This window comes from Nonomuraea sp. NPDC005501 (assembly GCF_040605905.1).
Lineage (GTDB): Bacteria > Actinomycetota > Actinomycetes > Streptosporangiales > Streptosporangiaceae > Nonomuraea.
The window spans coordinates 57,672-101,280 of record NZ_JBEXDT010000018.1 but is presented as its reverse complement, the minus strand read 5'-3'; the positions used below and the strand labels follow the sequence as shown (position 1 = coordinate 101,280).

The 43,609-nt window shown below is 71.4% G+C and carries 44 protein-coding genes, 1 tRNA gene and 1 pseudogene (1 of these 46 running past the window's edge); 18 read left to right on the top strand and 28 right to left on the bottom strand.

The window, feature by feature from the left end; genetic code table 11:
* The 3 genes and pseudogenes from ABZS51_RS12825 to ABZS51_RS12815 all read left to right on the top strand — a co-directional run.
* A pseudogene (locus ABZS51_RS12825) lies at positions 1 to 356 on the top strand (hypothetical protein); the annotation flags it as partial.
* A gap of 173 nt (positions 357 to 529) precedes the next feature.
* A complete protein-coding gene (locus tag ABZS51_RS12820) occupies positions 530 to 1,819 on the top strand; it encodes an FAD-dependent monooxygenase (RefSeq protein ID WP_355439359.1) in 1,290 nt (429 codons plus the stop codon).
* A 388-nt stretch (positions 1,820 to 2,207) separates the two neighbouring features.
* On the top strand, positions 2,208 to 2,690 hold the full coding sequence (locus ABZS51_RS12815) for a hypothetical protein (protein ID WP_355439355.1): 483 nt from the start codon (positions 2,208 to 2,210) through the stop codon (positions 2,688 to 2,690).
* Between the two features lie 1,055 nt (positions 2,691 to 3,745).
* On the opposite strand, the gene ABZS51_RS12810 is transcribed toward ABZS51_RS12815, so the two are convergent.
* The 3 genes from ABZS51_RS12810 to ABZS51_RS12800 all read right to left on the bottom strand — a co-directional run bounded on the left by ABZS51_RS12810 (position 3,746) and on the right by ABZS51_RS12800 (position 6,880).
* Positions 3,746 to 4,327 carry a hypothetical protein gene (locus tag ABZS51_RS12810; RefSeq protein ID WP_355439352.1) on the bottom strand — a complete coding sequence of 194 codons (582 nt, stop codon included), beginning with the start codon at positions 4,325 to 4,327 and terminating at the stop codon, positions 3,746 to 3,748.
* A 209-nt stretch (positions 4,328 to 4,536) separates the two neighbouring features.
* Positions 4,537 to 5,913, bottom strand: a complete 1,377-nt coding sequence (locus ABZS51_RS12805; protein WP_355439349.1) for an IS1380 family transposase — start codon at positions 5,911 to 5,913, stop codon at positions 4,537 to 4,539.
* Between the two features lie 193 nt (positions 5,914 to 6,106).
* Positions 6,107 to 6,880, bottom strand: a complete 774-nt coding sequence (locus tag ABZS51_RS12800) for an SDR family oxidoreductase (protein WP_355439346.1) — start codon at positions 6,878 to 6,880, stop codon at positions 6,107 to 6,109.
* A gap of 56 nt (positions 6,881 to 6,936) precedes the next feature.
* On the opposite strand from ABZS51_RS12800, the gene ABZS51_RS12795 reads away from it, so the two are divergent.
* Entirely contained in the window at positions 6,937 to 7,806 is an 870-nt protein-coding gene (locus ABZS51_RS12795) for a LysR family transcriptional regulator (protein ID WP_355439343.1), read from the top strand.
* 192 nt (positions 7,807 to 7,998) lie between these two features.
* Here the strand turns inward: ABZS51_RS12795 and ABZS51_RS12790 are convergent, their stop codons facing one another.
* Both ABZS51_RS12790 and ABZS51_RS12785 read right to left on the bottom strand, forming a co-directional pair.
* Positions 7,999 to 8,364 carry a hypothetical protein gene (locus ABZS51_RS12790; protein WP_355439340.1) on the bottom strand — a complete coding sequence of 122 codons (366 nt, stop codon included), beginning with the start codon at positions 8,362 to 8,364 and terminating at the stop codon, positions 7,999 to 8,001.
* 16 nt (positions 8,365 to 8,380) lie between these two features.
* Positions 8,381 to 8,806, bottom strand: a complete 426-nt coding sequence (locus tag ABZS51_RS12785) for a hypothetical protein (RefSeq protein ID WP_355439337.1) — start codon at positions 8,804 to 8,806, stop codon at positions 8,381 to 8,383.
* Positions 8,807 to 8,875: 69 nt separating this feature from the next.
* Between ABZS51_RS12785 and ABZS51_RS12780 the strand changes: the two genes are divergently transcribed.
* Positions 8,876 to 9,145 (top strand): hypothetical protein, encoded by a 270-nt coding sequence (locus ABZS51_RS12780; RefSeq protein WP_355439334.1) that lies wholly within the window; start codon positions 8,876 to 8,878, stop codon positions 9,143 to 9,145.
* A gap of 221 nt (positions 9,146 to 9,366) precedes the next feature.
* On the opposite strand, the gene ABZS51_RS12775 is transcribed toward ABZS51_RS12780, so the two are convergent.
* Positions 9,367 to 9,440, bottom strand: a tRNA-Arg gene (locus ABZS51_RS12775).
* Positions 9,441 to 9,582: 142 nt separating this feature from the next.
* Between ABZS51_RS12775 and ABZS51_RS12770 the strand changes: the two genes are divergently transcribed.
* Both ABZS51_RS12770 and ABZS51_RS12765 read left to right on the top strand, forming a co-directional pair.
* Entirely contained in the window at positions 9,583 to 10,395 is an 813-nt protein-coding gene (locus ABZS51_RS12770; protein WP_355439331.1) for an aminoglycoside phosphotransferase family protein, read from the top strand.
* A gap of 205 nt (positions 10,396 to 10,600) precedes the next feature.
* Positions 10,601 to 11,551: a cobalamin biosynthesis protein gene (locus ABZS51_RS12765; RefSeq protein ID WP_355439329.1), complete on the top strand. Its 951-nt coding sequence runs from the start codon at positions 10,601 to 10,603 to the stop codon at positions 11,549 to 11,551.
* Positions 11,552 to 11,695: 144 nt separating this feature from the next.
* Here ABZS51_RS12765 and ABZS51_RS12760 read toward each other — a convergent pair whose 3' ends face one another.
* Both ABZS51_RS12760 and ABZS51_RS12755 read right to left on the bottom strand, forming a co-directional pair.
* Positions 11,696 to 11,932 carry a hypothetical protein gene (locus ABZS51_RS12760; protein ID WP_310714636.1) on the bottom strand — a complete coding sequence of 79 codons (237 nt, stop codon included), beginning with the start codon at positions 11,930 to 11,932 and terminating at the stop codon, positions 11,696 to 11,698.
* 101 nt (positions 11,933 to 12,033) lie between these two features.
* The gene (locus tag ABZS51_RS12755) at positions 12,034 to 12,690 is read right to left on the bottom strand and encodes a hypothetical protein (RefSeq protein ID WP_310714787.1); all 657 of its coding nucleotides are present in this window, start codon (positions 12,688 to 12,690) and stop codon (positions 12,034 to 12,036) included.
* 20 nt (positions 12,691 to 12,710) lie between these two features.
* On the opposite strand from ABZS51_RS12755, the gene ABZS51_RS12750 reads away from it, so the two are divergent.
* Positions 12,711 to 12,875, top strand: coding sequence for a hypothetical protein (locus ABZS51_RS12750; protein ID WP_355439362.1), 165 nt, complete (start codon positions 12,711 to 12,713; stop codon positions 12,873 to 12,875).
* 4 nt (positions 12,876 to 12,879) lie between these two features.
* Here the strand turns inward: ABZS51_RS12750 and ABZS51_RS12745 are convergent, their stop codons facing one another.
* The gene (locus ABZS51_RS12745) at positions 12,880 to 14,448 is read right to left on the bottom strand and encodes an ABC transporter substrate-binding protein (protein WP_355439326.1); all 1,569 of its coding nucleotides are present in this window, start codon (positions 14,446 to 14,448) and stop codon (positions 12,880 to 12,882) included.
* A gap of 162 nt (positions 14,449 to 14,610) precedes the next feature.
* Here ABZS51_RS12745 and ABZS51_RS12740 point away from each other — a divergent pair, with 162 nt between their 5' ends.
* A complete protein-coding gene (locus ABZS51_RS12740) occupies positions 14,611 to 16,539 on the top strand; it encodes a nitrate- and nitrite sensing domain-containing protein (RefSeq protein WP_355439323.1) in 1,929 nt (642 codons plus the stop codon).
* Positions 16,532 to 16,888, top strand: coding sequence for a DUF742 domain-containing protein (locus tag ABZS51_RS12735; RefSeq protein ID WP_310714629.1), 357 nt, complete (start codon positions 16,532 to 16,534; stop codon positions 16,886 to 16,888). The genes ABZS51_RS12740 and ABZS51_RS12735 overlap by 8 nt, the downstream gene beginning before the upstream one ends.
* On the opposite strand, the gene ABZS51_RS12730 is transcribed toward ABZS51_RS12735, so the two are convergent.
* Complete coding sequence (locus ABZS51_RS12730) at positions 16,866 to 18,269, bottom strand: MFS transporter (RefSeq protein ID WP_355439320.1); 1,404 nt, start codon at positions 18,267 to 18,269, stop codon at positions 16,866 to 16,868. The two genes, ABZS51_RS12735 and ABZS51_RS12730, sit on opposite strands and share 23 nt — an antisense overlap.
* A gap of 69 nt (positions 18,270 to 18,338) precedes the next feature.
* On the opposite strand from ABZS51_RS12730, the gene ABZS51_RS12725 reads away from it, so the two are divergent.
* Positions 18,339 to 18,812, top strand: coding sequence for a MarR family transcriptional regulator (locus tag ABZS51_RS12725; RefSeq protein WP_355439316.1), 474 nt, complete (start codon positions 18,339 to 18,341; stop codon positions 18,810 to 18,812).
* 14 nt (positions 18,813 to 18,826) lie between these two features.
* On the opposite strand, the gene ABZS51_RS12720 is transcribed toward ABZS51_RS12725, so the two are convergent.
* The 8 genes from ABZS51_RS12720 to ABZS51_RS12685 form a co-directional block, all read right to left on the bottom strand.
* Positions 18,827 to 19,699 carry an ABC transporter ATP-binding protein gene (locus tag ABZS51_RS12720; RefSeq protein WP_355439313.1) on the bottom strand — a complete coding sequence of 291 codons (873 nt, stop codon included), beginning with the start codon at positions 19,697 to 19,699 and terminating at the stop codon, positions 18,827 to 18,829.
* Positions 19,696 to 20,433, bottom strand: a complete 738-nt coding sequence (locus ABZS51_RS12715; protein WP_355439310.1) for an ABC transporter ATP-binding protein — start codon at positions 20,431 to 20,433, stop codon at positions 19,696 to 19,698. The genes ABZS51_RS12720 and ABZS51_RS12715 overlap by 4 nt, the downstream gene beginning before the upstream one ends.
* Positions 20,430 to 21,281 carry an ABC transporter permease gene (locus ABZS51_RS12710; protein WP_355439307.1) on the bottom strand — a complete coding sequence of 284 codons (852 nt, stop codon included), beginning with the start codon at positions 21,279 to 21,281 and terminating at the stop codon, positions 20,430 to 20,432. Before ABZS51_RS12710 ends, ABZS51_RS12715 begins: the two co-directional genes overlap by 4 nt.
* Positions 21,278 to 22,294 carry an ABC transporter permease gene (locus ABZS51_RS12705; RefSeq protein ID WP_355439304.1) on the bottom strand — a complete coding sequence of 339 codons (1,017 nt, stop codon included), beginning with the start codon at positions 22,292 to 22,294 and terminating at the stop codon, positions 21,278 to 21,280. Before ABZS51_RS12705 ends, ABZS51_RS12710 begins: the two co-directional genes overlap by 4 nt.
* A gap of 4 nt (positions 22,295 to 22,298) precedes the next feature.
* Positions 22,299 to 23,933, bottom strand: a complete 1,635-nt coding sequence (locus ABZS51_RS12700; protein ID WP_355439301.1) for an ABC transporter substrate-binding protein — start codon at positions 23,931 to 23,933, stop codon at positions 22,299 to 22,301.
* A 24-nt stretch (positions 23,934 to 23,957) separates the two neighbouring features.
* A complete protein-coding gene (locus tag ABZS51_RS12695; protein WP_355439299.1) occupies positions 23,958 to 25,532 on the bottom strand; it encodes a hydantoinase/oxoprolinase family protein in 1,575 nt (524 codons plus the stop codon).
* Complete coding sequence (locus tag ABZS51_RS12690; RefSeq protein WP_355439297.1) at positions 25,525 to 26,643, bottom strand: DUF917 domain-containing protein; 1,119 nt, start codon at positions 26,641 to 26,643, stop codon at positions 25,525 to 25,527. Before ABZS51_RS12690 ends, ABZS51_RS12695 begins: the two co-directional genes overlap by 8 nt.
* A gap of 69 nt (positions 26,644 to 26,712) precedes the next feature.
* The gene (locus ABZS51_RS12685) at positions 26,713 to 27,147 is read right to left on the bottom strand and encodes an RpiB/LacA/LacB family sugar-phosphate isomerase (RefSeq protein WP_310714610.1); all 435 of its coding nucleotides are present in this window, start codon (positions 27,145 to 27,147) and stop codon (positions 26,713 to 26,715) included.
* Between the two features lie 178 nt (positions 27,148 to 27,325).
* Here ABZS51_RS12685 and ABZS51_RS12680 point away from each other — a divergent pair, with 178 nt between their 5' ends.
* From ABZS51_RS12680 to ABZS51_RS12670, 3 genes are all read left to right on the top strand, one after another.
* Positions 27,326 to 29,890: a Tex family protein gene (locus ABZS51_RS12680; RefSeq protein ID WP_355439294.1), complete on the top strand. Its 2,565-nt coding sequence runs from the start codon at positions 27,326 to 27,328 to the stop codon at positions 29,888 to 29,890.
* A gap of 204 nt (positions 29,891 to 30,094) precedes the next feature.
* On the top strand, positions 30,095 to 31,123 hold the full coding sequence (locus tag ABZS51_RS12675; protein ID WP_355439291.1) for a hypothetical protein: 1,029 nt from the start codon (positions 30,095 to 30,097) through the stop codon (positions 31,121 to 31,123).
* A gap of 85 nt (positions 31,124 to 31,208) precedes the next feature.
* Positions 31,209 to 31,352, top strand: coding sequence for a hypothetical protein (locus tag ABZS51_RS12670; protein ID WP_310717024.1), 144 nt, complete (start codon positions 31,209 to 31,211; stop codon positions 31,350 to 31,352).
* A gap of 104 nt (positions 31,353 to 31,456) precedes the next feature.
* Here ABZS51_RS12670 and ABZS51_RS12665 read toward each other — a convergent pair whose 3' ends face one another.
* The 7 genes from ABZS51_RS12665 to ABZS51_RS12635 form a co-directional block, all read right to left on the bottom strand.
* Entirely contained in the window at positions 31,457 to 31,870 is a 414-nt protein-coding gene (locus ABZS51_RS12665) for a hypothetical protein (protein WP_310717026.1), read from the bottom strand.
* A 93-nt stretch (positions 31,871 to 31,963) separates the two neighbouring features.
* Positions 31,964 to 32,884: a sigma-70 family RNA polymerase sigma factor gene (locus ABZS51_RS12660; protein WP_355439288.1), complete on the bottom strand. Its 921-nt coding sequence runs from the start codon at positions 32,882 to 32,884 to the stop codon at positions 31,964 to 31,966.
* Positions 32,885 to 32,894: 10 nt separating this feature from the next.
* Positions 32,895 to 33,281 (bottom strand): STAS domain-containing protein, encoded by a 387-nt coding sequence (locus tag ABZS51_RS12655; protein WP_310717030.1) that lies wholly within the window; start codon positions 33,279 to 33,281, stop codon positions 32,895 to 32,897.
* 41 nt (positions 33,282 to 33,322) lie between these two features.
* On the bottom strand, positions 33,323 to 34,297 hold the full coding sequence (locus ABZS51_RS12650) for a phosphotriesterase-related protein (RefSeq protein WP_355439285.1): 975 nt from the start codon (positions 34,295 to 34,297) through the stop codon (positions 33,323 to 33,325).
* Positions 34,298 to 34,374: 77 nt separating this feature from the next.
* The gene (metG, locus tag ABZS51_RS12645) at positions 34,375 to 35,847 is read right to left on the bottom strand and encodes a methionine--tRNA ligase (RefSeq protein WP_355439282.1); all 1,473 of its coding nucleotides are present in this window, start codon (positions 35,845 to 35,847) and stop codon (positions 34,375 to 34,377) included.
* A 186-nt stretch (positions 35,848 to 36,033) separates the two neighbouring features.
* A complete protein-coding gene (locus tag ABZS51_RS12640; protein WP_355439279.1) occupies positions 36,034 to 37,266 on the bottom strand; it encodes an APC family permease in 1,233 nt (410 codons plus the stop codon).
* Positions 37,267 to 37,362: 96 nt separating this feature from the next.
* Positions 37,363 to 37,821 (bottom strand): universal stress protein, encoded by a 459-nt coding sequence (locus ABZS51_RS12635; RefSeq protein WP_310717037.1) that lies wholly within the window; start codon positions 37,819 to 37,821, stop codon positions 37,363 to 37,365.
* Between the two features lie 91 nt (positions 37,822 to 37,912).
* Between ABZS51_RS12635 and ABZS51_RS12630 the strand changes: the two genes are divergently transcribed.
* Positions 37,913 to 38,278 (top strand): hypothetical protein, encoded by a 366-nt coding sequence (locus tag ABZS51_RS12630; RefSeq protein WP_310717040.1) that lies wholly within the window; start codon positions 37,913 to 37,915, stop codon positions 38,276 to 38,278.
* Here ABZS51_RS12630 and ABZS51_RS12625 read toward each other — a convergent pair.
* Both ABZS51_RS12625 and ABZS51_RS12620 read right to left on the bottom strand, forming a co-directional pair.
* Entirely contained in the window at positions 38,239 to 38,904 is a 666-nt protein-coding gene (locus ABZS51_RS12625; protein ID WP_355439275.1) for a DUF998 domain-containing protein, read from the bottom strand. The two genes, ABZS51_RS12630 and ABZS51_RS12625, sit on opposite strands and share 40 nt — an antisense overlap.
* A 192-nt stretch (positions 38,905 to 39,096) precedes the next feature.
* Positions 39,097 to 40,023 (bottom strand): anti-sigma factor RsbA family regulatory protein, encoded by a 927-nt coding sequence (locus ABZS51_RS12620; protein ID WP_355439272.1) that lies wholly within the window; start codon positions 40,021 to 40,023, stop codon positions 39,097 to 39,099.
* A 274-nt stretch (positions 40,024 to 40,297) separates the two neighbouring features.
* Here ABZS51_RS12620 and ABZS51_RS12615 point away from each other — a divergent pair, with 274 nt between their 5' ends.
* Both ABZS51_RS12615 and ABZS51_RS12610 read left to right on the top strand, forming a co-directional pair.
* On the top strand, positions 40,298 to 40,672 hold the full coding sequence (locus ABZS51_RS12615) for a hypothetical protein (RefSeq protein ID WP_355439270.1): 375 nt from the start codon (positions 40,298 to 40,300) through the stop codon (positions 40,670 to 40,672).
* A gap of 127 nt (positions 40,673 to 40,799) precedes the next feature.
* On the top strand, positions 40,800 to 42,278 hold the full coding sequence (locus ABZS51_RS12610; protein ID WP_355439267.1) for a DUF2079 domain-containing protein: 1,479 nt from the start codon (positions 40,800 to 40,802) through the stop codon (positions 42,276 to 42,278).
* On the opposite strand, the gene ABZS51_RS12605 is transcribed toward ABZS51_RS12610, so the two are convergent.
* The gene (locus ABZS51_RS12605; RefSeq protein ID WP_355439264.1) at positions 42,254 to 43,390 is read right to left on the bottom strand and encodes a glycosyltransferase family 4 protein; all 1,137 of its coding nucleotides are present in this window, start codon (positions 43,388 to 43,390) and stop codon (positions 42,254 to 42,256) included. The genes ABZS51_RS12610 and ABZS51_RS12605 overlap by 25 nt on opposite strands.
* A gap of 38 nt (positions 43,391 to 43,428) precedes the next feature.
* Here ABZS51_RS12605 and ABZS51_RS12600 point away from each other — a divergent pair, with 38 nt between their 5' ends.
* A protein-coding gene (locus tag ABZS51_RS12600) for a PIG-L family deacetylase (protein ID WP_355439260.1) crosses the window boundary here: on the top strand, positions 43,429 to 43,609 show its start. It continues 638 nt past the right edge of the window; 181 of the gene's 819 nt are visible here — the first part of the coding sequence; the start codon lies at positions 43,429 to 43,431; its stop codon lies off the right edge, out of view.

Here is a 43,609-nt window from a genome sequence, read left to right as displayed (position 1 = left end):
GCCCGCTGCAGGGCATAGCTGAACACCTGGGAGCCGTCCAGGCTGCAGTAGAAGTGGGCGGAGATCATCCCGGCGGCATGCTTGTCGCGGTCATGGACGGTGACCCGACCCTCAAGCCCGCCCAGAAGACGGTCGCGGTCAAGATCCTCGCCCCGGTGCAGCCGGTACCCCCGGCGCCCATACCGGGCCTGCCGTTCACGCCCGTCGAGTTCAACGCCATCTCCGTCACGCCGTACGTCAACGCCGCCGGCCGTCTGACTGCCTGGTTCGCCTGGTTTGCACCAGTCTGGGCTGATGTGAGCGTCCTCGGAGTTGGCGTTTCTCGTCAATGTCTGCCGAGGCCGAGGCGATCATGACCATGCCCGTCGCACGCACATGCCGAGTTCAGGGTGTTCGCGGGAGCGTGGACGCGATTCCGGTAGTGCCGATGAGTTTTGTGCGGATCCGTGGTCGATACGGCTGGACACACCGACAGCGGTGGGCCTGTGCTGGGAACGTCCAGCGCGGGAGGAAGCACATGGAGGTAGTGATGAGCGTGGACGACTCCAAGCAGGAGCACACCATCCGGGCTGGCGAGCAGGGGACGCGGGTGAGCGGTCCCAGGGTGTTGGTGGCGGGGGCGAGCATCGCGGGACCCGCGCTGGCCCACTGGCTGCGCCGGCGGGGGGCCGAGGTGACCGTGGTGGAGCGGGCTCCTGAGCTGCGTCCCGGCGGGCAGGCGGTGGACGCGCGCGGGGTTGCCAAGGAGGTCATCGGGCGTATGGGGCTGGACGCGGCGGTGCGCGCGGCGTGCACCGACACCGCCGGCGCGCACACCGTGGACGCGGACGGGCAAGTGCTGGAGACCTTCCGTGCCGACGACGACGGTGGCGACGGGTTCATCGCGGACATCGAGATCCTGCGCGGGGACCTGTCCCAGGTGCTTTACGACGACACCCGCGACGGCGTCGAGTACGTCTTCGGCGACCGCATCGCGGGGCTCGCCCAGGACGCGGACGGGGTCGACGTGGTCTTCGCGGGCGGCGACCGGCGGCGCTTCGACCTGGTGGTCGGGGCCGATGGGTTGCACTCGGCGCTGCGAGCGATGGTCTTCGGGCCGCATGAGCGGTTCCTCCGCCACCTCGGGCACGTGCTGGCCTTCTACAGTGTGCCCAACGAGTTCGGGCTGGACCGCTGGCTGTTCGAGCACCAGGACCAGGAGTCCGGGCGCTCTGCCCTCCTGCGGCCCATCCAGGACGCCACCCGGGCGATGGCCATGTTGTCCTTCGCCTCGGCCGACTTCGACGTCGACTACCGTGACGTCGCGGCCCAGAAGGTCCTGCTGCGTGAGCGGATGGCGGGCCTGGGCTGGTTGGCCCCGGACATCCTGGCGCACCTGGACGACTCCCCGGACTTCTACCTCGATCAGGTCGCCCAGGTGGTGATGCACCGCTGGTCGAGTGGACGGGTGGGGCTGCTCGGGGACGCGGCGTTCAGCTCCTCACCGATGTCGGGGCAGGGCACCGGGCTGGCGCTGGTCGGCGCCTACCTGCTGGCCGGCGAGCTGGCCGCCGCCGGCTGGGACCCCGACGCCGGGTTCGCCCGCTACGAGGCGCGGATGCGCTCGTTCGTCGAGGCCAACCAGGAGATCGGCCGGTTGAACGCGCGCAGCCGCGGCGTCCCCGGGCCAGAGGCCGAACCGCTCCCCGATTTCGCCGGCGAATGGTTCACCGAGCTGGTCGGGCGCGCGATCAACGGCGTCGAGCTGCCCGACTACGCGGGGGTGCCGGACTCCGCAGCCCCGGCCGGATCGCCGATCACCTCGTCGGCCAAGCCGTAGGTGTCACATGACGTGTCGAGAGGGACCACGCTTCGGTGGGACACCGCCGGACGACCTCCGCTCATGCCGTGTAGTGCGCGTTGGAGCGCCCGTTCGGCGGCCACGCCACGGAAAGGGGTATCCCGGTCCCCGAGGTCATCGCCGGGGAGCCGGCCGCGGAGATCCCGTACCTGGTGTCGCGACTCAGGTGAGCGGGGGTCGCGACGCTCGAGGCGGCATCCGAGGTAGGACGGTTGCTGCGTGCCGTGCACGCCATGCCCATCAAGGGGGCCGGCCTTTTCGGCGAAGTACCGCCAGGACATCGCCCGCGCGCTCACGGCCGCGACTCCCGTCATGCTCACGGGCGAGCGTGGTCAATCACGCTCAGGCTCGCGCTCTGCTGGCCGCCGTGGAGGCTCAGGAACCGAGCGGCAAGCGCCTGGTGGCGTTCTTCGCCCTCATGTACTACGCGGGGCTGCGTCCGGAGGAGGTCGTCAACCTGCGGGACCACAACGTCACCCTTCCGCCCCTGGTGCTGAACGAGGAGACCGGCGAGTGGGAGGAGTCCGGGGAGTGGGGAGAGCTGCGCTTCGCCAAGGCCGCCCCGTTGGCCGGGCGGGAGTGGACCGACGACGGGACACTCCACGAGGAGCGCACTCTCAAGCACCGGGCGGAGGGCACACCCGCCCCGTGCCAATGCCGCCCGTCCTGGTCCGAATTCTCCGGGCGCATCTGGCCTCGCCGTACGGCAGGGCCGCCGACGGCCGGCTGCTCTCCGGCGTGCGCGGAGGAGAGCTGCCCAGCATCACCCACCGGCGCGCCTGGGCCAAGGCCCGGCAGGACGCGCTCACCCGGCGGAGGCCGCCTCCCCGCTGGCCAGAAGGGTCTATGACTTCCGCCATGCCTGCGTCTCGACGTGGCTCAGCGCGGGGGAACCGCCCACGCAGGTAGCCGAGTGGGCCGGCCACAGCATGGAAGTCCCGCTCAGGATCTACGCCAAGTGCATCGTCGGCCAGGACGAGGCCGCCAAGCGCCGGATCGCCGACGCGCTCAAGGAGGACTCCGAGTGATCGGGAACCGCCCCGAGAACTTGCGCACGTATTCGGCACAGCCAACCGCAGTCGCCCGCCGCTGACCGCACACACCACCGCACACACCAAGAGAGCCCCGGACCTGCGTTCCCGCTGGTCAGGAGCTCTCTTGTGCTGTTCACAGAACGCGCGCCCTGCAGGATTCGAACCTGCGACCGTCGGATTAGAAGTGGAACGGTGCTTCGCAATCGGACGACTCTCCGACCTGCAGCCGGATATATGACCGTCCCCGGCGCAAGGGGCGGCGTCCCGTACATGTTCCGGATCTTGCTCTTGGCCCACTTCGCCGGAGAATTCTCGTCCAACCCTCACCGGTGCATTCGGTGGCCCAGGACTGAGGCACCAAGCTCTTGGCCGTCGATCGCCCCCGACCCCACATAGAGGCCGGCCACAGCAGGGCGATCGTGAGAGTAGTACCACTCTCCTATATTTCAAGAGACTGTTGCTTTGAATGTTATAGCTATGATTTCACTACAAGCACGCTCTCCATCGATCCAAGATTGGCGCTAGACTAAGCAGCAGCCAACGCTAGAGCATGTCATGCAGCGTGAACCTGCGCCCGGGTATCTGTTCTCGAATTCGAGCCTTCGGGTCAGAAGTGTTTTTCCACCTGACAGCAGGGCCGACCAGCGAAAACTGCTTCAACTCCTCTTCTATGGGAAATTTTCCAACGCAATCCGGTTGCGCAAGCTGCGCAATTCGGAATGATTATCGACGATAGTTATGCACAGGATATCAGGAACAGAATAATATTCGGGTTGATGAAATTCCCATCGGCCGCCCACTACAGGAATATGCTCAAACATCACACTATAAGGCGCCGACCGATCATCAGCCCACTCCCTAAGGATATCGCTCAAAGTATTGCGACTAGGCTATTACTCTCTAGCATCGTAGCGGACCCGCCGCACTTTATAGGCGAAAGGAAGTGGAGCTTGCGATGAGGGTAGTAGTCCATCTTTAGACCATTCTCCGGCGGGCCGTCAAATAATTCCTTGAGATCTTTCAGATCGCCCAGCATGTTTTCCAATAAGGTGACCGAGGAAACCAGTAGAGCGATGAAGGCCAAGATGTTTGCTTGACCTCTTGGTACCAGTCGCCGCAGTCCCGCAACCTTTGGCTCCTCATCGAGGATTTCGTTAATCACCTGCCCAGGATTACATTGGCTTTCCTCTAGTTGTGCGATCTTGTTGATGAGCCGCTCCTGCTCATCCCGCCTGAGAGCGGCCATACGGACCGTGTAAAGGACGCCCAGCGTATGGAGCACCGGTTCGTGATCGTTTATGTATGCGCAGATGGGGCACGGCCTCTTGGCTTTCGGGATGCTGTCCAATGGCATCTTGTAGGGGTCGAACTCGAACAGAGACGAAGCGGCTGGCAGCTCAACGCCTGACTGAAAGTGCGCGCCACACCGGCTACAGAGAATCGGCAATTCCATAGTCGTAGTATCACCCTGGCACTGTCATGGAGGTAGAGGGTTGCACTAACCTCGATCTTTCTCGACCTTGAGTTGGTCGGCTGAAGTCTTTGGCTGGAGGTCGATTTCCTCGCTGTGGTCAGCGTGGGTGCCCGGCTGTCGCGCCGGGTGGGCGGGGTTCCACGGGCCCGCGGGTCCCCTTTCCTGATCGTGGGACGGGTTGGTGCTGGTCAGGTCGGCGCTGGCAGGGCGTGCAGGCGGGCCAGGGCAGCGATGATCTGGCGGGCCCAGGGCCATCGTGTCGGTATGCGCAGGTACAGGCGGCGGCCGCCGTGCACCAGCCGGCCGGCCACGGCGAACAGGCGCAGGCGTAGTCGTTTGGGCTCGTAGCGGCGGGCGTCGGTGCCGTGCAGGGCGAGCATCTGCATCCAGGCGAGCAGTTCGCAGGCCAGGGCGACGATTACGAGCCAGATCTGGTTCTGGGTGAAGTCGTGCAGGGGCAGGTTGCGCAGGCCGGTGTCCTTGGCGGTGCGGATGCGGTCTTCGGCGCGGGCGCGGCGGCGGTGGCGTAGTTCCAGGTCGGCGAGCTGGCCGCCGGGGGTGCCGGTGACGAAGCAGGTGAAGCGGTGTCCGTCGAGGTCGGTGAAGCGCAGTTGGGCGCCGGGGTGCGGGCGTTCTTTGCGGACGATGACGCGCATGCCCTTGGGCCATCCGGTCAGTTCCAGCAGGCCGGTGAGCTCGGCGACCCACGCGCCGGGGCGTGGCTGGCGGTCGGCGTTGTAGGCGGGGGTCCAGGCGGTGGCCGGGAGCTTGAGAATGGCCTGCGCGATGTAGTCGGTGATGGTGAAGCCGATGGAGTACTTCAGCCATCGTCCTGGGCGGGTGAGCCAGGCGAGGAACTCGTGGGTGCCGCCGCCGGAGTCGGTGCGGATGAGGACGTTGCGTCGCAGGTGTTTGGGAAGCTGGGCCAGGGCGAGGCGGGTGGTTTGGATGTGGTCGGCGGCGGTGTTGGAGCCGGCGTTGCCGGGTCGCAGCATCAGGGCCAGGGGCTCGCCGCCGCCGTCGCCCTGGTGGTCGGCGAAGGCGGTCATCGGGCGGGGGCCGTAGCTTTTCTTCCATGTGGGGGTCGCGTGCTGCTTGTCGGAGTGCGAGATCACGATGGTGGCGTCGAGGTCGACGATCACGGGCTGGCCATCTGTTCCGGGGGCGTGAGCACCGGCCAGGTGCCAGGCGCGCCGGCGTGCGGTGGCGCGGGCGGCGCGGATGGCCTTCAGCGCGCGGGCCTCATCGGCGGCGAGCCGGTCGATCAGGCGCGAGACGGTCGGGTCGGAGGCGACGGGGCCGAACAGCTCAGGCTGGGAGCGCAGCACGGCGATGTCGGCCAGGCAGTCCCCGCCGAGCGCCAGGGTGAGAGCCATGTCGGTGATGATCTTTGCAGGGTCGTGCACCGCTCGGCCGGGTCGCCACCGTTCCAGCTGCTGGGACAGGTGCTTGTCCAGTCCGGTGATGCGTAGCGTCTGCATCAGCAGCAGACCACCGCCATTGAAGACCAGCCCGCGGCCATCGGCAGACACGGTGATCTTGCGGCGAGAAGCGATAGAGTTCACTCGGAAAGTGCCTTCTGATCTGGGATGGGCGGGGCCTTAGACAAGTCCGATCCTCCCAGCTCAAGGGCACTTTTCTTATGTGAATGATCAGGTCGGCTCAAATTCGCCGTGAAAGCCGCAGGTTAATGCGAACAAGGCTGGATAGCCCTATGGTCGACAGGCGCCGCGAGCTGTGATCGGTGGGCGCGGCCCGTCACCAGCGGAGGGTGCCGTTGTCGTCGAAGAATCCGCCGGTGGGACCGTCGTCCGCCAGTGTGGCGAGCCTGACGGCGATGGCGGCACCGTCGTCGGCGGTGCGGGTGAGCGGCAGTCCGAGATCCTTGGTGAAGTCCGTCGCGCAAGGGCCCGGCGAGCAGGCGTTCACCAAAATTCCCGCGCCGCGCAGTTCCTTGGCGTACTGGACGGTCAGGGAGTTCAGAGCCGTCTTCGAGGGCGGGTAGGCGGCCTGCGCCGGCAGCTTCGACATGTAGTGATTCGGGTCGGACATGGAGGCCAGCGACCCGATCTCGCTGGACATGTTGACGATCCGGGCCGCGCGGGACCGCCGTAGAAGCGGCAGCATCGCGTTCGTCACCGCGACGACTCCGAAGAAGTTGGTCTCGAACACTTCCCGCACCACGTCGAGGTCGGCGCCGGAAGGCGTCAGCGGCGACGGGACCCCGGAAACACCGGCGTTGTTGACCAGCACGTCGAGCCGACCGTACATGTCCTCGACGGTCTTGGCCGCGTCGTTCACGCTGGCCTGGTCGGTCACGTCGATGGTGATCGGGACCACGTCTCCGCCCACATCCCGCAGCGCGCGCGCCGCGTCAGCACCGCGTCTCGGATCACGCGAGCCGAGAAGCACCGTCATTCCAAGAGCGGCCAGCCGCCCGGCGATCGCGTTGCCGATCCCTCTGTTGGCTCCCGTGATCAGAGCGATGGAAGGCACGTTGTCGGTGATGTCAGTCATGACATCGAACACCATCATCGGCAGGACCGCTGAGCAATGACAGGCGGAAGAACAATCAGTACCTTCAAGGTATGGATCCACTGCAGACGCGGGCGTTGACCTATTTCCTGACTTTGGCCGAAGAGTTGCACTTCGGCCGTGCGGCGGACCGCCTGGGAATCGCCCAGCCCCCGCTGTCGAGGTCGATCCGCAGCCTGGAGACTCAGCTCGGCGTCACGCTTCTGGAACGCACCAGCCAGCGGGTGAGGCTGACCCCCGCTGGAGAAGTCCTGCGCGACGAAGGACGGCTGGCACTGCAGGCCATGGCCGCGGCGGCTCATCGGGCCCAGCGAGCTGGTCGACTCGATCCCGGCCTGACCCTGGTGATGAAGCCCGGAGGCGACGGGGGTCTGCTGCCCGCCATCTTGGCGGCCTACGAGTCACGGCCGGGGGCGCGCCCGGTAAACGTCGTCGTCTGCGCGATCCACGAGCGCGCCACGATGCTCCGCGACGGCCGGGCCGACGTCGGACTGCTGCACAGTCCGAGTCCACACTGCGATCTGCGCGGCCTGGACTCCGAGGAACTGCTGGCCGAACGCCAGGTCGTGGTCGTGGGCGCTCGGCACCAGCTGGCTCAGCGGTCCAGCGTGCGGCTTGCCGACCTCGCAGGCGAGACGCTCGCCACCCATGAGGCGGCGGCAGCGGGCGAGGCCAGCGTCCGCGACATCGATCAGTTGATGCAGCTGATTGCGCTGGGGCGGGCGGTCGCCCTGGCCCCGGAGTCGGTCCGTGGCCAGCTTCGGCCGGACTTGGTCTGCGTCCCGGTGCTCGATGCCCCGCTCATCTCGGTCCTTCTTGCCTGGCCGCAGCAGCACCGATCCCTCGCGGTGGCGGAACTGATCCGCACGGCCGTGGATGTCGCCGAAAGTCATCGCGCACAGCCACAGGAGGCATCGGGATGACTACGTCCCTGTGACGAAATGCCGGGGCTAAAACGCCATCGGTTGGTCAACAAGTCGCACGCGGGTCGGCTCGGACAGCGAAGCCGGGCCACAGCTGCTGGATGCCCTCGCGCGCGGTTGCCTGGTCCGCCTGACGCCCCGTGAGAGGCTGAGCCCTGTGGATCGGGCCTTCCTGCCTATCGCTGCACCGCCTTAGTTGGTTGAGGGCGGTGGGGGTGTGGTGTGAGCGTCGGGGTCAGCAAAATGGAAGGCGCACGCGCAGTCGAGGACTTCCTCGGGTGAGCCTGAAGGGTAGCCGCTGGGCAGGAGGCTGTCCTGGTAGATGCCCTCGTAAGGAAGGTAGATTGCGAAGGCCCAGGTGTGCGGGAGGCCTTGGAAGCGCAGGCGGCACAGCCGCGCGTAGGCACCGCCGTGCAGGCGCGCTTCGACATAAGCGAATCCGCCGCGGAAACGCACGTCGATCCCGGACAGCTGCCAGCGCGAACGAGCGTGGTCGTTCAGGCGCTGACGCAAGTGATGCTTCATCGACTCAGGCGGATTCTTCGGCATGCCGCTCATCGTGCCCTCCAAGAGATCAACCACGCTGCTCGGTGAGCCAGGGTGAGGAACGAACCCTGGATCGTCGATCGCCCCCGAGCACGCACGGCGTCCAGCCATGCAATGGCGATCGTAGGACTGCATCTGTGCGGCGGCGCGGCAACCCCGGTCCGGGCGTTCGGCTGGTACGGCGGTGCTGGCATGTCATGCGACCGAGGTCCACGGCGAGACCGAGGCTGACCACGCCGGCCAGGTCGCCGAGGGCTTCGCGGAGCTTTGCGGCGGCGGAGTCGGGACAGTAGACAACCTTCTCGCCGCCGTGGTGCCAGAACTTCAAGTCGGGGTCGAGGTCGCCGCTGTTGGTGATAGTGACCTTGAGCGGGTACGGGGGAAGGCCCTGGGCGGCACGCTCGGCTCGACGGGCTTCGGAGTTGACCAGGAGGCGGGGGTTGTCGCGGCGCATTGTCGTTGCGCCGATGAGGATGGCGTCGCTCTCGGCCCGGACCTGCTTTTCCGCACTCGCACAGGCGGCGTGATCTCGGGATCGGCGTACGCGAAGGTCTGGCAGGAGGCTCGCACGTACGCCCTCACGCCCGATCAGGTCGCCTCTCCCCTGGCGGGCAGACCGTACGACCTTCGGCACGCGGCCGTCTCGCTCTGGCTCAACGCGGGCGTGCACGCTCCTGAAGCGGCCGAACGGGCAGGCCACGGCGTGGACGTCATGCTCCGCGTCTACGCCAAGTGCATCGACGGTCAACGAGACGTCGCCAACCGGCGCATCTTGGAAGCACTCGCGGCGTGACCCACCACGCCCAGCAGGACCCCGGGACACCTCGGGGTCCTTTCGCCGTTCCGGGGCCCGAAACCGCCGCGCCGACCTGGGGAAACGCGCTCGCGAGCATTCCGCGTATGTTCCGCGACCACTGGCGCAGGGCTGCTCATGGCGGCCCCCGCTGCCTACCACCCAACAACGCCGATCATGCAAAAGACCAGCTCAGACGGGGTTTGAGCTGGTCTTGGTTGCGCGCCCTGCAGGATTCGAACCTGCGACCGTCGGATTAGAAGTCCGGTGCTCTATCCAGCTGAGCTAAGGGCGCTCCCGCCTTATTGTGCATGATCCTGGGACCTGTCATGCACACGTTTTCCCCGTGTTCGTCCACCCAACCTGGCAGTCCCGAGGGATGTTGCCGACCGAAATGGCAGGCGGGGGGCGTACAAATGGGTCTAAGCTGTCGTGGCATGGTCGCGACGCTCCTGCACGAGATCCCCTTGCAGGGCGGGGACGTGACCGACGGGGTGGTGCGCGTCGGGGACACCGTGCGCAGGCCCGCCGGATCGTTCACCCCCGCCGTCCACTCTCTCCTGCGCCATCTTGAGGCCGTAGGGTTCGCGGGAGCGCCGCGGGTCGTGGGGATGGACGGGCTGGGGCGGGAGATCCTCACCTACGTCCCGGGTACGACCGGGTTGAACGCCGTGACCGCCACCGATGAGGCTCTGGTCGGGGTGGCCGGGCTCTTACGGGAGCTGCACGACGCGACCGCCGGGTTCCCGTTGAACACGCGCGGGTGGCAGGCCGGGTCGAACGACGACGCCGCCCCCGAGATCGTCGGGCACTGTGACGTGACGCCCGACAACGTGGTCTTCCGCGACGGGTGCCCGCGGGCCTTCATCGACTTCGAGCTGGCGCGGCCCACGACACGGCTGTTCGACGTCGTCACCACGCTCCGCCACTGGGCGCCGATCGCCGATCCCGTGGACACTCCCCCGCTGCTGCGCGGGCTGGACGTGGGTGGGCGGTTGCGGCTGTTCTGCGACGCGTACGGCCTGCCGGCCCGCGAGCGGCGGCGGCTGCTGGACCTGGCCCGGCTGCGGTTCCACCGATCGTACGAGGTGATGCGCGCGCGGGCCGCGACCGGCGGCGGATGGGCGCGCATGTGGGCCGGAGGGGCCGGCGAGCGCATCCGCCGGGCGGCGGCCTGGCTGGACGCCCACGAGGATCAGCTGCGCAGTCGACTGGTCGTTCCAGCCCCGGGTTCTGGTTCGCGGCTCTGACGACCGGTCTGGCGTGTCCGGGGGTGTCGGGTTCGGGTGGTAGGTGGCTGCTTCTGGGCGCGTCGGGTTCCGGTGCCGCCCCACCACTCGGCGGTGATGGGTTCACAGGGAGAGGGCAGGCGGTATGGGCGGGGTCGGTCGTGCGGGCTCGGGGCGGGGTCATCCGAACGGACATACGGACGGGCGGGCAGGCAGGTGGGCCCGGGTGGGCGGGGTCGCCGCCGGGCTGGTCGTCGACGCTCTGGTCGGTGACCCGCGTGCCGGGCATCCCGTCGCGTTGTTCGGGCGGGCCGCCGCCGCGTTGGAGCGCCGCCTGTACGGCGACGCGCGCGTGAACGGCGTCGCCCACGTCGCCGTCTGCGTCGGTGGCGCCGTCGCGCTCGGCGTCGCGGCCGAGCGGGTGTCGCATCCGGCGGCGCGGGCCGTTCTGACGGCCGCCGCCACCTGGGCCGTGCTCGGCGGCACCACGCTGGCGCGTGAGGGAGAGCTCATGGCCGACGCGCTGGAGGACGGCGATCTGGAGCGGGCCCGCGAGCGGCTGCCGCACCTGTGCGGGCGCGACCCGTCGGAGCTGGAGGCGCCCGAGCTGGCCCGCGCCACGGTGGAGTCGCTGGCCGAGAACACCTCAGACGCCGTCGTGGCCCCGCTCTTCTGGGGGGCCGTCGCCGGGGTTCCGGGGCTGCTGGCGTACCGGGTGGTCAACACGCTGGACGCGATGCTGGGGCATCGCTCCCCGCGGTACGAGCGGTTCGGGTGGGCGGCGGCGCGGCTCGACGATGTGGCCAACTACGTGCCGGCCAGGATCACGGGACTGCTCACCGTGCTCGCCGCTCCGGCGCCGGGCCGGGCGATGGCCGCCTTGCTGCGGGACGGCCATCGGCATCCCAGTCCGAACGCGGGACGCTGCGAGGCGGCCTTCGCCGGGGCGCTCGGCGTCACGCTCGGCGGGGCGAACGTCTACGGCGGCAGGACCGAGCACCGTCCCACGATGGGCGACGGCCGCAAGCCCGCGGTGGGGGACGTGCGCCGGGCGGTCCGGCTCGCCCGCGCCGTCGGCGTGGCCGCCTCGGCCCTCACCCTCGTGGCGGTTTCGGCGGTCGCCCTCCGATCGGGATCAGGAAAAGCCTCCCTCGGATCGGGATCGGGATCGGGATAAGCCTCCCTCCGATCGCGATCGGGAGAAGCCTCCCTCCGATCGTGATCGGGATCAGGAAAAGCCTCCCTCCGATCCGGAGGAGCCCTGCTCCGGCTGAACGGATCGGGCAGATCAGTCGAAAGTGCTTAAATACGGCACCGGCGGCTAGATCAGGCGGCTCGCGTTCGTGAGGAACCAGAAGACCACCGTGATGATCAACGCGATTCCGATCACCACTTTCAGCGTGCCGCCGCTCGACTGTCTTTTGACGGGGACGGCTCTCATCGAGTCGCGCCATGCCTGACGTGCGGAGACGATCGACTGGAAGCGCCGGCCCGCGACGAACAGGGCCAGCGCGATGATGATCAATAAGATGACGACCCGGCCGTCGGAAGTGTCCACGCAGCGGCCCCTCTCGGCGTTCAAGAAGAAATGCCCCCGCACATGTGGGCCCCACAATACTCAGATAATGAGCGTTGGGAAGTTATTTAGTTCGCCGCCATTTACCGGGTATTCGACTGGTCGGAGCGCTCGACGCCGACCGTGATCTCCTTGCCCAGCCGGTGGCCGCCCAGCAGGCCGAGGTCGTCGCCGCTCCAGAACCTGCCCGGGTCGTACCAGTTCGGCCGCCGCCCGGCGGGCAGCAGCCCCATCTCCTGGTACGTCACGGCCACGACCTCGGCGCAGTACGCGCTCTCCAGTGCCCGCTCCCCCCGGACCCGATCCCGCAGCAGGCGCGGCAGGCGCGGCAGCCGGCCGCGGGCCCAGCGGCCGGCGAGCCGGGCGGTGCTGGGGAACGGCGTGCCGTCGAGCCGGGCCACCGTGCGCAGCGCCGCGTCCTCCATCTCGGGTGTCGCCTCGGGTTCGAGCTGGCGCAGCCAGGGGCGCTGGCCGTACCGGTCGGCCCAGACCGTGACGGCGGCGCGCAGGTCGTGGAGCTGCACCCCGCGCTGGTGGGTTCCCGACCACAGGTCGGGCAGGGACCTGCCGAGCTCGGCGTGCCACATCATCGGCGGCATGTCCTCCACGACGATCGCCATGCCGACGTGGTTGACGGGACTGTTGGTCATGGTCTGGATGGCGCGGTCGGGCACCGACCGGCCGCGGAAGACCCACAGATCGCCTGTCCTGGTGAGGTCGACGGCCTCGTCGAGAGTCAGCACATCGCTAGCCTAGGCACATGCGCTGGTGGAAGATACTCGGGCTGGCCGGGGTCGCGGGGGTCGCGGCCACGGGGGTGGCGATCACGCGGGCGGAGCGGCGGCGCCGCGCCTACACCCCGGAGGAGATCAGGCAACGACTGCGCGAGCGCATCGAACAAGGCGAGCCGGTCGAAGAGGCCTGAGCCGTCAGCCGGAGGGCCGCAGGTCGTGGACGAAGGCCACGTCCGGGTAGGCGGGGTTGTCGTCGTAGCCCTGGATGCCGCCGAGGTAGGCGCGCTGGTAGGTGACGACCCACGGCAGCGCGGCGGCGGCGTGCCGGTCGAGGATGCGGGCGGTGGCCTGCCGGAAGGCGCGCTGGGCGCCCGCCCGGTTGGTGACGGTGAGCCGCGGCAGCGTGTCGAGCAGCGCGTCGGTCCGCGAGTCGTCGAGGTAGGTGAGGTTGAACACGGTGGGGTTCTCGCCGTGGAAGACGTTGCCGAACCAGGAGTAGCCGTCGGCGTAGTCGGGCCACCAGTACATGACCAGGATGTCCTGGCCGCGTTTCTTGCCGAGGTCCCACTGGGCGTTCCACTGCATGGCCTTGGCGTCGACCGTCACGTTGAGCGGCTTGAGCGTGTCCGCGAGCCGGGTGGCGAGCAGCTTCTCGTCGGAGTCGCCCTCGGCGTAGGTGAGCGAGAGCCGCAGCGGCCGGCCGCCGGGGCCGTAGCCGGCCTGCCGCAGCAGCTCGGTCGCGGCCGGCAGGTCCTGGCGGGGCTCGCGGCCGGGGACGTGCCCGGGCAGCCCCTTGGGGACGATGCCGCTCAAGGGTGAGCCGGCGCCCTTGAGCGCCCTGATGATGCCCCGGTAGTCGACGGCCTTCTGCACGGCGCGCCGTACGCGCACGTCGGCCATCGGCCCCCCGGCGGTGTTGAAGAGCATCATCATCGTCTGGAACGACGGGCTGCGCGAGGTGCGCACGCCTGGGGTGGTCCTGGCGCGGGCGTACAGGCGGGGGTCGAGCCGCTCGACGAAGCTGGCCTCGCCGCGCAGCAGCATCCGCCAGGCGTGGTCGGGGTCGGGCACGACGCGGTACTTGACCGTGCGGTAGTGCGGGCCCGTCCAGCCTCCCCAGTAGCCGTCGTACGCGGTGAGCGTGAGCTCCTCCTCCTTGCCCTTGCGCCAGGTCTTCACGGTGTACGGGCCGGAGCCGGCGTCCTTGCCGTCGCGCAGCCAGGCGCGCAGGTCGGTCGCGGCCTTGGTGTCGTAGACGTAGGCGGCGTAGCCGGAGGAGGCGACGAGGTCGAGCGGCACGGGGTACTTGAGGCTGAAGGTGACGGTCAGCGCGTCGTCGGCCCTGATGGCCTCGACGGCGTCCCAGATGTAGGAGGCGCCCTGGCCGAGCTTCATGGTCCGGTCGATCGACGCCTTGACGGCCTGGGCGTCCACGGGCCTGCCGGTGTGGAAGGTCACGCCGGGGCGCAGCTTGAACGTCCACGTGCGGCCGTCCACGGACGAGACCCAGGAGGTGGCGAGGCGGGGGGCGGCCTTGGCGGTCACCGGGTTCCACATCGTGAGGGTCTCGTACACGTTCTGGAAGGCGATGATCTCGTTGGAGTACGAGCTGGCGGGGTCCCACTCGGTGATCACGTCGAGGTTCTGCACGTGCACGAAGGCGGAGTCCCCACGCGGTGTCTGCCGGACGGCCACCTCGGCGGGGATCGAGCACGCCGCGATGGACAGCAGCAGGGCGGTGGCCGCTGCGAGACGACGGCGCAACGCATCTCCCTCTGTGACCCGGTCTACGGCGAAACCTACTGCAAGATCATCATAGACTGTCCAAAAGTCCCGAAAAATTAGGACTTCGAGAGATCGAATTGCTATTCTCATGCGTTGTCCCGTCCGGGGTTCACCAGCAGGGGACCGACCGGAAGAGGTGCCATGGGTCGCAGACGCACGATCCGCCTGAAGATCATCGGCCTGCTGCTGGTTCCGCTCGCCTCGATGGTGGTGCTGTGGGGAGTCATCACCGCTGTGACCGCCACCGAGAGCCTGGAGCTGCGGCAGTACAAGACGCTCTGGACCAATCTGCGCCTCCCGGCCTACCAGCTCACCACCGAGCTCCAGCGGGAGCGCCTGGCCTCGGCGCGGCTGCTACGCCTCAAGACCAACTCCACCGAGTCGGACGTGGTCGCGCAGCGCTCGCGCACCGACGCGGCCAAGGAGCGGTTCAAGCAGCTCTCCAGCGCGCCCATGAACACATCTGACCGGATCCACGCCCAGGTCGAGGCGGTCCTCGCGCAGCTCGGCCGGCTGGAGCCGATCCGGGGCGAGATCGACGCCGGCCTGGCCGCCCGGCTGCACGTGGTGGAGACGTACAACGGGATCACCGACGCCCTGTTCAGTCTGCACCGCAACGTCGCCTTCGTCGACGACATCCCGATCTACGAGCAGTCCCGGGTCATCGTGGACGTCGGCTACGCCCGCGAGCTGCTGACCAGGGAGCAGGCCCTGGCCGCCGGTCCGACCACGACCGCCGAGCGGCGGCTGTTCACCCAGATCGTCGGCAACCGCCGCTTCCTGCTGGACCAGGCGCTCGGGGAGCTGGACGCGGGCCTGCGCGAGACGCAGGTCTCGCTGATCACCTCTCCGGCGTACCAGCGGATGCGGATCATGGAGGACCAGATCATCGCGGGCGACGCGCCGGCGGGCTGGCTGAGCACCACCGAGACGCTCAACAAGTCCTTCCAGGACGCCCAGCTGCAGGCCAGCAGCCTGCTGTCCGAGCGGGCCGAGCCGGTCGCCGACTCGGTGCTGCAGCGGGCGTTCCTGCTGGCCGGCACCTGCTTCGTGCTGGTGATCGTGTCGATCGGGTTCTCCCTGCGGATGGGCAACCGGCTGTCGCGGGAGCTGGCCGCGCTGCGGCAGGCCGCGCTGGAGGTCTCGCGGGAGCGGCTGCCGCAGGTCGTGGAGAAGCTGCGCCGGGGCGAGACGGTCGAGGTGCCCGCGCTCTCGGTCACCAGCACCACGACCGAGATCGGGGACGTCGGCGAGGCGTTCTCCACGGTCCAGCAGACGGCCGTGCAGGCCGCCGTGGGCCAGGCGCAGCTTCGCGACGGCGTCGGCCACGTCTTCCGCAACCTGGCCCGCCGCAGCCAGACCCTGCTGCACCGCCAGCGCATCCAGCTGGCGGACATGCAGCACCGGGCCACCGAGCCGGAGGCCCTGGACGACCTGTTCCGCCTGGACCACCTGACCACCCGCATGCGCCGCCACGCGGAGGGCCTGATCATCCTGTCCGGCGCGACGCCGGGCCGCGGGTGGAGCAAGCCCGTGCCGCTGATCGACGTCGTGCGCGGCGCCGCGGCGGAGGTCGAGGACTACCAGCGGGTCATCGTCGAGCCGATGCCGGGCCAGCGCCTGGCGGGGCCGGTCGTCGGTGACGTGATCCACCTGATCGCCGAGCTCATCGAGAACGCCACCGTCTACTCGCCGCCGCACACGCCGGTCCAGGTACGCGGTGAGGTGGCGGCCCGCGGCTTCGCCCTGGAGGTGGAGGACCGCGGTCTCGGCATGAGCCCGGAGGACATGGCCGAGCTCAACGCGAGGCTGGCCAGCCCGCCCGAGTTCGACCTGGCCGACAGTGACCAGCTCGGCCTCTTCGTCGTTTCCCGCCTGGCCGCCAGGCATGACATCCGCGTGACGTTGCGCGGTTCACCATATGGAGGGACCACCGCCATCGTGCTGATCCCGGCAGAACACGTGAGCGACCCGCCGGCCGAGCCGGAGGAGAGCGCCACGGAGAAGGAACCCGCCACGGAGCCCGCCAGGGAAGGCGCTCGTTCGATCCGGGTGGTGCAGAGTGACTGACGAGCGCTGGCTGGACGAGGACGCTGGTCCGATCGTCCCGGCCTACCTGCTGACCAAGGGCCGTACGGTGCCCGCGAGCGAGGCCATCGACCTCATCGCGGTGATCATCACGGCCGGTGGCCTGGCCCCGCCCGTCGGGCTCGGGCCGGAGCATCTGATCATCATGCAGAAGTGCACGACGCCCACCCGCCTCGTGGACGTGGCGGCGGAGCTGGGCCTGCCCATCGGTGTGGTCCGCGTGCTGGTGGGCGACCTGCACGCGCAGCAGCTCGTGCAGGTCGAGCACCCGCCGCCCGCGCCGGACGCCAGCGTGCTGCTGGAGGTGATCAACGGCCTGCGGGCGCTGTGACCAGGAGAGCCCGGCGGTTCAGCAGCCCGAACACGGCCGCGAAGAGCGCCGCCACCATGCTCCCCGCGGCGGCCGTCGCGAACACCCACTGGTAGCCGTGCTCGCCGGGCAGCGCGGCCAGGATCGCGGCGATGACCGCGCCGGCCGTGCTGCCGCCGACGATCCGCACCAGCGCGTTCACGCCCGCCGCGGCGGCCGTCCTGGCCGGCTCCACGTGCTCCACGGCCATCGTGCCGAGCGCGGCGTAGCCGACGCCGAGGCCCACGCCGAGCAGCGAGGTGGCCACGTAGACGTCCACGGGCGCGCCGTGCCTGACGACCAGCCACAGGCCCGCCAGGCCGACGGCCGCCGAGCCGGCCGCGACCATCGAGGACGCGGAGAAGCGGCGCATGAACCGGCCGGCGAACAGCGAGATCACCAGCATGATGACGGTGCTGGGCAGCAGGTAGAGGCCGACCTGGAGGGTCGAGGCGCCGAAGCCGACCCCGGGGGCCTGGGTGAACCCCGAGATGCCGGTCATGCAGGTGAAGAAGGCGAACCCGAGCAGCATGGAGGCGACCGTCGCGCCGACCGTGGTGCGCTGGGTCAGCATCGCCATGTCGACCAGCGGCTCGCGCACGCGCCGCTCGACGACCACCCAGGTCACCACGGTCACCAGCGCGACGGCGAACAGGCCCAGCACGCCGGGCGAGGTCCAGCCCCACGAGCCGCCCTCGCTGATGCCGAGCAGCAGCGCGACGAGCCACACGGTCAGCAGCGCGGCGCCGAGCAGGTCGGGGCGTCCCCCGCCGGCGGGCGCGGTGTCCCGCACCAGGATCGCCACCAGGGTGCCGGCGACCACGGCGATCGCCCCGGTCACCCAGAACAGCACGTGGTAGTCGCCGGCCACGAGCCCGGCCAGGATCATGCCGCCGCCGCTGCCGAAGCCCATGGTGGCGCTCAGGACGCCGATGCCGGTGGCCAGCTGTCTCCTCGGCAACGTCTCGCGGACCACCCCGATCGACAGCGGCACCAGCGCGGTCACGAACCCCTGCAGGATCCTGGCCACGATCAGCCAGGTCAACGAGGTGGCCAGCGCTCCCAGGATCGATCCGGCCACCAGCAGGCCGATCGCGCCGAGGATCATCGGCCGCCGGCCGTACATGTCGCCGAATCTGGACAGCAGCGGGGTGGCCACCGCGCTCACCAGCAGACTGATCGTCAAGGTCCAGCTCACGGCCGTCAGTGAGGCGTGCAGCTCGCGCTGGAGCACGGGCAGCAGCGGGACGACGGCGGTGTTCTGCAGGGCCGCGATGGACGCCGCGAAGGCCAGCGCGACCACGGCGGGCCACGGGTTGCGCGTGGCCTCCTCGTGGGACGGGGGTGCGACGACTGTCGCCATGAGGGCTCCTTTGGATAACTTGGGTAAGTAACCGAGGAGCGAGCATACATACGTAAGTTAGGTAAGTAAATGTCGAAGGACGCAGATCTGCTGACGACCGTGGCGTCGTTCCGGCGGCTCGTGACCACGCTCAACCGCGCCAAGACGCACGAGCGGCTGACCGAGGCCGCCGGCGTCCGGCTGGACAGGCCGGACGTGCAGATCCTCGTCTACCTGCTCGACGCGGGTGAGCCGCGCCGGATCGGGGCCATCGCCGAAGGGCTCCAGGTGGAGAGCCCGCACGTGACCCGGCACGTGTCCGCGCTGGAGAAGCGCGAGCTGCTGGAGCGGGTGCGCGACCCCGAGGACGGGCGCGCCTGGCGCATCGCGCTCACGCCCGCCGGGGCCAAGGCCGCGGAGAGCTGCCGCCAGGTCACGATGGACTGGTTCTCCATCGCGCTCGCCGACTGGCCGGAGGACGACCGCGCCGAGCTGGCGCGGCTGATCTCCCGGCTCTCGGAGGACGTGAGCGAGCGCCTGGTCAACCACATGGCCGCCAAGTAGGCGACCCCGCCCCATCAGACGAGCAGCTCCTCGGCACGGTGGCAGGCCGCCCGGCGGCCCTCCCCCACGTCCCGGAGCTCCGGCGCCCGCTCACAGGCGGGCACGGCCAGGGGGCAGCGCAGCCGGAACGGGCACCCGGTCGCGGCCGGCCTCGCCTCGGTGCGCCCGCGCGCCCTGGGCGGCTCGCCGCCCAGCCTGGGCACGGCGTCGCGCAGGGCCAGCGTGTACGGGTGGGCCGGGCGCTCCAGCAGCTCGGCCGTGGGCCCCGACTCGACGACTCTTCCGGCGAACAGCACGTGCGCGGTACGGCAGAGCCGGCCCACCACGGCCAGGTTGTGGGTGATGAGCAGCCGCTCGGTGCCGAGCCCGGCGAGCAGGTCGAGGATCCTGGCCTGCACGGTCACGTCGAGGGCGCTGGTGGGCTCGTCGAGGATGAGCAGGCGGGGCGAGACGGCGAGCGCGCGGGCGATGACCACGCGCTGGCGCTGGCCGCCGGAGAGCTGGTGCGGCCGGCGCTCGGCCACGTCGGCGGGCAGCCCCACCTTCTCCAGCAGGGCGGGGACGCGATCCCGCTCCTTGCGGGGCAGCGCCTCGGCGACCGAGGCGCCGACGCGCATGCGGGGGTCGAGGGCCTCGGCCTGGAAGACCGGCTGAACGTCCCTCCGAAAGCGCCTCATATCCGCTTTTTTCAGGTTCTGGGGGCCGTACCAGATGTGCCCGGACATGGGGGTCAGGAGGCCCAGGAACGCGCGCGCCAGCGTGGTCTTGCCCGACCCGCTCTCCCCGATCAGCCCCACCCCGCCCTCGGTGACGTCCAGGCTGACGTCGTGGACGACGGCCGTGCGGCCGTACCCGAGGGTCACCGCCTCCGCCCTCAGCACGGTCATGGCAGCGCCTCCAGCAGCTCGCGCGTGTACGGGTGGGACGGCGCGGACAGCACCCGGCCGGCCGGGCCGCTCTCCACGACCTCGCCGTCCTTCATGACCAGCACCCGGTCGGCGATCGTGGAGACCAGGGCCAGATCGTGGGAGACGAGCAGCAGCGCCAGCCCCCGCTCCTCGCGCAGCCGGCGCAGCACGCCGACCACCTCGGCCTGCACGGTCACGTCGAGGGCGCTGGTCGGCTCGTCGGCCAGGACGGCCTCCGCGCCGAGCGCGATGGCCAGCGCGATGGCGAACCGCTGCGCCTGCCCGCCCGAGACCTCGTGCGGGTAGCGGCGCAGGATCGCGGGGTCCAGCAGCACCGCCTCCACGGCCTCCGCCATGGCCTGGTCCGTCGCCGCCACGCCGTGCAGCCGCAGCGCGCGCCGCATGAGGACGCCCAGGCGGGTGGCAGGGCTGAGCGCGGCCTGCGGCGACTGCATGACCAGCGCCACCCGGGCGCCGCGGATCTCCCGGAGCCGGCGCGGCGGGGCGGTCAGCACGTCCACGCCGCAGACCCGTACCCACCCGGACACCTCGGCTCCCTCGGTCAGCCCGAGCAGCGACAGCAGCGTGGTGGACTTGCCGGACCCGCTCTCCCCCACGATGGCCACGCACTCCCCCGCGCCCACGTCCAGCTCGGGCACGTGCGCGACCGTCCGCGTCCCGTACCTGACCCGCAGCTCCCGCACCTCGATCATCGGACGACCCTTCGCGGGTCCAGGGCCGCCCGCAGCCCCTCGCCGAGCAGGTTGAAGGCGAACGCCGTCACCAGGATCGCCAGGCCGGGGAAGGTGACGGCCCACCAGTCGGTGGTGAAGTACGTCTGGCTCTGCTGCACCATCAGCCCCCACTCGGCCACCGGCTCCTGCGCGCCCAGCCCCAGGTAGGACAGGGCGGCGCCGGTGAGGATGACGCCGCCCGCGTCGAGCGAGACCTGGACGAGGACGGGGGTGAGCGAGTTCGGCAGGACGTGCCGGAGCACGATGAGCGGCGCGGGCACGCCCAGGCACCGGGCGGCGTCCACGTACGGCCGGGTGGCGATCGAGGCGGCGACGGAGGCCGCGAGCCGCGCGTACCAGGGCCACCACGTGGCCGCGATGGCCACGATGACCGTGGTGACGCTCGGCTGGAGCACCACCGCGAGGGCCAGCGACAGCAGCAGCGCCGGGAAGGCCAGGAACACGTCCGTGACCCGCATGATCACGTCCCGCACCCAGCCGCCCGCGTACCCGGCCACGACGCCCAGCGTCACGCCGACCACCGCCGAGACGGCCAGCACGGCGACGACGATGGTCAGCGAGGTGCGCCCGCCGTACAGGACCTGCGTCAGCACGTCGCGGCCCGCGCCGTCGGTGCCGAACCAGTGCGCGCCGCCCGGCGGCTGGAGGCTGTGCACGGGGTCGGGCGTGTTCTCCGGGTACGGCGCCAGCCACGGCGCGAGCACCGCCGACAGCACGATCCCCGCGACGATCGCGGCCCCCAGGACGGCCAGCCGGTCCACGCCCCCGCGGCCCTTGACGGAGGCGACGGCGGAGACGGCGGTCACCGGAGCCTCGCCCTCGGGTCCACCACGCCCTGCAGCAGGTCCACGACCAGGTTGGCCAGCACGTACACCAGCGCCACCAGCAGCGTGACCCCGGCGATGGCGGGCGTGTCCAGGCTGCGGATCGCGTCGACCGCGTAGCGGCCGAGCCCCGGCCAGTTGAACACCGCCTCGACCAGGAACCCGTTGACGATCGCGTACGCGAACACCAGGGCGATGAGCGACAGCACCGGGTTGAGCGCCGGCCGCAGGGCGAACCGGACCAGGATGGACGTCTCGCCGAACCCGAGGGCCCGCTCCAGCCGCGTGTGGTCCTGGCCGGCCTCCTCGATCAGCGCGGCCCGCGTCATCTGCGCGATCACCCCCGTCGGGTAGGCGGCCACGACGATCGCGGGCAGCACCAGGTGTTCGAGAGTGCTGGTGAGGATGGGCCAGTTGCCGGTGATGAGCGCGTCCACGACCGTGATGTTCGTCCAGAGCGTGAGCGGGCTGGTGGTGTCGAGCGCGGAGTCGTACTCGCCGGCGACCGGGAACCAGCCCAGGTTGCCGGCGAAGACCGTCTGCAGCGCCAGCGCGAGCCAGAACACCGGCACCGAGACCGACAGCATGCCGCCCACCCGTACCCCGAGGTCGGGGAGCCGGCTCCGGTGGCGGGCGGCGAGCACGCCCGCCGGTACGCCCACGAGGACGGCCATCATCAGCGCCGCGCCGACCAGCTCGAGCGAGGCCGGGAACGCCACGTACAGGTCTGACAGGACGGGCCGGCGGGTCCGCAGGCTGGTCCCCCAGTCGCCGGTCGCCAGGTCCCTGACGTAGTTCCAGAGCTGCGCGGGCAGCGGGTCGTCGAGGCCGAAGCGCGCCCGCGCCTCGGCGAGCTGCTGCGGCGTGGCCTTCGGCCCGGCGAACGCCACCGCCGGGTCGCCCGGCACGAGCCGCATCACGACGAACGTCAGCACCACCACGCCGGCCACGACCAGGATCGCCTGGCCGAGCCGGCGGGCCACGTAGCGGGGCACAGGGTCAGCCGGCGGGCTTGAGGTCGTAGAAGAAGACCACGTTCGGGTAGGCCGGGTTGTCGGCGTAGCCCTGGACCGTGGCGGACAGCGCGCGCTGGTAGGTCTGCACGTACGGCACGGCCACCGCGGCCTGGTCCTGGATGATCTTCTTCTGGAGGTCGGCGTACGCCCGGTCCGCGGCGAGCGCGTCCGTGGCCGAGAGCTGCGGCAGCGCGTCGACGGCCTTGTCGATCTCCGCGTTCTTCAGGTACGACAGGTTGAACTGCGGCTGGTCGGCGCTCTTGAACACGTTGAGGAACCACGAGTAGGCGTCGGGGTAGTCCGGGTACCAGTACATGACGAACAGGTCCTGGCCCTTCTTCTTGCCGAGGTCCCACTGGGCGTTCCAGGCCATCGGCTTGGCCTGGAGGGTGACGTTGAGCCGCTTGAGCGTCGAGCTGAGCAGCGTGACCAGCAGCTTCTGGTCCTCGTCGCCCTGCGCGTAGGTCATCGTCAGCTTGAGCTCCTCCAGGTCTGGCCCGTAGCCGGCCGCGTTGAGCAGCTCCTGCGCCCGGGCCAGGTCCTGCTTGGGCTCCATGCCGGCGACGTGGCCGAGCAGCCCGTCCGGCACCAGGCCCGACGCCTTGGTGCCCGCGCCCTTGAGGGCGGCGACCAGGCCGTCGTAGTCGATCGCGAGCTGGAGCGCCTGCCGGACCTTGACGTCCTTGGCGGGGCCGGTCGCGGTGTTGAAGAGCACGAGCAGGTTCTGGAAGGACGGCTTCTGCGAGCTCCGCACACCCTCCGTCATGCCGGCCTGCTCGAACAGCTGCGGGTTGAGCCGCGGGACGAAGCTCACCTCGCCCTTCTGCAGGAGCTGCCAGGCCGTGGTGATCTCCGGGGTGACGCGGAAGGCCACCTTCTTGTACTGCTCCGGCTTCCAGCCGCCCCAGTAACCCTCGAACGCCTTGAGAGTGAGCTCGGTCTCCTTGCCCTTCTGCCAGGTGTCGATGGTGTACGGGCCGGTGCCGGCGTCGGCCTTGCCGTCCTTGAGCCGGTCCGCGGCGGCCGTGTCGTAGATGTAGGCGGCGTAGCCGGAGGAGGCGACGAGGTCGAGCGGGGCGGCGTACTTGAGGGTGAACCTCAGCGTGGAGGCGTCGACCGCGTCGATCGTCTTGACCGCGCCCCAGATGTACGCCGCACCGGAGTTGATCTTCATCGTGCGCTCGATGGCCTTCTTGGCCGCCTCGGCGTCGAGCGGCGCGCCGGTGTGGAACTTCACGCCCTGCCGCAGCTTGAAGGTCCACTCCTTGCCGCCGGCCGCCGACGTCCACTCCGTGGCCAGGCGCGGCACCGGCTTGCGCGCGTCGGCGTCGTACCGGGTGAGCCCCTCGTAGATGTTCGACATGGCGATGATCTCGTTGGAGTACGAGCTCGCCGGGTCCCAGTCGGTGACCACGTCGAGGTTCGGGGCGTAGACGAACGTGGCGTCGTTGGCCTGCCCGGCGGGTCGGCCGGTGCCCGGGCCGGCGCTCGCGCCCGTGCTCGTGCCCGGCTCGGGTGTTCCGCCGGCGCCGCGAACCTGGCCGCCCGCGCACGCGGACGCGGTCATGGCGACGACTCCGGCTACTCCGGCGACGAGCAGCCGCTTGTGCCAGCGCATGGTGGGGGGATCCTTTCGGTTACGTCACCGGGCGAGAGGTCCGGCGGCTTTCACGTGTACGCGCACGGCGGGCTCGGAGAGGTAGCTCAGGGGCACCTCCAGCAGGTCCACGATCTCGACCCGCGAGGAGTCCGCGCCCGCGGCGACGGCTCGCGCGGCCGCCTCCTCCTTGACCCTTTCGATCGCTTTCGACCGGCTTTCGCCCGCAGGCAAGATCGTATCCACTCTGCCGCTCGCCAGCGCGATCGCGGCCCCCACGGCGTTGGCCACCTCGGCGTGGCGGGGCCGCACCACGCCGCTCACCCCGGCGACGCGCGGCGGCAGCAGGAACGCGCCGCCCCCCACCGCCACCAGCGGCCGGTCGGCCCGCCCGAGCGACATCCGGTCCACGGCGTCGGCCACCATCGCGTCGGCGACCGCCACGGCTGTTTCCAGGCCGTCCCGTCCCACCCTGTCGCCCAGCCGGGCGCGCCAGTCGTCCGCTCCCGGAGGGGTACGGCCGGCGGCCACCGCCGCGTCGGTCATGGTGACCGTGGAGCCGCCGAAGACCAGCGCCTCCTCGGTGATGCGGTATCCCACCGAGTCGGGCCCGACCTCCTCGCCCCGGACCACGGTCCCGCCGCCCAGCGCGATGGCCAGGATGTCCGGCATGCGGAAGTTGGTGAGCACCCCGCCGATCTCCACGGCCGCCGCCGACTCCCTCGGGAACCCGCCGGTCAGCACGCCGAGGTCCGTGGAGGTGCCGCCCACGTCGGCCACGACCGCCTCGGCCACGCCCGACAGGAACGCGGCGCCGCGCAGCGAGTTGGCCGGGCCGGAGCCGATGGTCGACACCGGCAGCCGCGCCGCGTGCTCCGTGGTCATCAGCGTGCCGTCGTTCTGCGCCAGGTACGGCGTGGCGGTCAGCCCGTGCTCGGCCAGGGCCCCGGCCAGCGCGCCGGTGACGTGCCCGGCCACGCCGTACAGGGCGGCGTTGAGCACGGTCGCGTTCTCGCGCTCCAGCAGGCCCAGCGAGCCGATCTCGTGGCTGACCGACACGGGCAGCCCGTACTCGGCCGCCACCAGTTCCGCGACCGCCCGCTCGTGGTCGGCCGTGGCCGGGCTGAACACGCCCGTCACCGCCACCGCGTCCACCCTGGCCCCGTCCTTCCGCAGCCCGTCGAGGAACCGGCGGATCGCGTCGCGGTCGAGCGGGCCGATCTCGCGGCCGTCCACGTAGTGACCGCCGGGCAGCACGGCCGCACCGGCGGAGACGGCGGCGCGCAGGGCGGGGGGCCAGTCGGTCAGCGGCGGCACGGACGTCGTGGCGGGCGCGCCCAGCCGCACCACCGCCACCCGGCCGAGACCGCGGCGCTCCAGGATGGCGTTCGTGGCGTGCGTGGTCCCCAGCATGACGCGGGTCACGCGGCCCTCCGCGTGCTGGTCCAGCTCGGCCAGGACCGCGCCGAGCGCCGCCCGCAGGCCGCTCGTCACGTCGGGCGTGGTCGGCCGCTTGGCCTTGGCGATCACCCGGTCGGCGGCGTCCAGCACCACCGCGTCGGTGTTCGTCCCGCCGACGTCGATCCCGACGCGCAGGGCTCCCCGAGCTCCGTCAAACACGCGGCCCCTCCTTCACCGGCTCCCCCTTCACCGGCTCCTCCGCCGGGTCCTTCGCCAGGTCTTCGACCGGGGTGTAGTCGAGGTCGTAGCCGAAGGCCCGGGGACCGGCCGTCTCCAGGCCCCTCGGGGTGCGCCAGAGCGGGTCGCACTGCCAGGCCAGCACCGTGACGCGCTGGCCGTACCGGAGCGACTCGGTCTGGATGGCGGCGGCCGTCTCGGTGTCGACCACCGTGATGAGGTCGGGCACCATGGCCATGATCCGGCCGCCGGCCATGGCGACGAGGTTCTCGTTCTGCAGCTCCAGGGTCAAGGACCGGCCGCGGTCGGCTCCGGTGCCCTCGACCGTCGCCGTGCCCCGCACGAACCCGCCCGTGGTGCGCCGCTCCACGTCCGCCAGCTTGCCGGTGATCAGCTCGTACGCCCCCAGCTCGCTCCGCAGCGCCTCCAGCGGGTCTCCCGTCCCCTCGGTGGCCCGGCCGACGGCCAGGGCCCGCGTGACCGTGCCCTCGATGACGGCGCCCCGCGCGCCCTCGGCGGTGAGCACGTAGTCGGCCATGAGCGCGTGCGACCCGGCCGCCACGCAGACCGCGCGGGCCAGCCGCTCCGACCACAGGCCGTCCACCGGCCTGATCGTGACGACGTTGCCCACGATGTCCGCCATGATCACCAGGTCGGCCGGCAGCCCCGCCACGTACATGGAGACCATCTGCACCTCGGGGAACGCCCGGCCCATGCCGTCGGCGTCCAGCAGCGGCAGGCCGAGCTGCGCCGCCCAGGCGACGGGCGCGACCCCGTTGGCCCCGCCGATCTCCGAGGACATGACCGCGGACGGCGGCCGGCCGAAGATCCGCTCGATCTCCCGGGCGATCCGCCGGGGCTCGTCCTCGCCGTGGATCATCTCGTGGCTGACCGTGGGCGCGCCGATGCCGGACAGCGGCACCACCAGGGCGTCATCGGGTAAGTCCGCCAGGCCGACGAGCGGCACGTCGCCGTACTCCTGGATCGCCCGCCGCGCCGCCAGCGCCCCGGTACGCACGTCGCCCCCGCCACCGGTGCCCAGCACGGCGCAGCCGCGGGCGAGAGCCGCGACGTCAGTCAGTTGAATCTTCATGAGGCGTCACAACCAAGCACATGGCACCACGTTGCCGCCAGTCCGAAACGCCCTATACGCGAGGAGAAGTCAGATTTCGTCGAGGTGGGAGACGTTCGAGCGGTCGGCGTCGTCCGTGCTGGGCTCGCCCGCGAACCACGCCTCCAGGATCTCGCCGAGCACCACCTCCGAGGTGAGGCGCAGGCTGAGGGCCAGCACGTTCGCGTCGTTCCACCTGCGGGCACCGTCCGCGGTGTACGCGTCGGCGCACAGCGCCGCCCGGACGCCCGGCACCTTGTTGGCCGCGATGGACGCGCCCGTGCCGGTCCAGCAGCACACCACGGCCTGGTCGGCCCGCCCCTCGCCGACGTCGCGCGCCGCCGCCTCCGACGCCCACGCCCAGTCGTCGCGCCCGCCCGGGTCGAGCGCCCCGTGGACGATCACCTCGTGCCCGCGCCCGCGCAGCTCCTCCACCACCCGCTCCGCCACGCCGTCCAGGCTGTCGGCCGCCACCGAGATCCGCATCCCCCAGGTCTACCACCCGAGCCCCGTTTGATTCGGCTCGCCGCTGATCCGCGGGAAATCGTCGGTGCCTGCCTCTAGGGTGCTGGACGACGACCGGCGCGCCCTGGCGGCCCGCGCGGTCCCGGGGGACGGCCCCTTCCTGCACAATTGACCGGCGGGACCATCGAAAGGCAGGCAAGTGCTCTCTATTCACCAGCGGATCGCGGCTGAGCTCGGCGTGCGCGACGGGCAGGTGCTCGCGGCCGTCGAGCTGCTCGACGGCGGCGCCACGGTGCCCTTCATCGCCCGATACCGCAAGGAGGTCACCGGCGCCCTCGACGACGCCCAGCTGCGCACCCTGGAGGAGCGGCTGCGCTACCTGCGCGAGCTGGAGGAGCGGCGGACGGCCATCCTGGAGTCCGTCGAGTCCCAGGGCAAGCTCGACGACGAGCTGCGCGCCCAGATCATGGCGGCCGAGACCAAGGCCCGGCTGGAGGACATCTACCTCCCGTACAAGCCCAAGCGGCGCACCAAGGCGCAGATCGCCCGCGAGCTGGGCCTGGAGCCGCTGGCCGACCGGCTGCTCGCCGACCCGTCGCTCGACCCGGCGGCCGAGGCCGAGGGGTTCGTCACCGAGGGCGTGGCCGACGCCGGTGCGGCGCTGGAGGGGGCGCGGGCCATCCTGATCGAGCGCTTCGCCGAGGACGCCGACCTCATCGGGTCCCTGCGCGAGCAGCTCTGGACCCGCGGCCGGCTGGTGTCCAAGGTCCGCGAGGGCAAGGAGGAGGCCGGGGCCAAGTTCTCCGACTACTTCGAGTTCGGCGAGCCGCTCACCAAGCTGCCCTCCCACCGCATCCTGGCGATGTTCCGGGGCGAGAAGGAGGAAGTGCTCAGCGTCACGCTGGAGCCCGACGACAGCCCCGACTACGAGGGCCGCATCGCCACCCGCTTCGGCGTCTCCGACCAGGGCCGGCCCGCCGACCGCTGGCTGAACGAGACCGTCCGCTGGGCCTGGCGCACCCGCATCCTCGTCCACCTCGGCCTGGACCTGCGGATGCGGCTGTGGCAGGCCGCCGAGGACGAGGCGGTCCGGGTGTTCGCCGCCAACCTGCGCGACCTGCTGCTCGCCGCCCCCGCCGGCACGCGCACCACGATGGGCCTCGACCCGGGCCTGCGCACCGGCGTCAAGGTGGCCGTGGTCGACGCCACCGGCAAGGTCGTCGAGACCGCCACCATCTACCCGCACGAGCCCAAGCGGCAGTGGGACCAGTCGCTCGCGGTGCTCGGCGCGCTGGTGCAGCGGCACGGCGTCGAGCTGATCGCCATCGGCAACGGCACGGCCTCCCGCGAGACCGACAAGCTGGCCGGCGAGCTGGTCAAGCACATGCCGTCGGTCACCAAGATCGTGGTGTCGGAGGCCGGCGCGTCGGTCTACTCGGCCTCCGCCTACGCCTCGCAGGAGCTGCCCGACCTCGACGTCTCGCTACGTGGCGCCGTCTCGATCGCCCGCCGCCTCCAGGACCCGCTGGCAGAGCTGGTCAAGATCGACCCGAAGTCGATCGGCGTCGGCCAGTACCAGCACGACCTGGCCGAGACCAAGCTGTCCCGCTCGCTCGACGCGGTGGTCGAGGACTGCGTCAACGCCGTGGGCGTCGACGTCAACACCGCCTCCGCCCCGCTGCTCACCCGCGTGTCCGGCATCGGGTCCACGCTGGCCGAGAGCATCGTGCGCCACCGCGACGCCAACGGCCCGTTCCGCTCCCGTACGGCGCTGAAGGACGTCGCCCGGCTCGGGCCCAAGGCGTTCGAGCAGTGCGCGGGCTTCCTGCGGATCCCCGGCGGGGACGACCCGCTCGACGCCTCCAGCGTCCACCCCGAGGCGTACCCCGTGGTGCGGCGCATCCTCGGCTCGGTCCAGACCGATCTCAAGACGCTGATCGGCAACACCGCGGCGCTGCGCTCCATCAAGCCGCAGGAGTTCACCGACGACACGTTCGGCCTGCCTACGGTCACCGACATCCTGCGCGAGCTGGAGAAGCCCGGCCGTGACCCGCGACCGGCCTTCAAGACCGCCACGTTCAAGGAGGGCGTCGAGAAGATCTCCGACCTCCAGCCGGGGATGATCCTGGAAGGCGTGGTCACCAACGTGGCGGCGTTCGGCGCGTTCGTCGACGTCGGCGTCCACCAGGACGGCCTGGTCCACGTCTCGGCCATGTCCCGCACGTTCGTCAAGGACCCGCGCGACGTGGTCAAGCCGGGCGACATCGTCCGGGTCAAGGTGCTGGACGTGGACATCCCGCGCAAGCGCGTCTCCCTCACGCTCCGGCTGGAGGACGAGACGACCGCCTCCGGCGGCGAGTCCCGCGGCCCCCGCGGCCGCGCCGAGGGCGCACGGGGGGACGGGGGTGCCGGTGGCCAGGCCCGTGGCCAGGGTGCCCGTGGTCAGGGTGCCGATAGTGAGAGTGCCGGTGGTGGGGGCGGTGGCCGGGGTGCCGGCGGTCGCGGCGGGAACGGCCGGAACGGCGGCGGCCGTGGCACGGGCAGCCGTGACGGCGGTGGCGCGCAGGGCCGCGACGGCGGCCAGGGTCGCGGTGGGGGTCAGGGCCGTGACGGCGGCCAGGCCCGTGACGGGCGTGACGGCGGCGCTCGGGGCCGCGACGCCGGCCAGCGTGGCCGCGGCGGCCAGCGCCAGGACCGCCCCGCCCCCTCGGGCGCCATGGCCGAGGCCCTCCGCAAGGCCGGCCTCACGGGCGACAACCGCTGACGTACGGCCGCGGGCGGGTCCGACCACCCCCGGCCGGACGTCCCGTACGAGCCGGGGGCGGGTCCGACCGCCCCCGGCCGGACCGTCCCGTACGAGCCGGCGGCCGAGACCCTCGCGCGACTGGCGGACCTCGCGCGACGGTCTCGGCCTGACCGTGGTCCCGCCCCGCGTCGGCCATGGAGATCCGTGGACTACGGTCGGAGGGTGAGCACTCCAGCGTTTACGACGGCGGTCACCCAGGCGCGTGATCTGCTCAGGTGGCGTTCTCCCCTGCGCACCGAGCTGTGGGCGTCACGGCTCATGGGCGGGCTGGACCCCGCCGACGCGCGCGGGCTCGTGCGGGAGCTGGTGGAGGCGGGCACCCCGGAGGGCCGCCTCACGCTGGCCGCCCTCGCCGCCGTCGCGACCCCCGACGCCGTGGACGCGCAGGCGGATGCCGCGCCCGCCGGCGAGCCGCCCCTCGCCGACCTGTACGCCGCGCACGGCGCCGAGGCCAGGGACGCGTTGCCCGGCTGGGTGGCGCGGATGGGGCAGGTCGAGTGCGACGGAGCCTGGTACGGCAAGGCGGATCGCCACGGCCTGCAGGCGCTCGCCGCCCTCTCCTTCCACTACCGCTCCGGCAAGGAGCCCCACCTGCTCGTCGTCGCCGTCGACCAGGTCAACGGCGGCCTGGCCGTGGACGCGCTGGTGGAGGAGCGCAAGTTCCTCGACGACCTGAGCCTCGAGCCGTCCGAGCCCCGCGCCGTGGCTGGGCGGATCCTGGACGCGGTGGAGCTCACGGACCGCGTCATGGGTGCGGCGGTCGTCGACACGTTCCCGGGCATGCGGCCGTTCGCGCTGGCCCGCGCCCGTTCTGTCCCCGATCCGGTACGGCCGGCTCCCGAGGACACGCTCTCCCGCTTCCACGACCTGCCCGCCCTGCCGGGAGCCGAGGAGGCGTTCGCGAAGCTGGTGGAGTTCATCGGGGATCGTCCCCTGTGGTGGAGTCCGGGGAGGGTGTCGCAGCTCCTCACGTCGTGGCTGCCCCGGGAGGCGATGCTGTCGCCTGACGCGATCGCCGCCATGCCGGACGTGGTGCGCGCCTGGAGCCACTTCGCCGGCGCGGACCCGGAGGTCCTGCGCCAGGTGGACGCCGACGCGCCCCGTCTGGCGGCGCTGATGGCCGACGAGTCCCTGGCGGGACTGGGCAAGCGCCTGGCCCGGAGCCGTCCGCGCGACGAGGACGAGGGCTGACCCCGGCCCTGTGGTCCGATCCCCGTCTCCTCCCACCGGGCAGGCGCGGGGGCGGTGCTGGACGGAGTGGCGGGCGTGGGCGGCTATGCTGCGCAGTGACGTGTACGCCGCCCCCCGGGGCGTGATGAGGGAGATCCGCGCGATGTACAAGGAGTTCGCTGCCGAGGCCGTGGTCTGGGTGGTGCCGATCGTGGTGCTGATCGGCCTGGCCCTGCTCGTCACCTCCTGACATGACGGCCAGGGGCCGAGCCGGTCTCGGACCCCTGGCTTTCCCGCCCGGTCTTCGGACCAGGCCGGCGATACGGCCGGTCGGCCGCAGCGGTAGTACGCCTATCAGCGGTAGTACTCGTAGTGGACGACCGTGCCGGCGCGGGTGTCCCAGCGGATCTCGCCGTCGAGCCACCGGTTCCACATCGACGTCAGCTTGGCGGAGCGCACGGTGCAGCCCGCCCAGCGCTCGCGCTTGGCGCGGATGGTGCCCACATAGTCGTGGCACGAGCCGACCTTGGTCTTGTTGACCTTGAGCCGGGCGGTGAGCGAGACGTCGTACAGGGTCTTGCGCGAGATGTTGGTGATCTGGACCTTGATGCGGCACGTGTCCTTGCACCTGCCGAAGAAAATCTTGTAGCGGATCAGGTGCGCACTGGCGCCCGCATCCGCGGCCGCGGCCGGGACCGGTGCGGCGGACAGGAGCGTGGCGGACAGCAGCGTGGCCGATAAGAGCGTGGCCGAGAGACGGTTGCGCATGGCGCCCCCAGAGGCGACGAGCCCTCGCTTCCCCCGTCAGAAGCGACCTCAGGCCCTTCGATTAACCGTCACGGTCTCGACCGGGTCAACGCCTCACGACGCCCACGCCGTCACGGGGCTCCTCCGCCTGAGCCGCTTCAGCGCCTGCCGCTCCAGCTGGCGGACACGCTCGCGGGTCAGCCCCAGGTGGTCCGCGATCGTCCCGTACGTGGCGGCCTCGCTGCCCGCCAGGCCGTACCGCTGCCGGATGACGAACGCCTCACGGGGCGGGAGCGCGGTGACGAGCGCGCGCAGCTCCGCGCTGAGCGCCCGTTGCTCGGTGAGCTCCTGCACCTGCGGGCCGTTCTCGTCGACGATCATGTCGCCGAGGCTGCTCTCGCTGTTCTCGCCGACCGGCAGGTCGAGGCTGACGGTGTCCCGGGCCAGGCGGCGCAGCGTGGTGACCTCGGCCACCGTGCGCCCGGCGACCTCGGCCAGCTCGGCGTCGCGCGGCTCGCGGCCCAGCTCGACGGCGAGCCGCCGGTCCAGCCGGGTCAGGCGCGACAGCTCCTCGCCGACGTGCGTGGGCAGCCGGACGGTACGGCCCTTGTCGTGGATGCCGCGCTCGATGGCCTGACGGATCCACCACATCCCGTACGTCGAGAACTTGTAGCCGCGCCTGTAGTCGAACTTCTCCACGGCCCGGATCAGCCCGAGGTTGCCCTCCTGGATGGCGTCGAGGAGGGGCAGCCCGCGCTGGGCGTAACGCCGGGCGGCGGCCACCACGAGGCGCAGGTTGGACCTGATGAGCACGTCCTTGGCGCGCAGCCCCTCGTCCCGGATCTCGCACAGCTCGGCGTGGCTCACCGCCTCGTACGCGCCGTCCCGGTGCGGGCGACGGGTGATCAGGTGGCCGGCGTACAGGCCCGCCTCGACGCGCCGGGCGAGCTCGACCTCGTCGGCGGCGGTCAGCAGCGGGATACCGCCGATCTGCTCCAGGTAGACACCAAGAAGGTCGGGCTCGTGGGCCGGCATGCCATCGCGACTACCCCGTGAACGGCGGTGAATTCCCCGGTTCGCTGAGTTCGGCGATGGCCAGCTCGGCCGTGCTGCGGATGTCGAAGAACTTGTCCAGCGCGGTGATCGCGAACAGGTGCTTGCACCTGCCGTTCAGCCCGGCGAGCAGCAGCCGGCCGCCGGACGCGGTGACGGCCTTATGCACGTAGACGAGCACCGACAGGCCGGACGAGTCGCACACCTCGACGCCCTGCATGTCGATGACCAGCATCGGCGGCTGCGTGAGATCGAGCGCCTTGGTGACGCGATCGCGCACTTCGGCGGCTGAGGCGAAATCGAAGTCTCCTGTGAGCCTCGCGATGACGCATGGGCCCTGGAGCCCCAAGCTGATCGACAAGGCTTGCTCCGAAGTCACCCAGCTCCACCTACCCGCGTTGTGTTACCAATCCCGCTACTTTACGCAAAGTAGCTTCTCGGGTTATACACCAGCATTTGGTCGATATGCCGCTGCGCCACGCCCGATTCCAGCAACATTGCCAAGACCTGATCGTGAATGTGATCGTATCGCCAGTTCGGGGCGATGGTGGCCAGGTCGTCGTCCCAGGCCGCGCCGAAGTAGTCCATGAAGCACGCCGTGTCGTGGCTGAGCACCATCCGGTCGGCGTACCCGCGACGGCACAGCTCAGCGATGGTGGCCACGCGCTGCTCGGTCGAGTTGTACAGGTCCAGGCCGAACCGGTCCATGCCGAGCGTGGCGCCCGTGTCGGCCAGGCTCATGAGGTGGTCGAGGTCATTGGAGTCGCCGGCGTGGCCCACGACCACCTTCGTCAGGTCCACGCCCTCCTTGGCGAACAGGTCGAGCGCGATCGTCCCGGTGCGCGCCCCGGCGTTCGTGTGCACGGTGATCGGCGCGCCTGTGCGCAGGTGCGCCTGGGCGACGGCCCGGCAGATGCGCTCGACGCCGGGCGTCAGCCCCTTCTCCTCGACCACGCACTTGAGGAACGCCGCCCGCACCCCGGTGTCGGCGATGCCCACGGTCAGGTCGCGCACGAAGTCCTCCACCATCGGGTCCGGGCCGTCCAGGAGCAGGCCGGGGCCGCGGTGCTCGTACTGGTGCGGCAGCTCCTCGAAGCAGTAGAGGCCGGTGGCGACGACGATGTGCAGGTCCGGCACGCCGGCGGCGACGCGCTGGATGCGCGGGATGTACCGGCCGAGCCCCCACACGGTCGGGTCGACGATGGTCCGCACGCCCTTCGCGGCCAGCGCGTTGAGCTTGCGGATCGCGTCGGCCACGCGGAACTCCTCGTCCCACCAGACGCCCCGGCCGTAGTTCTCCAGGTGCTCGGGCGAGAGGACGAACACGTGCTCGTGCATCAGCGTCTGCCCGAGATCGGCGGCCTCGACGGGGCCCCGCACGGTGGGGACGGGCATGGTCACCTCCATGCCGGCCGGCCGGTACGCGCTCACCCGAGCGCCGCCCACACCGTCCAGGCCGTGCAGGCGCCAACCTAGGCGCGTCCCGGGAGCCGGTCAACGTCCGAACCGGCGAGGCGGGGGAACAGCGGGCGGGGCGCGGGCAGCCGCTCGCCGCCCACGGCCGCCGCCACGCGCGCCGCCGCCGAGGGCAGGAAGGGCTCCAGCCGTACGGCCAGCGTCCGGCAGGCGGCCACCAGCGCGGCCAGCGACGCCTCCCGATCGGCCGGCTCCTGCTGCCACGGCCTGACCCGCTCGACGTACGCGTTCGCCGCCGCCACGATCTCCTGAACCGCCGCGGCGGCCCGCCGGAAGTCGAAGTCCTCCAGCGCCTCGTCCACGAGCGCGCCCGTCCGCTCCTCGACCTCCGCGAGCGTGCGCTCCGCCTCCCCGGCCAGGCCCGGCCGATCTTCCCGATCGGTCACGTGGCCGTCCTGGAAGCGATGGACCATCGTGACGACCCGGTTGACCAGGTTGCCGACGCCGTTGGCCAGGTCCTCGTCCGCGCGGGCGACCAGCCGTTCCTCGGTGAAGTCGGCGTCACCCACGCGCGGCACCTCCCGCAGCAGCCACCACCGCACGGCGTCGACGCCGTAGGCCCGCACGAGCGCCACCGGGTCCACGGTGACCCCGGACGACTTGCTGATCTTGCGCCCGCCGGCCGTCAGGTAGTCGTGGACGACGATGTCGCTCGGCAGCGGCAGCCCCGCCGACAGCAGCATCGCGGGCCAGTACACCGCGTGGAACCGGATCACGCCCTTGCCCACCAGGTGGATCTTGCGGGGCTCCCGCACCCACCAGCGGTCGTAGTCGTCCTCCAGGGCGGTGACGTAGTTGGCCAGGGCGTCCCACCACACGTACACCACCTGATCCGGATCGCCCGGCACGGGGATGCCCCAGCCGCGGGCGCGGGCGGCGGAGCGCGAGACGCTGAGGTCCTCCAGGCCGCCCCGCAGGAACGCCAGCACCTCGTTGCGCCGCGCGGCCGGCTCGACCCGCAGGCACCCGCTCTCGACGAGGTCGATCAGCCGGTCGCCGTAGCGGGACAGGCGGAAGAACCAGTTCTCCTCCGCCACCCGCTGCAACGGCGCCTCGTGCCCCTCCGGGCATGGCCCTTCCGGGTAGAACTGCTCGCAGCCCACGCAGTAGAGGCCCTCGTAGGAGCGCCGGTAGAGGTCGTGGGAGACGGCCTTCCAGATCCGCTCGACGCCCGCCCGGTGGCCGGGATGACGGCTGGTCCTGACGAAGGCGTCGAACGACAGCTCCAGTGGCTCGCGCAGCGCCTCGAAGGCCGCCGCGTTGCGGTCCACCAGCTCCCGCACCGGCACCCCCTCGGCCTCGGCGGCCAGGACGTTCTTGAGCGAGTTGTCGTCGGTGCCGGTCTGGAACCGCACGGGCTCGCCCCGCCCGCGACGGTGGCGGGCGAGCACGTCCGCCTGCACGATCTCCAGGGCGAACCCCAGGTGCGGGCGGGCGTTGACGTAGGGAATCGTGGTCGTGACGTACATCCGGAACCTCCCATGGGGCCGGACATGACGAAGGCCCCGGTCAGCGGGGCCTCGACAGGACGCGGACGATGGACCCCCTAGGGGGCGGTCATCACCGTGCGCAGCGTCATGCCGCCGATCCTAACGCCCCACCCGCCGCGCGGCTCGCCCTTTTCTCCGGCCCGCGTACGTCACGCGTCTCCAGGCTCACGTGCGGCGGTGGACGAGCGCCCGGACGCCTGCCCCCACGGCGAAGACCGCCAGGCCCGCCGCCACGGAGACCGGCGGCAGGGTGGCGGCGAGCAGCAGGCACAGGACGAGCCCCGCCACGGGGACGATCCTGGGCGGGGCGCCCTCCTCCCGCGACAGGGTGAGGGCGGCGGCGTTGGCGATCGCGTAGTACACCAGCACCCCGAACGAGGAGAACCCGATCGCCCCGCGCAGGTCCGCCACCAGCACCAGCAAAACCACCGCGACGCCCACGGCGAGCTCGGCGCGCCGGGGCACCCGCCGTACCGGGTCGACCGCGGACAGCATGTGCGGCAGGTCGCGCTCGCGCGCCATGGCCAGCACCGTGCGGGAGACGCCGAGCACGAGGGCGAGCAGCGCCCCGAGCGCCGCCACCGCCGCGCCGGCCGTCACCACGGGCCGCAGCCCGCCGAAGCCCGCCGCCGTCACCACCTCCGCCAGCGGGGCGCCGGAGGCCGCCAGCCGCGCGTGGCCCAGGACGTGGAGGGCGGCCACGGCCACCAGGACGTAGACGGCGAGCGTGACGCCGAGGGCGATCCCGATCGCGCGGGGGATGGTCCGGCCCGGGTCGCGTACCTCCTCGCCCAGGGTGGCGATCCGGGCGTACCCGGCGAACGCGAAGAACAGCAGCCCGGCCCCCTGGAGCACCCCCCACAGGCCGGGCGTCATCGGGTTCTGCCCGCCCGGGGCAGGTGGGGCGGCGAGCAGGCCGGTGGCGATGACCGCCGCGAGGACGGTCAGCACGAACGCCACCATCACCCGCGCCGCCACGGCGGATCGTTGCACGCCGTACAGGTTGAGCACGGTGACCGCCACGACGGCGGCGACGGCGAGCGGTCTGGCGAGGCCCGGCGCCACGTAGGCGCCGAAGGTCAGCGCCATCGCGGCGCAGGAGGCCGTCTTGCCGACCGTGAACCCCCAACCGGCCAGGTAGCCCCACAGCGGGCCGAGCCGCCGCCGGCCGTAGACGTAGGTGCCCCCGGACTCGGGATGGAGGGCGGCCAGGCGGGCCGAGGACGTGGCGTTGCAGTAGGCGACGACGGCCGCCAGGGCCAGCGCGGCGAGCAGCCACGGCCCGGCGGCGGCGGCCGCCGGCGCGAACGCGGCGAACACCCCCGCGCCGATCATCGCGCTCAGCCCGACGACGACCGCGTCCCCGGTGCCGAGCCGCCGCGCCAGCCCCTCCGCCACGTCGCCCCTCCCTCGACGGGAGCCACTCCGCCCTACGCCGCCTCCGCCCCACGCCGCCGACATTCTCGCATCGGCACAGGACCGGCGGCGGGCGGGTCAGGAGTCCGTGTGCGGGGACGGGACCACCAGGACGGGCCTGGTGGCGTGGTGCAGCACGCGGTCCGACGTGCTGCCCAGCAGCAGCGACCGGATCCCGCCCATGCCCCGCGTGCCCGTCACGATGAGCGTGGCGCCGATGTCCTCGGCCACGTCCACGATCGCCGACCACACGGACAGCGCGTCGGTCGCCACCCGGTGCGTGGCCTCCAGTCCCGCCTCCCGCGCGAGCCTGGCCCCCTCGGCCGCCAGCTCCGTCATGGACTGCTCGATCGCGTCGTCCTCCGCGCTCGTGTCTCCCACCGCGACCACAAGGCCCGCCGACGCGCGCGCCGACGTCATCGCCGCCCGCTCCCACACGGTCAGCACCACGGCCGGCTGCCCCTTCAGCAACGTCCCGGCGAAGGCGATCGCGGCCTTGGCGTCCTCGGACCCGTCATAGGCGATCAGCACGCTCATCTCGACATCTCCTCATCAGATCCGCTCGGTCGGACCGTGCTTCTACCGCTGGGCGGCCGTTTCACGCCTGCCGGGCGGGTAGCTCCTCGTCATGACGGTGACGAGGTTCCAGGATCTGCCGCTGGCCGACCGCGACCGCGCGTGGGACGCCGCCGCGGCCGAGAAGCGGGTGCGGAAGTGGGCGGGCGCGGAGGACGCGCCGACCGACAAGTACCGGCAGGCGCACATCTGGTACGACGGCGACGACGCCGACGAGTTCGGCGCCTACAAGCTGCCGATCGCCGACGTCGTCGGGGGTGAGCTGAAGGTGGTGCCGCGGGCCGTCATCGCCGCGGCCGGGGTCGTGGACGGCGCCAGGGGCGGGGTCCGCCTGCCCGAGGAGGAGGTGTCCCGGGTCAAGGCGCACCTCGCCAAGTACTACGCCAAGATGGGCGACACGCCGCCCTGGGACCGCTGAACCGCCTGCTGGGCCGCCGTCCGGGCCGCCTGCTGGGGCAGTGCCCGCAGCACCGACAGGCCGGCCAGGGCGAGCACACCCAGCTCGGAGACGACCACCACGCGCTGGGTCAGCCCCGCCGGGACCTCGTCGTCGGCCAGCGGGATCCCGCACATCCGCACCACGTAGGGGATCACGACGAGCAGCAGCGCGCCGAGCGCGATCGCGCTCAGCACCCGCACCGCCACCGCGTACCGGGTGCGGGTCCTGGCCCACAGCATCCCGGCCGCCGGCATGGCGAGGAACGCGGCGAAGGCGGCGTACCGGTGGATGCCGCCCGACAGTGACAGCGGCACGCCCGGCCGGTCCGTCGGGAACGCCCCGATGAGGAACATGCTGACCGCCCACGCCACCACCAGCACCACGACGCCGCCGTTCGCGCCGGCCCGGCGCAACCCTTCGGCGGTGAGCGCACCGCCCACGGCGAACAGCGTCAGCGACGTGGGCAGCAGCCAGCCTCCCGGGGCGAAGGCGTACGAGCTGATCACGGTGTGCATCGGGTCGAGCCCGGTTCGCGCGTGCAGGGCCAGCATGGCGCCCGCCCCGGTGCCGATGGTGGAGAGTCCGCTCACAAGCAATGCCTTCATGCTTCAAAGCTCGTGGAATGCGGCGTTGCGGAACATCGGAGATCGGCCCGAACCGGCCCTGAACGTCCCCCTAATACCTTGGTCGGGGCGCCCCTGGGAGAGGGCCGGTGACCTGGGCGGACGTCACCCCGATGGGGAGGGCCTCCTCAGGGTCGGTAGGGCGGGCCTCACCCGGGACGCCCCACCCGGGGATCAGCGGGCCGGGACGTCGAAGTAGGTGCGGATCGTGGTGCCGCCGGCCCGCGTGTGGAGCCGTACGAGATCGCTCAGCAGGTTGACGATGAGCAGCCCGCGCGAGCCCGCGACGCGCGGATCGACCGGCCGGCGGCCGGCCAGCGGGTCGGTGATGTGCCCGGCGTCGCTGACCTCGCACACCAGCCGGCCGTCCTCGACCCAGACCCGGATGTCGCCCGCGCCGCCGCCGTAGTCGAGGCTGTTGGCGCCCAGCTCGGCGACGACCAGGCGGATGTCGTCCAGACGGGTGCCGTCGAAGCCCAGCTCGGCCGCGCGGCCGGCGGCGAGGGTGCGGGCCGCCGCGAAGTTGTCGCGGTCGAAGCGGAGGGCGGCGAAGTCGGCGGGCTCGTCGAAGGGCCGGTTGTGCTCGCGCACGACGTGGTCGGGGTCGTAGGCGGCGCTGGCCCGCTCACCGTCGCCGTCCTGGAGCACCGGGTGGGTCAGCTCGGCCTCGCGCAGAACCTGGGGGTCGAGCCGCTCGGCGTCGTAGGGGCACAGGATCGTGACGTTCCGCCCGGTGAAGGCATGGTTGATCAGCGCCTCGTGCTGCGCGCAGGCGGGGTACTCGGTGGCGCTGCGGCCGGCCCAGATCGGCTCGCCGATGATGCGCACGTGCCTGTCGGTGTGGCGGTCGGCGAAGGAGCGCAGTACCGAGGGGATGATGCGACCGGGGTTGCGGCCCGCCTCCTCCATGTCGAGGAGCAGCACGTCGGCCGCGTCGGAGCCGAGCCCGCCTTCGATGAGCTTGAGATTGGCGGCGGGGACCGCGACGGCCACCGGCTCGTCCGCGGCCAGACCCGCGCGGATGAAGGCCGTCGTGGCAGCGACGTACTCCCGGTCGCCTCGGTAGTAGAGGGCCGGGTGCACGAATGGATCTGCCAGCATCACCTGTCACGGTACCCGCTCATGAGGAGTTCAAGGCACTCCGATGGGTATCCCTCGGTTGTGAAGAGAGCCCAGATCGTGCAACGCCCCCGTCCGGCGCAGCAGCCGGCCCCCCTCGACCTGCGCACTCCGTCCGGCCGGAGGCTGCCGTTCTGAGGCCGGGACCATGTCGGTGACAGGCCTCGGGATGCAGGCGGTGACAGTGGTGTGCAAGCGGTGATCAAGGCAGGGCCCATACTTTCGCTTCATCCGCAAAAGCAAAGAAGGGCCTGAAATGAACACCCCTCGCCGTCGCATCGCTCTCATGGTCGCGACGCTCTCCCTCGCCGGCCTCACCACCGCCTGTGGCGCGATCGGCAACGCGGTCGACTGCAACCAGGTCGGCCAGGAGGTGACCAAGATCACCACTGAGTTCCAGAGCGCTGCGGCGGGCGCGGCCACCGACCCCAAGGCCCTGGAGAAGGCCGCCCAGGAGACCTCCGACAAGCTCAAGACGCTCGCCGGCAAGTACGACGGCGACCTCGCCGGCGCGCTCAACGACTTCGCCGCCGTCTTCGGGAGCATCAAGCTGGACGACCCGTCCGGCATGCAGGCCAGCATGTCGAAGATCTCGTCGGCACAGACGAAGATCCAGAGCGCCTGCGGCTGATCCGGCCTCCGGCCGTCGCGACGCCTGCGGGGGGCAGTGCGATCGCGACGGCCGGTCCGTTTCCGCACGGGTACGGAGCCGCGGCGACCGCCGCATGTCCCGATAAATCCGTCTACGCTTGCTGCCCGTGACGGGCGACGCGCCGGCGGGCGAGACCGAGGCGGCCCCCGCCACCCCTTCCCCCTGGAAGCTGTGGCTGAGCGATCACCGGCTCGGCGTGGGCCTGATCGCCCTGCTGTCCGCCACGGCCTACGCGGCCGTCGGCCTGGTCAAGCTGGCCACCTTCCGCGCCTCCGTCTTCGACCTGGTCATCTTCGATCAAACGGTGCGCAACTACGCGCACTTCCGGCCCCCGTACGCGCCGGCGGTCGGCGCCATCCACGGCCGGGGGCTCGACTACCTGCAGCTCGCCGACCACTTCTCCCCCGCGTACGCGCTGCTCGCGCCGTTCTACTGGGTCCATGACGGGCCGGAGTCGCTCGTCGTCGCGCAGGCGCTGCTGTTCGCCGCGGCGATCCCGTTCGTCTGGCTGTTCACCCGCCGGGTGCTCGGCACCGGCCCCGCCTACCTCGTCGCCGTCGCGTACGCGCTGTCCTGGCCAGTGGCGCAGGCGATCGCGTTCGACGTGCACGAGGTGATGTTCGTCCCGCTGCTCACCTCGATCATGATCGAGCGCCACCACGCGGGCCGGTCGCTGCCGGCGTTCGCGGCGATGGGCGGGCTCCTCCTGGCCAAGGAGGACATGGGCCTGATGGTGATCGGGTTCGCCCTCTACCTGTTCGTCACCGGCGACCGCTTCCGCGGGGTGTGCTGCGCGGCGATCGGCGTCGGCGGCGTGCTCCTCGCGCGCGGGGCGCTCATCCCCATGCTGGGCGGCAGCGCCGACGACTTCTGGGCGTACGGCCACCTCGGCCCGGACGTGCCGGGCGCCCTGCTGACGCTGCTGCGGGACCCCGTCGCCGCGATCCTGCTGCCGTTCGGCGACGAGGCGAAGGTGGACACCCTCTTCCTGATGGCCTGGCCGACGCTCCTGCTGTGCCTGCTGTCGCCCCTGTCGCTGGTCGCGCTGCCGCACGTGCTCGAACGCATGCTGGCGGACCGGGCCCTGTGGTGGCAGGCGGACTTCCAGTACAACGCGTTCACCGTGGTCATCCTGCTCTGCGCGGGCGTGGACGGGCTGGCCAGGCTGCTGCGCCGGCTCCGGCGGCCCGACGACCGGTCGCTGCGGCTGGCCTGGGCGTTCGGCGCCTGCGTGGTCGCCGTGACGCTCGTCCCCCGCTTCGCGCTGGACCAGCTCTACCATCCCGACTTCTACCGGGGCGACCAGGTCAAGGTGGCCGCGGCCCGGGAGGCGGTGGCGAAGGTGCCGGCCGGCGTCGTCGTGGAGGCCGCCAACTCGGTCGGGCCCGCGCTCAGCGCCCGCACCACCGTCCTGCTGTGGACGGGGCAGCCGCACGGCGCCCCGTGGGTGGTGGCGGACACGGCCCGCTGGGAGTTCCCGTTCGGCTCGGCCGAGGAGCAGGCGGCGCAGGTGGAGCGGCTGGAGGCCGAGGGCTACCGGAGGGTGTTCGAGCGCGACGGCTACGTGGTGCTCAACCGTCCCTGAGCGGCTTCCGCGTACGCGCGGTCGAACCCCTCCAGAACGGCGGGCCAGGTGCCCGCTGTCGGCGGGGTGGCGCGGTTGTGCGCGGTGATCCGGTCGCGCATGCCCGCGTCGGCGCACAGGCGGGCCACCGCCGCCGCCATCTCGCCGAGGTCGCGGCCGAGCAGTCCCTCCGTGCCGTTCCGGACGAAGTCGGCCACCCCGCTCTGCGCCCGCGCCACCACCGGCAGACCGGCGGCGCGGGCCTCCAGCGCGGCGATGCCGAACGACTCGCGCGGCGCCGGCGCCACGAACACGTCGGCCGACTCCAGCACCTTGGCGATCTGCTCGCGCGTGTGGCGGCCGGGCAGCGACACCCAGCCGGTCATGCCGTGCCGGGTGAGGTAGCGCTCCATGGAGCCGCGCGCCGGCCCGTCGCCGATCACGGTGGCGCGCAGCGGGACGGCCGCCGGGACCAGGGCGCGCACGCGGCCGAGCAGCCGCAGCAGCCGCACCGGCTGCTTGCGCGGCGCCAGCCGGCCCACCGCGACGATGTGCACCTCACCGTGCTTCCCGAGGCCCGCGCCCGCCTCGCCGAGGTCCGCCTCGGGCTCGATGACGGCCGTGCCGGACCGCCACGCCGACAGGTCGAGGCCGTTGGAGACGACGTGCACGGGCACGCGGCCGCCCGCGACCGCGCGGATCGGCGCCGCCGCGGCGTTGCTCACCGTCGTGGCCACCAGGCCCCAGCGCTGCCAGCCGTACGCCAGACGCAGCAGCCGGTACGCGGCCCGCGTGAGCGGGTCCCACATGCTGTGCACGGTCACCACGCACGGCAGCCCGGCGCGCACGGCCGCGCGCACGCCCATCCAGGCGAACGGCGAGACCGCCCCCGTGTGGACGTGCACCACGTCGGGCCGCGACGCCGTCATCCGCCGCGTGAGATGCCCCACCCCCGCCGGGTGCACGGGCAGGTCGAAGGGCATCGGGGCGACGATCCGGTGGACGCCGGGCAGCGCCTCGCCCCGGGTGGCGGTGGCCACCTCGACCTCGTGGCCGGCCCGCCGCTGCATCCGCACCAGATCGGCGACCTGAACCTCGATCCCCCCGAGCCGCGGCAGGTAACAGTCACTCACGTGAAAGATCCGCACCCCTCCCAGACTAATCTGGGCCTGTGCCTCCACGTACCGCTGTGTTCTTCCACGCCCATCCCGACGACGAGGCCCTGCTGACGGCGGGCACGATGGCGATGCTCGCGGCCGAGGGTCACCGCGTGGTGCTCGTGGTGGCGACCGCCGGCGAGCGCGGCCTGGCCGAGATGGAGCCCGGCGACGAGCTGGGCCGCACCCGGATGG

Excerpts from the sequence above, each read along its gene's own strand:
- ABZS51_RS12620 (WP_355439272.1), bottom strand. The coding sequence starts at position 40,023 with ATGCTGGCAGATCCATTCGTGCACCCGGCCCTCTACTACCGAGGCGAC.
- ABZS51_RS12685 (WP_310714610.1), bottom strand. The coding sequence starts at position 27,147 with ATGCGGATCTCGGTGGCGGCCGACAGCCTGGACGGCGTGGCGGAGCGG.
- ABZS51_RS12630 (WP_310717040.1), top strand. The coding sequence starts at position 37,913 with ATGACGGTGACGAGGTTCCAGGATCTGCCGCTGGCCGACCGCGACCGC.
- ABZS51_RS12810 (WP_355439352.1), bottom strand. The coding sequence starts at position 4,327 with ATGGAATTGCCGATTCTCTGTAGCCGGTGTGGCGCGCACTTTCAGTCA.
- ABZS51_RS12725 (WP_355439316.1), top strand. The coding sequence starts at position 18,339 with ATGTCGAAGGACGCAGATCTGCTGACGACCGTGGCGTCGTTCCGGCGG.
- ABZS51_RS12770 (WP_355439331.1), top strand. The coding sequence starts at position 9,583 with ATGGTCGCGACGCTCCTGCACGAGATCCCCTTGCAGGGCGGGGACGTG.
- ABZS51_RS12790 (WP_355439340.1), bottom strand. The coding sequence starts at position 8,364 with ATGAGCGGCATGCCGAAGAATCCGCCTGAGTCGATGAAGCATCACTTG.
- ABZS51_RS12665 (WP_310717026.1), bottom strand. The coding sequence starts at position 31,870 with ATGCGCAACCGTCTCTCGGCCACGCTCTTATCGGCCACGCTGCTGTCC.
- ABZS51_RS12740 (WP_355439323.1), top strand. The coding sequence starts at position 14,611 with ATGGGTCGCAGACGCACGATCCGCCTGAAGATCATCGGCCTGCTGCTG.
- ABZS51_RS12650 (WP_355439285.1), bottom strand. The coding sequence starts at position 34,297 with ATGCCCGTCCCCACCGTGCGGGGCCCCGTCGAGGCCGCCGATCTCGGG.
- ABZS51_RS12660 (WP_355439288.1), bottom strand. The coding sequence starts at position 32,884 with ATGCCGGCCCACGAGCCCGACCTTCTTGGTGTCTACCTGGAGCAGATC.
- metG (WP_355439282.1), bottom strand. The coding sequence starts at position 35,847 with ATGTACGTCACGACCACGATTCCCTACGTCAACGCCCGCCCGCACCTG.
- ABZS51_RS12785 (WP_355439337.1), bottom strand. The coding sequence starts at position 8,806 with ATGCGCCGCGACAACCCCCGCCTCCTGGTCAACTCCGAAGCCCGTCGA.
- ABZS51_RS12625 (WP_355439275.1), bottom strand. The coding sequence starts at position 38,904 with ATGAAGGCATTGCTTGTGAGCGGACTCTCCACCATCGGCACCGGGGCG.
- ABZS51_RS12730 (WP_355439320.1), bottom strand. The coding sequence starts at position 18,269 with ATGGCGACAGTCGTCGCACCCCCGTCCCACGAGGAGGCCACGCGCAAC.
- ABZS51_RS12690 (WP_355439297.1), bottom strand. The coding sequence starts at position 26,643 with ATGAAGATTCAACTGACTGACGTCGCGGCTCTCGCCCGCGGCTGCGCC.
- ABZS51_RS12720 (WP_355439313.1), bottom strand. The coding sequence starts at position 19,699 with ATGACCGTGCTGAGGGCGGAGGCGGTGACCCTCGGGTACGGCCGCACG.
- ABZS51_RS12715 (WP_355439310.1), bottom strand. The coding sequence starts at position 20,433 with ATGATCGAGGTGCGGGAGCTGCGGGTCAGGTACGGGACGCGGACGGTC.
- ABZS51_RS12635 (WP_310717037.1), bottom strand. The coding sequence starts at position 37,821 with ATGAGCGTGCTGATCGCCTATGACGGGTCCGAGGACGCCAAGGCCGCG.
- ABZS51_RS12795 (WP_355439343.1), top strand. The coding sequence starts at position 6,937 with ATGGATCCACTGCAGACGCGGGCGTTGACCTATTTCCTGACTTTGGCC.
- ABZS51_RS12820 (WP_355439359.1), top strand. The coding sequence starts at position 530 with ATGAGCGTGGACGACTCCAAGCAGGAGCACACCATCCGGGCTGGCGAG.
- ABZS51_RS12750 (WP_355439362.1), top strand. The coding sequence starts at position 12,711 with ATGCGCTGGTGGAAGATACTCGGGCTGGCCGGGGTCGCGGGGGTCGCG.
- ABZS51_RS12615 (WP_355439270.1), top strand. The coding sequence starts at position 40,298 with ATGAACACCCCTCGCCGTCGCATCGCTCTCATGGTCGCGACGCTCTCC.
- ABZS51_RS12670 (WP_310717024.1), top strand. The coding sequence starts at position 31,209 with ATGCTGCGCAGTGACGTGTACGCCGCCCCCCGGGGCGTGATGAGGGAG.
- ABZS51_RS12800 (WP_355439346.1), bottom strand. The coding sequence starts at position 6,880 with ATGGTGTTCGATGTCATGACTGACATCACCGACAACGTGCCTTCCATC.
- ABZS51_RS12700 (WP_355439301.1), bottom strand. The coding sequence starts at position 23,933 with ATGCGCTGGCACAAGCGGCTGCTCGTCGCCGGAGTAGCCGGAGTCGTC.